Source organism: Brevibacillus sp. FSL L8-0520 (assembly GCF_037963895.1).
GTDB lineage: Bacteria > Bacillota > Bacilli > Brevibacillales > Brevibacillaceae > Brevibacillus > Brevibacillus borstelensis.
Genome location: NZ_CP150171.1, coordinates 4,699,562 through 4,755,000, shown reverse-complemented (window position 1 = coordinate 4,755,000; position 55,439 = coordinate 4,699,562). Strand labels below are relative to the sequence as shown.

Below are 55,439 nucleotides of genomic sequence, written 5' to 3'. Positions count from 1 at the left end.
ATATGAGTGGTCATAAGGAACAAGCCATCCGCTGGTGGCAAAAGGTAAAGCAGCTGGACCCGGAATCGGGGGTAGCCGAGCACTACATGGAGATGGTAAAAGAGGCGAAGGACGGGCAAACTAAGCAGGTCATCCCTTACCATTACTATCAGCCGCAGCAGGAAGTGTCCTGGGAGAAGGCACCGGCATCCGGTGTTGAAGAGCTGAAAAACGATCCGATGATTCGCGCTTCCTTGTTGTGGGCCCTGCAGCACGGGCGCGATGAAGTTAAGTTTGCGGTTCTGCAAACCCTTGCTTTGATCGGCGATGACGAAGCGGAAGCAGCGGTTCGCCAGTGTTACCACCAAACGGACGATCCGCAGCTGCAAAAGCTCGCCCTGCTTGCACTGGCAGACATGGGAGCAGAGATGCCGGAAGCAAGGCCCAAGCGAAAAGCAAAGACGAAAGCGGCAACTGAGCATAAATTAGAGTTTCCGGGGAGCGAAACGGACAGTCAAAAAACGGAAGGCGTAGAAGACTGCATCAACCGGTTTTTTTCCGGTAGCGGACAGGAGGACATGAAGAACTGGTGTCTATCTGTTTGGAAACGGTTCTCGCAGCTAGAGAAGCCGCCTGTACAAGTGCGCAAGATTGTAGCGTGGGTGGCTGCACTCGAATATCTATACGGTGCGGTAAAAAACCAGAAACATGCGCAATCACAGGCAAAGGTAGCAGAAAAATACGAGCTTTCCCCCTCAACTGTGGCAAAGTGCGTAAAAGCACTGCAAACCCTTGATTTGAAATAGATTCTCATTTTATAATAAGTATAAATAAGAAGTGATTGCAGATTGAGGAGGCAGTGGATATGAGCGACCAAAAAATATACGATGTGATCATCGCCGGTGCAGGCCCCGCGGGGATGACTGCCGCTGTATATACCTCCCGCGCAAACATGAGCACGCTCATGCTGGAACGCGGAATTCCAGGCGGCCAAATGGCCAATACGGAGGAGATTGAAAACTATCCGGGCTTCGGCTCCATTTTGGGACCGGACTTGTCCACAAAAATGTTCGAGCATGCTCAAAAGTTCGGCGCTGAGTATGCATATGGCGAAATCAAGGAAGTAAAAGACGAGGAGCCGTATAAACGAGTCATTACTTCCGACAAGGAGTACCTGGCCAAATCGGTGATCATTGCCACCGGTGCGGAGCATCGCCTGCTGGGCGTTCCGGGAGAAAAAGAACTCTCCGGCCGCGGCGTTTCCTATTGCGCAGTATGTGACGGAGCATTTTTCCGCGGCAAAGAGCTGGTCGTAGTCGGCGGCGGAGACTCTGCTGTCGAGGAAGCCGTATTCTTGACCCGCTTTGCATCCAAGGTGACGATCATTCACCGTCGCGATCAGTTCCGCGCCCAAAAAATCCTGCAAAAACGGGCATTTGACAATGAAAAGATCGAGGTCATCTGGGATACGGTGGTCAAGGAAATTCGCGGCGACGGAAAAGTCCAAAGCGTACTCCTGGAGAACCTGAAAACCGGCGAAGAGCGCGAGTTCCCGACAGATGGCGCATTCATCTACGTAGGGATGGACCCGCTGACGGAGAGCGTTCGCAATCTGGGAATTACCAATGAAGCCGGGTATGTGCTGACAGATGAACGCATGCACACCAAAGTGAAAGGTGTCTTTGCCGCCGGGGATGTGCGCGAGAAGATGCTGCGTCAAGTAGTGACAGCTACTGGTGACGGCTCGATCGCCGCCCAATCGGCCCAGCACTACGTCGAAGAGCTGAACGAACGTCTGGCTGAGCAAAATGTCACAATCTCTTAACCTGCTTGTAACATGAGTGAAATAATTGGGCGGTAAGATGAAGACAATGAATTGACCCCCTTATCTATACGAACCATTTTGCGTGGCTGCCATAGCCACGCCATTTTTTTTCCGCAAGGCATGCACGAACGGCCGGATATCAGCTTCCTGTCTCCACGGGAGCGTTACGAGTCCTAACGGGACGAGTCCTAAAGGGTGCGAAAATGCCAACCGTTATGGTATGCTAAAGTCAGAATCGTAGGAGGCGAGTGGAGTGACAGAAGTGGAAAATGAGAGAGCCGTTAATCTGTTGATCATTACAGGGATGTCTGGCGCGGGGAAAACCGTTGCCGTACAGAGCTTGGAAGATCTGGGGTTCTTTTGTGTCGATAACCTGCCGCCGGTTTTGATCCCCAAGTTTGCGGAGCTGATCAAGCAGTCGGGAGGCAATATTGAGCGTGTCGCCTTGGTAGTTGACCTGCGCGGCCGCGAATTTTTTGTAAACTTGTCGGGAGCCATCGACAGTCTAAATCAAATGGAGGGAATCTCTTTCCATATTCTCTATCTGGATGCAAATGATCAAACATTGGTTTCCAGGTACAAAGAGACGCGTCGACGCCATCCGCTTTCACCCAACGGTTCACCATTGGAAGGAATCCATGCCGAGCGTCGGCTGCTTCAGGAAATGAAGGGGCGAGCCCATCAGATTATTGATACCAGCCAAATGAAGCCGGCACAGTTGCGAGAAAAAATAATTAGCCAGTATACACAGCAAGGTTCTTCCTTGACGATTAACGTCCTGTCTTTCGGATTCAAATACGGCACTCCGATTGATGCCGATCTTATGTTTGACGTACGTTTCCTGCCCAATCCGCATTACGTGGAAGAATTGCGGCCCAAAACCGGGTGTGACCCGGAGGTGGCCGAGTACGTCATGAATCATAAGGAAACGAAAGAGTTTGTCGATAAACTGATTGACTTTTTGGCCTATACGATGCCCCATTACCAACGGGAAGGGAAAAGCCAGCTGGTGATCGGGATCGGCTGCACGGGAGGCAAGCATCGTTCGGTGGCGATCGCGGAGCATTTGGGCGAGGTTTTTGGAAAGGACTACGCGATTCGGGTCAGTCATCGTGACATGGAAAAAAGCAAGTAAGCATAGGATGGCAGGAAAGAAAGAAACGCCATCCGTACTTGAACAGGGCCTTTGTATGTGTATCAGCATATAATGAGGTGACATATGCCGACGAGGAGAATGGGATCGCAGCAGGGCAACCGGCTGCGGGTTGTCGTGATCGGCGGAGGAACGGGACTGTCCGTGTTATTAAGGGGGTTAAAGCACGCACCGGTTCACATTACCGCGATCGTAACCGTCGCTGACGACGGCGGAAGCTCCGGGAGGCTGCGGGAGGAGTTGGATATGCCCCCTCCCGGAGATATCCGTAACGTTTTGACGGCCCTGGCCGATACCGAACCGCTGATGGAAAAGGTCATGCAGTATCGTTTTTCCACAGGTACCGGATTAGCCGGGCATAATTTGGGAAATCTACTTCTGGCAGCGATGAACGAAATTACCGGAGATTTTGTCACAGCGGTTAAGAAGCTGAGCGATGTATTGGCTGTCCGGGGAGAGGTGCTTCCGGCATCGACACAGTCGCTTCGGCTCATGGCGGAAATGGAAGACGGTTCAATCATTGCGGGAGAATCGCAAATTCCATTGACCGGCAAGCAGATCAAGCGGGTCTTTCTGGACCCCGAGGATGCTGTGCCATTGAGTGAAGCGCTGCTGGCCATCGAAGAGGCAGATGCGATCTTGATCGGCCCTGGAAGCCTGTATACGAGCATTTTGCCGAATCTATTGGTGAGAGGCTTGTTCGCCGCTGTAAAGAATTCGACAGCTCCGAAAATGTATATTTGCAATGTCATGACTCAGCCGGGCGAAACAGACGGGTTTTCCGCATCCAAACATGTCGAAGTGCTGTACGATCATGTAGGCGGACCGTTTTTGGATACAGTGATAGTGAACTCTGCTGCCATTCCCGATAAAACCTTGGAAAAATATGCGGAGAAGGGAGCAGCCCCTGTTGCTTGTGATGTAAAGCGCTTACGCCAGTTGGGACTGCATATCGTAGCCAAACCGCTGGTGGCGTTTGAAGAGGGGTATCTGCGTCATGATGCGACCGCCGTCAGCAAGCAGGTCGTCTCGCTGATCAAGCGGAGGCGCCGGACGCAGAAGATTGAGAAGGAGTGAAGGACGATGTCATCATTCGCCGCACAGACGAAAAAGGAACTGACGATGCTGGAGGGACCTGATTGTTGCAGCCGAGCAGAGCTGGCGGCGCTGATTCGGATGAACGGCAGCCTGCAATTCGGTGCAGGGCGTCTGGTACTGGATGTGACCACGGAAAATGCGGCGATTGCCAGACGGATATACACGTTGACGAAAAAAATCTTCAATATTCATGCCGAACTGCTTGTGCGCAAGAAAATGCGGCTGAAAAAGAACAACGTATACATCGTAAGAATCCCCAACAGAGCCAATGATATACTGCAAGAGCTGAGAATTATGGACGAGAGCCTTTCCTTCGTGCGCGGGATATCGCAGGACATTGTGAAGAAGTCTTGCTGCCGCGCTGCGTATTTGCGAGGGGCGTTTTTGGCGGGCGGGTCGGTAAACCACCCGGAGGCATCCAGCTACCATCTGGAGATCTTTACTTCGTACCAGGATTTTTGCGAGGCTTTGACCAAAATGGCCAATCGCTACAAGCTGAACGCGAAGTGCATTGAACGAAAAAAAGGCTACGTCCTCTACATCAAAGAAGGGGAGAAGATCACGGAGTTTCTCAGCCTGATCGGTGCGCATCAGGCACTGTTCTACTTCGAGGACGTGCGGATCGTCAAAGATATGCGCAACTCTGTAAACCGTCTGCACAATTGTGAAATCGCCAACATCAACAAGACGGTAAATGCAGCGGCCAGGCAGATGGAGAACATCCAGCTGATCCAGGAGGAAATGGGGCTGGAAAATCTGCCGAAGCGTTTGCGCGAGGTGGCAGAGCTTCGGTTGATTCATCCGGACATCAACCTGAAAGAGCTGGGAGAAATGATTCCCAGCGGAGTAGTCAGCAAGTCGGGGATCAATCACCGGCTACGAAAAATTAACGAAATCGCTGACAAATTACGAGAAAAACGAAATATTTCCGTGTAGAGACATGGTATACTAGACGGTAATAAGAGATACTGAGCGAGGAGGTTCCACCCATGGTTCAACAGCAGGTTGTGGTCAAGCTGAAAACCGGTTTGCAGGCCCGCCCTGCGGCATTTTTCGTGCAGGAGGCCAACCGGTTTGCATCAGAAGTATTTGTGGAAAAAGAAAACAAGAAGGTAAACGCGAAGAGCATCATGGGGATAATGAGCCTCGCTATCAGTTCGGGTACGGAGATCACGATATCAGCGGAGGGCCCTGATGCGTCTCAAGCGGTTACCAGCCTGACCAATCTGGTAAGCAAGGAAGAATAGCAAAAGAACAAGAGGGAAAGACACTTTCTACGGGAAGGTGTCTTTTTTTGTCCGGATCAGCTGCATGTTTCGACAACGAACAGGGCATTGCTAACTTATATAAAAATGGCTGACAAGGGGGGAGTTTAAGTGAGCACCGAACGCGATACATATACCGAGGGTCGAGACGATTACGACATGGATATTGACCGGATGGTAAACGAGGGGCTTGGCGGAGGACAGGTCACCGATCAGAATGGCCTGATCGAAGAGACCACGACCGAAACCATGACAGGAGCCAGCACAGCTCGCGATGATCGATAAACGGTAAAGGAGCGAAGAGCATGGATGTAAATCGCGCACAGGAAATTATCCGTTCCGAGAGCAAGATCGAGGTACAGTATCAAGGACAATCGGTATGGATCGACGGAGTTGACGAGAAAACGGCGCAGGCCCGCGTCCATACAGAGGGCAACCCGGCGGACAGCAAAACGGTGGACGTCGGTCAATTGGTAGAGAAATAGGCGGACAAGGCAAAAAACCGAGCAGCGCCGGAGAATCTCCTGGCAATTGCTCGGTTTCTTTTTCAAATCCGCTGTTCGAGGTTCAACCGTTTGTTCAGAACATACATGATCGGAGCTCCGACCAGCATGACGACAAATTCGCCAAGCGCAGTGGTGAGCCATGTAAAGTAGAAGGGCAGACCGAACGCCAGGTTCAGTTCAATCGCGATCAGAAACATCGTAATCGTAAAAACAATGGTATTGAATATCATGCGAGCCCAGACGCCTTTGATGAAGCGCATGGAAACAATCGTGACAAGCAGCGCCAGCACAGACTGACCCACTCCAAATACCAGGTCATAGGCGACCATGGGCGAGAAAAACAGATTCGTAAAAAAGACGCCGAGGACAATTCCGTACATGTACTTTTTGTTGAAAACGACGAGATGATTAAACATTTCTGAAACGCGGAATTGTACATTGGTAAAACCAAATGGCTGAATAAGCATCGAGACGGCAATGTACAAAGCCGCCAGGATACCGTTTGCGACAAGCGTTTTTACTTTCATATTCAATTAGCTCCTTAGTTTTTTATCGTGGGATGGTTTCGAACCACGTGGGTATAAAGACACCCAAGTTACTATACTAGCGCTTTACCCCGAGCCCAGTCAACCGTGAAATCTGCCCAGGATGCAGCGGGTAAATCGCAGCCATAAAAAAAGCCGGAGACAAAAAAAGAAACCGAGGCCAAAAGAGAACCCGGGTAAAAAGACCCCTGGCATAGAGAACTCTGGCATAGAGAACCCCCGGTTAAAAAAGAACCCCGCCATCTCTGGCAGGGTCCTACGTAAATCAGCCGAAGCCGGTTATTTTTTTGCGGATGCCTCTGTCGAAATGACCTTGTCAATCAGGCCGTATTCCATCGCATCCTGGGCAGAAAGGAAATTATCGCGATCCGTATCCTTCTGGATGCGCTCCAGAGGTTGGCCAGTGCGCTCGGACAGGATTTGGTTCAGGTGCTCGCGCATTCTGATAATCCGTTTTGCCGCGATCTCGATGTCGCTGGCTTGACCTTGAGCCCCGCCGAGCGGTTGGTGAATCATGACCTCGCTGTTCGGCAAGGCGTAGCGCTTGCCTTTTGTACCAGCGGCCAGCAAGAAGGCGCCCATGGATGCGGCCATCCCGATGCAAATCGTCGATACATCCGGCTTGATAAATTGCATGGTATCGTAAATTGCCATACCGGCGGTGATGGAACCGCCCGGGCTGTTGATGTACAGGGAAATGTCTTTATCCGGGTCTTCCGCTTGCAGGAACAGCATTTGCGCTACGACAATATTAGCTACCGTATCGTTGATAGGAGTACCGAGAAAGATAATGCGATCCTTCAGAAGACGGGAATAAATATCGTAAGCACGCTCTCCGCGGTTGGTCTGTTCAATGACTGTTGGAATCAAATTCATGTGCATTCAGTCTTCCTCCTCTCTTTGTAAGAATATCATACACAAAAGGTCAATAAAGGTCAAACAGATAACTGCACGCCTCTTTCACCATAATTTCCAAAAAACGTGCGGCTAAACATGTCAGGCGAGGAAAGTTTTATTGGCCTGGGCGACAGAGCCGACCAATGCCCCGAAAAACGCGATCCAGACAGGCAGTGCAAACAGCCAGCCTACCAGCGGAATGATCAGCAGGCACTGCAGAGCGACGACACCAAGCAGCTCGGCCAAGAGCGGAGAAACCTTCCACGAAAAGCGCTCGGCTACTCGGATGCCGATCCATGAGCCGACGAATACTTTTGCCGACCAGGACAGGATCAGGAACGTCAGCAGCAGCGCAAGCGAGACAGGGATTCCTATGACCGTGATCAAAAGCAATAGCGACAAAAACGGCATACCCAGGACCAGGCACGCTCCCCAAACAAAGGTGGAGCCTTTTCGTTGATCCAATTGCCGGTAAACACGTGTCAATCCGGCCGGGAACAGGAAGCGGATGGCAAGCCAGAGCAACAGCGTACTCAAAAGGGAGGAAAGCCCGAGCAGAATCGGGAAATAGGAGAATCCTTCATCCGGTTCCTCTACCGGAGCAGGGGAGAAGCGTTCCTCTCCTTTGAGCGTCGCACCTTGGCTGATGACAGCCCGTTGGGGACTGGTATAGACCAAGTCACCGCCGATCACGGCCGGCCCGTCGATATGAATCGTACGACTGTACAGCATGGAGATACCCTCTCCGATGCTCCCCGTAATCCTGACGTTTTCCATGCGGCCGTTTGCTTCCCGCGCGATTTTGCCGTTCAAATCAACACTTGTCGCAAGCGTAAGCAGGTTTTTGCCGATACTGCCGTTCCGGTCAAGAACCAGGGTATGCGACAGATTGGTAACGCTTCCAGCCACCTTCCCGTTTAGGAGCAGCGTGTCTGTCATTGAACGGATGTCGCCGTCGATTTCGCCGGTGACAAGTGTTACGGCTGCAAACGTAAGGAGATCCCCTGTAATTCGTCCATTGACTTGGACATTTTCGCCAAATGCGTACACATCGCCGTCGACAACGCCATCGATGATGATTTTGGTGGCACTGACAGCCAGATCGCCGCGGTGAGCGGTATCAGGGGGCAGGTAGTACCGATCAGAGATGACCCCGCTAAACGCATAAGCGGTAGAGGCCACAATCAGCAAACTTACAAAAAGAATCAGACTAAGCAGCTTTTTCAATTCAATCCACCTCCCGCTTGGACAGTCGCGAATGGGGGAGAGGCGAAAAACGGATATTCAGGATAAGCAGCAGCCCGACCAGTACGAAAAACGGCAAGGGAAGCGCCATGACATACGATGCGGGAGCATGAAAAAATTCGCGGGCGTTGTCGTTGAGCCATAGGGCCGAACTCCAGAAAAGATGGCTTTTCCATGAGGTCCATGCCGGCGCAACCCACTCAAGCCAGATTCGCTGCCAAAACACGAGGTAACAAACAGCGACGGCCAGAATGCTGCCGCCAAGCAGGAGCATGCGCCACAGAAAGCGGCGGCGAGTTCGCTTGTGCAGGATGGCGATTCCATGAATCTGTGCAGAGGTCATGTCGTAGAGCTGGAAAGACATAGGGGGGAGGTCGTCGGAGAAAAAGCGGTCGGCCACGAATTGCCTCTCCGCGACCAGCTGCTCAAGCGAGCTGCCGCAGTGGTGACAACTGTCAACGTGTTTTTGGACGGCTTCTGCTTCTTCGCTAGAGAGTTCACCGTCACTGTACATCATCAAGGTAAGCTCATCAATATGCGGCATCGGACATTCTCCTTTCCTCCCTGTATTTATCCAACTGCTCTTTCAATTGTTTGCGGGCCCGGAACAAGCGGGTCCCGACCGTATTTTTACTCATGCCGACGATGCTTCCTATCTCATCGTAACTCATTTCCTGCACAAATCGGAGAGTCAAAATCAGACGATCCGTTTCGGGCAAGCAATCCAGCAAGGCCGTCAATTCAGAATAGCTTTCTTTTTCCAGCAGAAACAGTTCCGGACTTTTTACGGGACCGGAGGGACGCTTGTGAACATGCTGATGCAGCTGCTCATCCTCAAGCGCAATTTCCCGTCTCTTTCGCAAAAAATCGATGCAGGCATTGGAGGCGATGCGATACAGCCAGGAATGAAAGGGCAGGGTGGGGTCGTATTTGTGTAAATTTTGCGCTACTTTTAACCAAATTTCGTTGTGCAGGTCCTCGGCATCATGATAACTGGAGACCAGTCTTCTGATGATGCTCATGACACGGGGGGTAAATAAATTGACGAGTGCGGGAAAGGCCCGTGACTGTCCTTTGAGAAACTGCTGCACGAGCCGGACCGCTTCTGCATTGGCCCGAGCCAACTCTTGTTCCATGGTTGTATCCCCTCCTCCCCATACTAAATACGAAGACCGGCAGGAAAAATTTCACTGCCGCCCCCCTATTTATTTGCGGTTTAATTATCCACAAGTTGTGGAAAAGCGGGGGAGGTGAGCGAAGCGGATCACCCGTTTTCTTTCGCTGCGGCTTTATCCCCATCTGCTTCCGCCTGTGTATCTTCGTCCTCCTGCAGCTCCACAGCCAGCCGCAACGCTGCTCTCATCTTTCTTCCTTTGATGATCGTGTACTCGTCCACTTGCAGGGATTGCAGGCGGTTGATCGCTTCCGCCAGGGCCTGTTGGTCGTCGTAAGGCTGGATGGTCAGCAGGCATTCTTCATCGCTCGCTTCCTGATATATGAGGTAAAACCGGTCGGCTGACATGCAAAATCCTCCTCATCCACATTATCCACAGATTTATCAACAGGTTGTGCACAAAAACATTTGTTCGCGGTATAGATCAAAGGTTATCCACTGTGAGCGGATGCTCCTGATAGTTTTGGCATGTTTTTGCTGATGTCCGGTAGGTAAATCATGCCAAGGGTTGACGTTTGGCAGGTAAGCAAAATTTCCCGTCCGGGCCCGGGTAGCCTTTTTTGATTATGAAGGCAGCCGCAAAACTGTACTGGGACTTGAGTCTTGTATCGAATATCAATATTTTCGATGAAGTGAACAATATCAATCGATTTTGCCAATCTCTTTATATGTTGCAAATTTTCATATTTATTTTACAATGAGAGAAGGTGACTCATTGTTTGTCCGTAAAGTAAAAGGGGGATTTTCGAATGAAAAAACAGAAAACTATGGCTTTTCTTGCAACTGTAGTAGCGCTTGGTACAGCTCTTGCGGGCTGCGGCGGAGGCAACGCTGGCGGGGGCGGCGGAAATGCCAGCGGAGGCGAGCAGCCGGCTCCGCAATCCGGCGGCAATACCGGCTCTTCCAGCGGCGGCGCTCTGCAAAAAATCGTTATCGCGGCAGTAGGACCAATGTCCGGGCAGTACTCCGACTACGGAAGCACGGCAAAGGCCGGTGCCGAGTACGCACTGAAGCAAAATCAGGAGAAGTTTAAAGCGCTGGGCTTCGACGTCCAGATGCTGACACAGGATGACCAGGCCGATCCGAAGCAAGGCGTGGCCGTAGCCCAAATGTTGATCTCCAATCCGGATGTCCTCGGTGTTGTCGGTCACGTGACGACTGGTGCATCGATTACGGCATCGGCGCAATACGAGCAAGAGAAGCTGGTCATGGTGTCTCCGTCCTCCACAGGTTCCAACCTGACTGACGAGGGCAAGAAGGTCGTTCACCGCATCTGTGCGCGCGACGACCAGCAAGGCTCCAAGGCTGCAATTTACGCGAAAAACCAGTTGGGTGTGAAATCCGCTTATATCGTTCACGATAAACAAGCCTACGGCCAAGGCCTGGCTGATGAAGTGAAAAAGCAATTTGAGAAAGACGGCGTAACCATTGCGGGCTACGAGGGCATCACTGCCGGCGAGAAAGACTACAGCGCCGTGATCAACCAAATCCTCGCCGCGAACCCTGAAATGATCTACTTCGGCGGCTATTACTCCGATGCCGGCATCCTGATCAAGCAAGCTCGTGAAAAAGGCTACAAAGGCGTATTCATGGGCGGCGATGGCTACGACTCTGCTGACCTGGTGAAAATTGCGGGCGCAGACAACGCGAACAACGTAATCTTTACCTCCACTGTAGGCGATCTTTCCGCAACAGAAGAGGGCAAGAAGTGGATCAGCGAATTTGAATCGAGCACAGGCAATAAAGTAGGGATCTTCACTTCCTTTGGCTATGACTCCATGAACGTCATGCTGCATGGACTGGAAGAAGCGATTAAAGCGAACAACGGACAAAAGCCGACTCGCGAGCAAGTCCTGGATGCTGTCCATAAAACAAAAGACTTCCAAGGCCAGTTCGTAAAAGTAACATTCAACGAAAAAGGCGACAACGAATTCGCGTCTGTCTACGTGTACAAATACGAGAACGGTCAAAAGGTATTCGTAGGGGAAGCGAAGTAACGACTGATGGGGAAGGGCCGTACAGGACATACTACGGTTGATTGCGACTACCTTTGAAAGGGGTATCCACATGTCCAACAACCGCAGCACCCAATACGGCAACAATCAGGGACACAGCAGCAAATCGCAAACGTCCCAAAAGCAAACGTCCCAAAAGCAAAAGTCCGAAAAGGACAAAAACCTGAACAGGCAAGACCCGCAGTAGCAGGTCAGGCCTTGAGAGGGAGCATAAGGAAACGCCCTGGAGAGGAGCAATCTCCAGGGCGTTTTTTAGCGGATGCGCTGTTTGCTGGGGAGACGTTTTTCCGGGTGGCCGTAGCCATTGTGCTCCTTGTTCTCCTGAGCATGGGCCTGCGCTTCGTGAACTTTTCCGACGAACTCCTTTGTGCTCATCTTGGTAAAATCCATGCGGCACCTCCCAAAATTGGCATCACGCTTTCTTACTATGGCCCAATTGGTCAGGAAACATTTACGGCTCTCCAGTTAACGCCTATTATGAAAAGCCGACATCCTTGCAGAAAAAGGATGATCGGCTTTGTTTTGTTAGTCCCAAGCGAATGTTTACATAGGACCTACATTGAAGTTGAATGTATAAACAAGCATACCGCTATAGTAAACATCTACCTTGTAGTAGCCTGTGGAAGAGGCAATCACTCGACCCCGGGAGTCGATGCTGATCCCGCCCGGTTTTGACTCGTAGGAGATGTAGTGTGTGTAATTGGGGCCGCTGGGAAGACTATCGTAAATAGGATTTTGATAGAGATCCAGGTTCACATTGACTTCAGTAACGCTTGCCACGCCGACTGCAGCTTGCGATGGGGCGATCAAGGCTTCGGCATTAGCCGCAGCTTGTCCTGCCAAAAGCAAGGGAATGGCCAGCAAACCTGACCTGATAAGGTTCATTTTCTTCATCAAGACCCGCTCCTTTATTTCAAATGAACGAACAATACTGTAAATTCCATATACAAAACGCTTTTCGCTGCAAACGACGCCTATCGAAGTTATTCAGTATTAGTAAGATGACGATGCCCGTTGGAATGCTCAACAGGCGCCAAAATAGATTACGGAGTTTGGATGTACATATAGTGCACATCAGCTCCCCAATTCCAGTTTCCAGATTCGTCTTGGACACCTACTGATACACCAAGCGTTTCATTTCTAGGCAGTGAAACGGGAATTTCGAAGGACTGCGTATTGCTGCTTGTGTTTTGGGGCAGTACACCAGAGCTATAAATACTGCCGTTTTTATCATAGACAAGAACCCAGAATGTACTAAATACGGTGTTGTCATCTGGATCAGATTGGACCCACGTTATTTTTGGCTGCTCATTATAGTAGATGGTCGGGCTGTACTCTTTGTTTGAAGCAGGGGTGGTGATGCTCACGTAAGGCCGGTTATTGCCCTGGGCAGATGCGGTTGCCTCGGTTTTGGCAAAGGAAATGGAAGGTACAAGCGAAGTAATTGCCATTAAAGAGGCTAGCAGCAGAGTGGTTTTCTTCAATTTTTTAAGAACCATAATAAAACATCACTTCTAAATAATGTAAATTCAAAATGAATTGTAAACCTTTGTTTCTCAAAAGCAAATAGGTTTATGGTAAAAAATGTAAAGAAAAAGCCGCACACCCGCCTTCCTAGAACGGCAATCTCTATGACGGCGCATTCGAGCGCAATAAAATTCGGAGGTCGATCGGTATATGACGACTTTATTGAAGGATGAAACGGTGTGCAGCGCGGAGTATAACGAAGTCGAACGTGAGGTTAACAAAGTCGAACAAAGTCGAACGTGAGGCTAACGTTGGGGGAGCCAGTAAAAACGCAGCATCAATCGTAACTCTTTTAGGTGCTTCCGTAGCGGCACTATGTATTAGCGCTGTCCACGGTCGTTTTTGCATAATAAAAGCCTCCGTTTCATGTAACGGAGGCTTGCACATATCAGGAACGAGTACATAACGGGTATGGGGTACACGGTGCAGGGGAACGGTTTTGCCGATTTGCTCGCCAGTCCGTCCGGCAAATCACCGCCAGAATCCCGTCATATCGTCGTTTAAAGTCAGTATGGTACGCCCGAGAGGAGTCGAACCTCCGCACGCGGTTCCGGAGACCGCTGCTCTATCCACTGAGCTACGGGCGCATAATAGGATAACTTAAATTATAAAAGATAAGGCGGACAGATGCAAATGAAAAAATTGCAACCCGGATGTTGGGATGCACGAAGGGGAAATGGTTCCATGTACAAGCTTACAGAGCAGCAGGGGTGGGCCCATACTGCTCTGTCGAGTGTGTGTTATTTTACATCAAAGCGCTTCAAAATATCGTCCAGCAACAGTTCGGCTGACAAAATGCTGCCCCCGATGTTCCACACGACGTCGTTGACTTCAAACACTTTGTTGTTTTTCACGACATTGAGGTTTTTCCAGAGCGGGTCGTTCATCACTTCTTCTCTATATTTGGAGCCTTCTTTCTTTTCTCCATGATCCGATACCCAGTAAAACAGCACATCGCCGTCGGCATCAGCCAGTTGTTCCTTTGCGATCACTTGCATGAATTCATCCTTATCCTGAGAGGCCGGACGGGCAAAGCCCAGCTGGCTCAGCATGACGCCTGCAAAGGTATCCTTCATGTAAAGACGGATTTTCCCTGGCTGAAAGCGGATCAATGATACTTTGGCTTTTGTTTTGTCGCCCAGCTTTGCTTTCGCCTCTTCTACCTTTTTGTCAAAGTCGGCCAGGAGCTTTTCACCGTCGGCTTTTTTGCCAAGGGCTTCGGCATACAGCATGAAGTTGGGCTTCCATTTGCCCGCCAGATCCTCGGAGAATACCGTCGGGGCAATGCCGGACAACTGCGAATATACTTTTTCATGGCGGACCTTGTTGCCCAGGATCAGATCTGGTTTGAGGCTCGCGATCAGTTCGATGTTTGGCTGCGCCTCATCGCCCAGTACGGTTACATCCTGCATTTTGTCTTTAATATGGTCATGCCACGGATTTCCGCGCGGGGACTGCACAGCGCCTACAGGTTTGACACCCAGACCGAGCAGGGCTTCTGTCCCCTCGCTGGTCAGGACAACGACGCGCTCCGGGGTACCTTTGATCTCGGCTTCTCCCATCGCGTGTTTTACTTTCCGGATGTCGCTCTTGGTGTCAGTGGCTGCAGCCTGGTCCTGGCCCTGAGATTGCGCCGGTTGGCTGCCCGTGTTGTTTTGGCCGCCGCTGCAGCCCGTGACCAAAAGCATGAGAGACAATGCTGCTGCGATCAAAAGCTGCCACGATGGCTTGTGAATTGCCGACATGATGAAAACCTCCTGATTGATAGTGATTATCATTGTAGACAACATACTGTATTTGGAAAATAGGTGTCAACAGTTTTTTGATAATAATTATCATTTTCATTGACTAGAAGGTGAAAGGGATACTAAAATGTTACCAATGCAATTGGGGAAAGTAGGGAATACGTGTGCCATTTCTCTTGTCCAGCCGAATCCAAAAATCTGTCGTACTGGTCGCAGCCGTTGCGGTGCTGATCGTGGCCGTCGTTGCGAGTATCTTGCTCGGCCTGCAAAATTTCCGTTTTTCGACGGCGGTGGAGGCCTATGTCAGTTTCAATGGAAGCAATGAGCATTTGATCATCAAAAATGCGCGAGTGCCCCGGGCGATCGTCGCCGCATTTGTCGGGGGGAGTCTGGCGGTAGCGGGGGCTCTTTTGCAGGCACTCACCCGCAATCCGCTTGCCTCCCCCTCTATATTTGGAATCAACTCCGGTGCAGCTTTCATGATCGTGTTGTCCCTGTTTCTCTTCGGTCCCGTGTTTTCGTTTACCGAGCTGATGTGGGTTGGCTTTATCGGAGCAAGCTTGACGGCTGTCATGGTCTACATGCTTGGATCAGCCGGACGGGGAGGGATGTCGCCGGTAAAAGTGACCCTTTCCGGCGCGGCAGTCGCTGCGTTTGCCTCGTCGCTGACATCGCTGCTCATGCTCATAGACAACATGGCGCTTGAAGAAGCCCTTAACTGGTTGATTGGATCTGTGTCGGGACGCGATTTGCGCCACGCCCTGCTGATCGTTCCCTATCTGGTATGCGGGTGGATCATTGCCTGGATGCTGGCAGGGTCCTTAAACCTGATGTCTTTGGGGGATGATGTGGCCAAAAGCCTGGGGCAAAAAATTGTCTGGGTCAAGGCAGGTATCGTGCTGGTAGTGGTTCTTCTCGCAGGAGGCGCAGTGGCTCTTGCCGGTCCGATCGGCTTTGTCGGTATCATCATCCCGCACATTTGCCGGTATCTGATCGGCTATGATTATCGTTGGATCATTCCGTACAGTATCGTATTTGGGGCCATCTTTCTGGTGGCAGCCGATCTTATATCCCGCTTTTTGCTAATGCCCAAGGAAGTGCCTGTCGGGGTGGCAACGGCTGTGATCGGAGTTCCGTTCATCATTGCCATCGTAAGGAGGAAGGCCCATGAATAGATATACCGTTGTTCGCAGCCACAAGCCTTCGTATTCGTTCCAGATAGACAAGCGGAACATCGGTATCGTGCTGCTGCTGAGCATCCTGCTGGCAGCGGTCGCCATCATCAGCATCGGCTTGGGCAGCATTCGCATCCCGGTCTCGGAAGTGTTGAGATCATTAGTAGGAGTGGCAGACAGTACGCATCAAATGATCGTCATAAACTTGCGAATGCCGAGAATTGTCGTTTCTCTCCTGGTCGGGGCGGCTTTGGCCGTATCGGGTGCCATCTTGCAAGCGCTGATCCGCAATCCGCTGGCCTCGCCGGATTTGACCGGGACAACTACTGGCGCAACAGCCGCGGCCGTGGCCTTTATCGCCTTTTCTGACGGAAAGTTCAGTATCCAGTGGCTGCCTTTGGTAGCCTTGGCAGGAGGTTTTTTCGCTTCCACTCTTACATACCTGGCCGCATGGAAACGGGGGGTATCTCCTTATCGGTTTGCTTTGATCGGGGTGTCCGTATCCACTGCGATGTCTGCATTGACTGTCTTTTTCATGGTCGCGGGTCCGCTGTACCTGGCATCCCAGGCGCTTGGGTGGCTGTCCGGCACGGTGTACGGCACTTCATGGGACCATGTCCTTGCTGTTTTTCCGTGGATCGCCGGATTTTTGCTGATCGCTGTCGTGCAGGCCCGCAATCTGAATGCCCAAGAGCTGGGGGAGGATGTGGCGAGAGGAGTGGGCGTACCGGTCGAGCGTAAGCGTCTGCTGCTGGTTGCCGTCAGCGTGGCATTGGCGGGCTCGGCTGTAGGGATCGCGGGAGGAATCGGGTTTGTCGGCCTGATGGCTCCTCATATGGCCCGCAAGCTGGTGGGCTCGTCTTATGGCACGCTGCTTCCCGTTTCGGCCTTGCTGGGCGCGTTGTTGGTACTGCTGGCAGATCTTGGAGCCCGCACACTGTTTGTTCCGCTCGATATTCCAGCCGGAGTGTTTACCGCAGCGGTGGGAGCGCCTTTTTTCATGTACCTGCTTTACAAAAGCCGGCAAGGGTAGATTTTTCAAGAAGCGATTCCGATGGTTGGAGTCGCCTTTTTTCATGGTTCCTTTCTTTATTCAGATATTGGCAGGAAAATTGCATGAAAAAGCGAATATAATGAAAAAAAGTGAAACTGCACATGTCGAAAAAACTGGATACTGAGAGGGGGCGGACGCAGATGAACATGGGGCTGGGGCTTTATCAAGAACAGACACTCAAGCTTGTGATGACACCGGAGCTCAGACAGGCCATTACGATTTTACAATATTCGGCCGTCGATCTCGTCTCGTATTTGCAGGAGCAAGCCAATGAAAATCCCGTGTTCGAGCTGCAGGAAGCGGTGGTGGAGCTGGCACCGGCAAAAATGGAAAAGCCGCTGCCGGAAATTGACTGGAAGGAAATTGTAGGCAATCGGGCGACGGGCGAATATACGGCGGGCAAAAATGAAAGCACTTACAATCCGCTGGACTTCGTTACGCAACGGTCGGTTACGCTGTATGAACATTTGGAGCGCCAGCTCGGCTATTTCAAAAGCTTTACGCAGCCGCAGCGGAGAATCGCTCTGTTTTTGATCGGAAACCTGGACGAAAAAGGCTACCTGGAAATTACCCTGGAGGAGGCGTCCCAGCGACTGGGCGCCGATCTTGAAGAGCTGGAGGACGTCCTGACTGTTCTGCAGCATTTCGATCCTGCCGGCGTAGCCGCGAGAAGCCTGGAAGAATGTCTGCTTCTGCAGCTCAGACACATGGGGAAGGACGATGATCATGTCGTTGAGATCGTCACCTCGCACCTCCAGGACCTGGCTGACTGCCGCTACCAGCGCATCGCCGACAAGGTGGGCTGTACGGTGCAGGAGGTTCAGGCGATAGCCGATCTCCTGCGGACGCTGAATCCCCGTCCGGGCGCAGCCTTTTCCCAAGTGGAGACGCGGTATGTGATTCCGGATGTAGCCGTTGAAAAGGTGGGCGACGAATACATCGTCCTGGTCAACGATGTGGCAACTCCCAGACTTAAAATCAACAGCTTTTACGAAAAAATGCTGAGCCAGCAAAAGAGCCAGGAAGAGGCGAAGCAGTTTATCCACGAAAAGCTGAACGCCGCCATGTGGCTGGCAAAAAGTCTGGAGCAGCGCCGTCTCACCCTGATGCGGGTGACGCAGGCCATCGTCGACATGCAGCGGGATTTCTTTGAGCGCGGCATTCATTATTTGAAGCCGATGACGCAAAAGGAAATCGCCGAGCGGGTAGGGCTGCACGAATCGACGATCAGCCGGGCGACGAGCAACAAGTACGTACAGACGCCGCGAGGCATTTTCGAGCTGAAATACTTTTTTACCTCGGCGCTTTCTACAGCGAACGGAGAAGCGACTTCTTCGGAAAGCGTAAAACGCAGGATCAAGGCGCTGATCGAGCAGGAAGACCGGAAGCAGCCGCTGTCCGATCAGAAGCTGGCCGAAATGCTGCTGCAGGAGGGAATTGAAATTTCCCGCCGCACAGTAGCGAAGTATCGCGAGGAGATGCTGATCCCATCCTCAGCCAAACGAAAGAGGTTCTAAGAGGTCCGATGAGTTCAAAGCCATTTCAAATCGTCCTGTACGGCCGCCCCGGATGCCATCTTTGCGACCAGGTGGAGCAACTGATCCTTCTGTTGCGGGAGGAATTTCCGCTGGAGCTGCGGCTTGTCAATATTGAGAAAGACCCCGCGCTGCATGAGCGGTACATGTTTGTCATTCCCGTAGTAGAGATTGACGGCGAGGAAGTATTTCCGTCGGTAACGCATGTGGTCACTTGGGAGGAGCTGCATGCCGAGCTGGCGAAGCGCGCGGCCAGAAAAACCGGGGAGGAAAAGTAGGTAGACCGAGGCAGAAAGCCCGGAAACCTCTGATCCTTTGTCCGCTACCTGCAAGCGGTCTGCGTGCAGTCGAGAGCCGGGCATATTATCATGTAATGTCATGTCAGATCCCTCTGCAAATCAGCGGAGGGATCTTGCATGTTATTTACATTTGTGCTACATTCGAAATGAAGCTGAAGTTTTATTTTTTTGCCCTAAGCGGGACGTAAAATGTATGTACAGGGACAAAAAATGTCCCGATTAGAAAAACCTTGGCAAAAAGGACGTACAGACAATGCGGCGATTTATCGAAATGCAACAAAAACTGCTTCCTGACCTGATCGAGGTTATGCGGGGCCGCTACATGCTGCTGCGGTCTGTTTACCACCTGCAGCCCATCGGGAGAAGGGCTCTGGCCCAAGCGATGCAAAGCACGGAGCGGATCCTCCGGGCCGAGGTTGAGCTGTTGAAGGAAACCGGACTTTTGCATGTGACAGCGGCAGGCATGAGCCTCAGCGAAGAGGGCCAGCGCATATTGGAGGAGATGGAGCCTCTGATGGGCGACCTGTTCGGGCTGACCGAGCTGGCTGAGCGTCTGCAGCATTTGCTCGGCATCCCGCACGTGATCGTAGTGCAGGGAAACGCGGACCACTCTCCCTGGGTAAAGGAAGAGCTGGGACGGGTCGGCGCCCGGATGCTGAAGCAGTACATCCGCGAAGGAGACATCGTGGCGGTGACGGGGGGAACCTCGATCGCGAGCGTTGCCCATCATCTGTCGCCGGCGCCATCCTTTCGGGGTGTGCAGTTTGTCCCGGCCCGCGGCGGTCTGGGCGAGCGCGTAGAGCTGCAGGCAAACACCCTCGCTTCCGCCATGGCAGCCAAGACAGGCAGTTCGTACCGGCTCCTCCACGTTCCTGACCGGCTTCACCCGGAAGCCCTGCAAACGCTGATGAAGGAGCCGCAGGTGCAGGATGTGCTCTCGCTTTTGCAGCATTCGCGGATTGTGATTCACGGCATCGGCGATGCGCTCGCGATGGCGAAGCGGCGGAACTACTCGGAAGCAGAGCTGGCAGAGCTGCAGGAGGCTGGCGCGGTATCGGAGGCGTTCGGCTACTACTTCAATGCCGCAGGAGAAACCGTACATCGGATGCCCACGATCGGGCTGCAGCTGGAGGATGTACAGCGGGCCGAGACGGTGCTGTCCATCGCCGGAGGAGAAAGCAAGGCAAAAGCGATTCTTTCCTTTGCCAGACAGTCGTGCCAAAATGTACTTATTACGGACGAAGGAGCAGCACTGGCGATTTTGTCCGAGCGACTGTAACGCAAAGGAAGTGCGCACGATGAAATTCCTGACGGTCCTTCCCATTGTCTCGCTGATTGTCGGCATAGCGCTCAGTTTGACATTCGGTTTTCCGCTGTTTTTGGGGATTGTTTTGGCAATCTTGGTCACACTGGTTAGTGTAAAAAGACTTGGGTATTCCTGGCGCAAGCAGTGGGAATTTGGCCGGGAAGGAATTAAACAGACGAAGCCGGTCCTGATCATCCTGTTTTTGGTCGGGCTGCTCATCCCGTTCCTGATGATGGGCGGCACCATCCCGGCGATCATTTACTACGGACTGTCTGTAGTCGACGTGCAGTACATGCTGAGTCTCTCCTTTTTACTGTCGGCCGGAACCAGCTATCTGCTGGGCACCTCGGTCGGCACCTTGAGCACGGTCGGGCTGGCGCTGATGGGCATCTCCCATACGGCCGGCATTTCTCCGGCTATGGTGGCTGGCGCTCTGATCAGCGGAGCGATGGTCGGAGAGCGGTTTTCTCCGATTTCCAGCAGCCGCCTGCTGATTCTCAGCACCATTGGCGTGCAAGAGGGAGAGGGGCGCAAAAGCAGTTGGCCTGCCTTGCTGGGGGTCGCGATCACGGCACTGATGTTTCTGGGGCTTGACCTCTTCCGGCAAGGGGCGAGCGAGACCGGGATGATCGGGCAATACCAAGGACTTCTGCGGCAATTCTTCTCCATCGGCTTGCTGCCGCTCGTGCCGCTGCTGGTGCTGGTCGGATCATTTGCCTGCCGGGTAAAGGCGATTCCGGCCCTCCTGTACGGCCTTGTCACGGCAGCGGTACTAGTCATCGCCACTGTACCGATGCAGTTCGCAGAGATGGGGCGCTCTATCCTCTATGGCTATGAGCTGCACACTGGCACAACGCTGGATCAGCTCGTGCACGGCGGAGGAATGCTCTCCATCCTGAGTGTCCTCGTGGTGATCACGCTGGCGGGCTTTCTGAACGGAATCCTGAACAAAGCAAACCTGCTGGCGCCACTCGTCGAGAAAATGATGGGGGATACGCAAAACACCGTCATCCTGGCCGGGAAGGCCGTGCTTTTGTCCCTGTTGGTCATCATGATCAGCTGCAACCAGACGATTCCGATCCTGGTGATGGGCTCGACATTGCTGCCGCGGTTTAGCCGCATGGAAAAAGGAAGCGTGTTTTTAGGGAGGACGATGCTTGATGCGACGCTGGTCATGCCTGTGCTGATTCCTTGGAACGGCCTCGCGATGGTCATGTCGGTGACGCTCGGCATTCCCACTTTAGATATATTGCCTTACTTATTCTTCTCATTTGTTTTGCCTGTACTGACGATAGCAACCGCCCGAACCTTTCAGGCCCCGGGCAGTCTTCTACCACACAAAAAAGCGATGTAGAGAGCAGGAGGTATTTTTTATGGTAAAAGTAGGGATTAACGGATTTGGACGTATCGGCCGCAATGTATTCCGTGCAGCACTGAACAACCCGAACGTGGAAATCGTGGCGGTCAACGACCTGACAGACGCCGCTACGCTGGCTCACCTGTTGAAATACGATTCGGTACATGGCGTGCTTCCGGTTGAAGTCGAAGCGCATGAAAATACACTGGTCGTAGACGGCAAGGAAATCAAGGTACTGGCTGAACGCGACCCGGCTGCTCTGAAATGGGCGGACTACGGCGTAGAGATCGTCGTCGAATCTACCGGCCGTTTCACCAAGCGCGAGGACGCTGCGAAACATCTGGAGGGCGGCGCGAAAAAAGTGATCATTTCCGCACCGGCTACAAACGAAGACATCACGATTGTTATGGGTGTAAACGAAGACAAATACGATGCAGAGAAGCACACTGTCATCTCCAACGCCTCCTGCACGACCAACTGTCTGGCTCCGTTTGCCAAAGTGCTGAATGAGAAGTTCGGAATCGTTCGCGGTCTGATGACGACTGTTCACTCCTACACCAACGACCAGCAAATCCTCGACCTGCCGCACAAAGACCTGCGTCGCGCCCGTGCAGCAGCCGAAAACATCATTCCGACGTCTACAGGAGCGGCAAAGGCGGTTGCGCTGGTGCTGCCTGAGCTGAAGGGCAAGCTGAACGGCTTCGCGATGCGTGTACCGACTCCAAACGTCTCTGTCGTGGACCTGGTAGTCGAGCTGAAGCAAGACGTAACGGTAGACGAAGTAAACGGCGTACTGAAGGAAGCCGCTGAAGGACCGCTGAAAGGCATTCTCGGCTATTCCGAAAAACCGCTCGTTTCTTCCGACTACAACGGCAACCCGGATTCCTCCACAATCGATGCGCTCTCTACGATGGTGCTCGAAGGCAACATGGTGAAGGTAGTCTCCTGGTACGACAACGAGTGGGGCTATTCCAACCGCGTCGTAGACCTCTGCCATTTTGTTGCACAGCGCGGCTTGTAACACGTAAAATAGAACTGTTGTGAAAAAGGGAGAGTAGCCTCTCCCTTTTCCCATATGGGGATGTTACTATTTTCGGGAAGCCATTCTACTGGGGAGGATCGTTCATGAACAAGAAGTCTATCCGCGATACAGATCTGGCAGGAAAACGGGTCTTTTGCCGCGTCGATTTCAACGTGCCGATGCAGGACGGCGTGATTACGGATGATACACGGATTCGCGCTGCCGTGCCGACGATTCGGTTTTTGCGGGACGCAGGGGCCAAGGTGATTCTGGCCAGCCACTTCGGCCGTCCAAAGGGACAAGTAGTCGAAGAGATGAGACTGACTCCGGTCGCGCAGCATTTGTCCGGGCTTTTGGGAACAGAAGTAAAGAAGCTGAATGATTCTGTCGGTCCGGAGGTGGAAGCAGCAGTTGCAGGAATGCAAAACGGCGACGTCATCCTGTTGGAAAACGTCCGCTTCCATGCCGGCGAGGAAAAGAACGACCCAGAGTTGGCGAAAAGCTTTGCGCAGTTGGCTGACCTGTTTGTCAATGACGCTTTTGGCGCCGCTCACCGGGCTCATGCGTCCACGGCAGGCATTGCAGATTACATACCGGCCGTAGCCGGGCTTTTAATGGAAAAGGAAATCCGCTTCCTCGGCGGCGCGCTGTCCCGTCCAGAGCGGCCATTTACAGCCATCGTCGGCGGGGCGAAGGTGAAGGATAAAATCGCCGTGATTGAAAATCTGCTTACGAAAGTAGACCATTTGATCATTGGCGGGGGAATGGCGAATACGTTCCTCAAAGCGCAGGGCTACGGAATCGGCGCATCCCTTTGCGAGGATGACAAGCTGGACTTGGCTCGCACGCTGATGGAGCAAGCGAGAGAACGCGGCGTACAGCTGCTGATGCCGGTCGACGTAGTGGTCGCGGATCGGTTTGCCGCAGACGCAGACAAGCAGACCGTTTCCATCGATGCCATTCCGGAAGGCTGGATGGCGCTGGACATCGGGCCGAAAACAGTCGAGCTGTATCGCAAGGTCATCGTCGACTCCAAGACCGTCGTCTGGAACGGACCGATGGGCGTATTCGAAATGGACGCGTTTGCCAGCGGTACGATTGGCGTAGCCAAAGCAATGGAAGCATGTCAGGGCACGACGATTATCGGCGGCGGCGATTCCGTGGCAGCTGTCGAGAAAGCGGGCGTAGCCGAGCACATGACGCATATTTCTACCGGCGGCGGCGCATCCCTGGAGTTCATGGAAGGCAAAGAGCTCCCGGGCGTGGCCGTTTTGCAGGATAACGAATAGGAGGGAGATTCCTCTTGAGAACCCCGATAGTGGCAGGAAACTGGAAAATGTTTAAAACGATTGCGGAGGCGAAGCAATTCGCCGAAGCTGTAAAACAGCGGGATGCTGTAGCAGGCGTGGAGCAAGTAGTCTGCGCGCCGTTTACGGCACTGGCGGCATTGGCCGAAGCGTTGAAAGGGACAGAGGTGGCCCTTGGCGCACAAAACATGCATTTTGAGGAGCAGGGCGCATTTACGGGAGAAATCAGCCCGCTGATGCTGAAGGAAATCGGCGTCCGCTATGTGATCATTGGACACTCGGAGCGCCGCCAGTACTTTAACGAAACAGACGAGAGCGTGAACAAGAAGACGCTGGCAGCCCTGAAGCACGGCCTGCGTCCGATCGTCTGCGTCGGAGAGAGCCTGGAGGAGCGGGAAGCAGGCAAAACGGCCGAAGTCGTTCGCAAACAGACGGAAGCCGCTTTGACAGACGTTACCCCGGATCAGCTCGCAGACGTAGTCATCGCCTATGAGCCGATCTGGGCGATTGGAACGGGCAAGTCCTCGACGGCAGCGGATGCCAACGAAACCATTGCGATTATCCGCAGCGTGATTGCCGAGCGCTTCGGGCAGCAGGAAGCCGATAAAGTCCGCATTCAGTACGGCGGAAGCGTAAAGCCGGAGAACATCGGCGGCTATATGGCCGAAAAGGACATCGACGGCGCGTTGGTAGGCGGCGCAAGCTTGACGGCAGACAGCTTTTTTGCGTTGGTCAAAGGCGCCAAATAAGGAGGGAACACCATGACACAACGTCCGAAACCGGTAGCCCTGATCATTTTGGACGGATTCGCCCTGCGGGAGGAGACGTACGGAAACGCCGTGGCGCAGTCCAAAAAGCCCAATTTTGACCGCTACTGGAATCAGTACCCGCATGCAACCCTTCAGGCGAGCGGACTGGCTGTCGGCCTGCCGGAAGGGCAGATGGGCAACTCCGAGGTCGGCCACCTGAACATCGGTGCCGGACGGGTTGTTTATCAGGATCTGACCCGGATCACGAAGTCCATCCAGGAAGGCGACTTTTTTGAGAACGAAACCTTGGTGGGCGCGTTCGAGCACGCCAGGCAAAACGGCAAGCAGGTGCACTTGTTCGGACTTTTGTCCGACGGCGGTGTGCACAGCCACATCAACCACCTGTTTGCGATTTTGGAGCTGGCGAAAAAGCAGGACGTGGACCGCGTCTTCATTCACGGCTTTTTGGACGGTCGCGACGTGGCCCCGGACAGTGCGGTTCGCTACATTGAAGAGCTGCAGCAAAAGATCGAGCAAATCGGCGTAGGCCGCATCGCGACGGTGCAGGGCCGCTATTACGCGATGGATCGGGACAAGCGCTGGGAGCGGATCGAAAAGGCGTACCGCGCCATGGTGTACGGAGATGCCCCAGCCTATACCGACCCGATCAAGGCCGTAAAAGAATCGTATGAGAAGTCGATCATGGATGAATTCGTCATGCCGACGGTGATCACGGACGATCAGGGCAAGCCTGTTTCCACGATCCAGAACGGCGATTCGATCATCTTCTTCAACTTCCGTCCGGACCGCGCGATCCAGATCTCGCAGGCGTTTACCAACGAGGACTTCCGCGGATTTGACCGCGGGGAAGGTCGTCCGCGCGACCTGTACTTTGTCTGCCTGACTCATTTTTCCGAGTCGGTCGACGGGTATGTGGCCTACAAGCCGGCCAATCTGGACAATACGCTGGGCGAGGTGCTTTCCCAGAACGGCTTGAAGCAGCTTCGCATCGCCGAGACGGAAAAGTACCCGCATGTCACGTTCTTTTTCAGCGGCGGCCGCGAGCAGGAATTCCCGGGCGAGACCCGCATCCTGATCCCGTCCCCGAAGGTAGCGACGTACGATCTCCAGCCGGAGATGAGCGCACCGGAAGTCACGGAGGCGGTCGTGAAAGAGATCGAGGCGGAGAATTTTGACGCCATCATTCTCAACTTTGCCAACTGCGACATGGTTGGCCACTCGGGCAAGATGGAGCCGACGATCAAGGCGGTCGAGACGGTAGATGCCTGCCTCGGAAAAGTGGTGGACGCTATCATCGCCAAAGGCGGTGTCGCCATCATCACAGCCGATCACGGCAACGCCGATCTGATGCTCGATGAGGCGGGACGTCCGATCACCTCGCACAGCACGTACCCGGTACCTGTCATTGTCACGCGCGAAGGCCTGACGCTGCGGGAAGACGGCATTTTGGCCGATTTGTCCCCGACGATGCTCCAGCTTCTGGGTGTAGAACAGCCTCCAGAGATGACAGGCAAGCCATTGACTGTGAAATAAACTTGCCGGGAAAAATATTTTGCAAAACGAAGAGCTTGACCGAATGATGTTCAAATAGGTATGAATGTATGTGTAACGGAATTGGTTATACATGAAAAGCGATCATAAGGAGATGGATGGCAAATGGCGATGATTACCGATGTTTATGCACGCGAAATCATGGACTCTCGCGGAAATCCGACAGTAGAAGTGGAAGTGTATCTGGAAGACGGCTCGATGGGCCGTGCTGCAGTGCCATCCGGTGCTTCTACGGGTGCATACGAGGCTGTTGAGCTGCGCGATGGAGACAAATCCCGCTACCTCGGCAAAGGCGTTTTGAAAGCCGTCGAAAACGTAAACGAGATTATCGCTCCTGAGCTGATCGGCATGGATGCCATGGATCAAGTCGGTATCGACATGGCAATGATCCAGCTAGACGGAACTCCGAACAAAGCGAAGCTGGGCGCAAACGCAATCCTCGGCGTATCGATGGCTGTCGCTCGCGCGGCTGCTGAATCTCTCGGCGTTTCCCTGTACAACTATCTGGGCGGCTTCAACGCAAAGACACTGCCCGTGCCGATGATGAACATCCTCAACGGCGGCAAGCACGCGGACAACACCGTCGACATTCAGGAATTCATGGTGATGCCGGTAGGCGCTCCGTCCTTCAAGGAAGCGCTGCGCACCGGAGCAGAGATTTTCCACTCCCTGAAAAAGGTATTGAATGAAAAAGGCCTGAGCACCGCTGTGGGCGACGAGGGCGGCTTCGCGCCAAACCTGAAATCCAACGAAGAAGCGATTACCACGATCCTGGAAGCGATCAAAAATGCAGGCTACGAGCCGGGCAAGGACGTCTTCCTCGCACTGGACGTGGCCGCTACCGAAATGTACAAGGACGGCAGCTACCACTTTGAAGGCGAAGGCGTCGTGAAGAGCACAGACGAAATGATCGCTTTCTACGAGGATCTGGTAAGCAAATACCCGATCATCTCCATCGAGGACGGCCTGTCCGAGGACGACTGGGATGGCTGGAAAAAGCTGACTGACCGTCTGGGCGGAAAAGTGCAGCTCGTCGGCGACGACCTGTTCGTGACCAACACCGAGCGTCTGGCGCGCGGCATCGAGTCTTCCACAGGAAACTCCATCCTGGTGAAAGTAAACCAGATCGGTACCCTGACCGAAACCTTCGACGCCATCGAAATGGCGAAACGCGCAGGCTACACAGCCGTCATCTCGCACCGTTCCGGCGAAACCGAGGATTCCACCATCTCCGATATCGCTGTGGCGACCAACGCGGGTCAAATCAAAACCGGCGCTCCGTCCCGTACCGACCGTGTGGCGAAGTACAACCAATTGCTGCGCATCGAAGACGAGCTGGGCGATACCGCTCGCTTTGGCGGCCGTGCTGCTTTTTACAACTTGAAGAAGTAAGGGCTGCGGTCCTTCAGGCAACTTGAAGAAGTAAGGGCTGCGAGCTTTGTTGCAACTCGAAAGAAGTAAGGGTTGCTTTCCTGCAGTCTTTTGAAAAGAGCTTTCTCCTTGAACAGGAGGAAGCTCTTTTTATGTGATGGGGGAGGCCCGTTATTTCTCAAAGAAGGGGGAATTGGCTTTTATCGAGACTATTGGCAACAGGCGATGGACGATTCGGAAACGAATGAACGGTTGTGCGGAGAAATAGTCAAAAGGGGTTTGGAGTATGAAGACTTCAGGAATGGTTGATCTCTTGAGATTTAAAAAATCCGGTGCTCCCGTATAGTGACGGCAGAAACATCGGATTTTCTTTTCGGATGCGAACATGAAAAAAATTTTACGCAGGCAGCAGCAGTCGCCAGCGGGAATCATTTGTTCTGATCGCGGTCTTCCTTGCGCTCCTGGAGTTCGATCAGCCGATCGAGCTTCTCTTCGATTTGTTTCAGCCCGTCGCTGCCCGTGCTCGAATTTTGGAGAAGCTTGCGGATAAAGGCTGCAAGGGAGATGACAAAGAGTATGAGCAGTATGACGACAACCGACATAAGAATGAGACCGGGGATGCCGATACTGTGCAAGGGTAGCAGCTCCTTTCAGTGGGTATATAGGAAGGATTCTCCATTTTACATAGTTTTCCTTGTACTTTCAGAAAGTTTACCCAGACTAAATCAAGCAGGCATAAAAAAGGCTCCGCCGTAATACAGCGAAGCCTTACTTATTTTGACAGTCATTGTCGTTCGTTACTCAGGTGATTCACTGATTAGGCGTGTACCGCGATTTTTTGCTCTTCCTTTTCTGTATTGGCACCTGAACCCGCAGTTGCACCAGCACCCAGACGGCTTTTGCTGAAAGGAATGCACATCGGCGTGTCGTAGATCGGATCCCGGGTGATCTGGCACTCCATCTGGAAGACGTGCCGGACGAGCTCCTCGTTCATGACGTCATGAGGATTTCCCTCGGCAAATACGCTCTGGTTGTGCACGGCCACGATGTGATGAGCGTAGCGGCAGGCGAGGTTCAAATCGTGCAGCACCATGACAATCGTCCGCTGCTCGGTCTGGTTGAGATCGTAGAGCAAATCAAGAATTTCAATCTGATGGGACATGTCCAGATAGGTGGTTGGTTCGTCCAGCAGGATCGTTTCTGTTCCCTGCGCCAGTGTCATGGCGATCCATGCGCGCTGGCGCTGGCCGCCGGAGAGCGAATCAACGGCACGGTCGGCCAAAGCGGTAAGCTGCGTCGCCTCCAATGCTTTGACGACCATCTTCTCGTCCTCTTCGGACCATTGCTGCAGCCAGCTTTGATGGGGATAGCGGCCTTGTTTGACCAGCTGCAGGACCGTCAGTCCCTCAGGAGCGACCGGGCCTTGGGGCAGGATGGCGAGCCGTTTGGCCACTTCCTTGGTAGGCCGTTTGGCGATCGCTTCGCCGTCCAGCAGGATCGCGCCTTCCTTTGGCTTCAGCAGCCGAGCGAGCGAACGCAGAAGCGTGGACTTCCCGCAGCCGTTGCTGCCGATAAAGACAGTAATCTTTCCCCGCGGAATGGTCAAATCAAGCGACTCGATAATATTCCGTTCCCCATACGACAAAGTGAGTTGACGGGTCTCCAGAGCATGCACGCTGATCCGTCTCCTTTCATTTAGCGATTTCGGTTTCTGTACAGCAGGTAAATGAAAAACGGTGCACCGACGGCGGAAGTGAACACGCCGACCGGAACGTCGATAGGTGTAAACGCCATGCGGGCGATTAAATCAGCAATCAAGACGATCAGTGCCCCGATAAAGGCGGAAAGGGGCAGTGCGCTGCCAAATGACGGCCCGATCAGCTGCTTGGCAATATGCGGAGCCAGGAGAGCGACGAAGCCGATCTCACCGCCTACGGAGACCGCTGTACCGGTCAAAGCTGCGCAGATCAGAAGCAGGAAAAAGCGGTCCCGCTGCACCGTGCTTCCGACGCTCATGGAAATATCGTCGCCCAGCTGTTGGATGTTGACCCGTCTGGCCATCAGCGCCGCGAGAAGCAGCAGCCCGATTGTCCAGGGGAGAATCATCCGCGCGTCTGCCCAGGACACCCCGTAAATACTGCCGGTCAGCCAAAGAATGGCTTTGTTTTGCAACAGGAACGGGCTGAACATGATCAGCATGGTGACGACGGCACTTGCGGCGATTTTGATCCCCACGCCAATCAGGACGAGGCGGAGCGGTGTCACCCCCTTTTTCCAGGCGAGAGCGTACAGCAGGAACATGATCAGTGTTGCCCCGAGAAACGCTACCGGCGGAAGCCACTTGATGCTCACCGTCTCAAAAAAGAGCAGGAATGCAACTGCGGCCACAGAAGCGCCGCCGGAAACACCGAGAATATCAGGGGCGGCCAGGGGATTGCGAACGACCCCCTGCATAATCGCACCGGCTCCGGCAAGGGAAGCGCCGACCAGCATGCCGACGACAACCCTCGGCATGCGAAACTGCTGAACGAGCAGGGTGTTTTGCTCGTCGCCCATGCCGATCAGCACCTTGAGGACGTCCAGCGGAGAGACCTTCATCTCTCCCATCCCCAGGCTGATCACCGCGACAGCCAACGTGGCGATGGCGGCGGCCACGGTCACCCATATCGATTTTCTGTGCAAATGAAAAGAAGACAAGCGCTTGCCGGGGCGCAGAGTCAGGTAGCCTTTCATCCTTTGTCCAGCCCCTTTCGTGCCACGTAGATGAAGAACGGAATGCCGATCAGGGCGGTCATCACGCCGATAGGCACTTCTGCGGGCTTGGCGACGAAACGCGCGCCGATATCGGCAGCAAGCAAGAGAGCCGCTCCCAACAGGCCGCTGTACAGCATCACCCAGCGCGTCTCAATCCCGACGAGAAAGCGGGCAAGATGTGGCGTGACCAATCCGACAAAGCCGATCGGACCGGCTACAGCGACAGAGCTGCCTGACAGCAGGACGATCGTAGCGCCTGCGGCCAGCTTCACCATCATCGTGCGTTGACCGAGGCCTTTTGCGACGTCGTCCCCCATCAGCAAGGTCTGGATGGGACGGGCCAGCAGGAAGGCGATGATCCAGGCGACAATCATATAAGGAAAGACTGCGGTCAAAAATTCCAGCTTTCGTCCGCCCACTGACCCGGAGAGCCAGAACAGCACCTCATCCACAGATTTTTCATTTAATACCATCATGCCGTGACGTGCGGAAGCAGCCAATGCGGTAATGGCGGCTCCGGCCAAGGTAAGCTTGACAGGCGTCATTCCGTCACGCCCGAGAGAACCGAGCAGGTAGACTACGACGCCGCTGACCGCAGACCCGAGAAAGGCGATCCATGTAAACTGCGTCAAAGAGCTGATGCCAAAGAAGGTGATGGCCACGACCACAAAGAAAGCGGCCCCTGCGTTTAGCCCGAACAGTTCGACATCGGCGATCGGATTGCGGGTCAGCGCTTGCAGCAGCGTACCTGCGATCCCCAGGCACATCCCTACGGCCAAGGCGTTGAGGACGCGGGGGACGCGCACCTCCTTGATGACGATATGTTCATTGGTACCGTTAAACTGTGTAAAGGCATCGATCGCTGTGTGCCAGCTTGTTTCCACGATGCCAAAAACAAGACTGGCGTAACTCAAGTACGCCAGAAGCAAGAGGAAGAATCCCACTCCCAAAATCTTTAAATAAGTATTGGATAGCAAAGCTTTCATAACAGGTTTTCATCCTTAGGTTGAGTTGTCTCGATCAATTGCGAACAGCGTATCCAATGATAAGTTTAGATGTAGGGATTTTTCTTGTCAATGATTTTGAGAGTCATTATCAATTTGTTGTTGACTTCCTCCCAGGCTTGGTTGTAGGATATTCAGTGTCAGTGATACACATTCTCATTCTCATTGATTCGAATACAACCCGAAGGGAGTCATCATCATGTTTCAACGTACATACAAGGGGACCAAAGGAAAGATGTTCTTTTCCGTTCTCATGGCTCTTCTGCTGATCGTCACCGGTTGCGGTGGCCAACAGGCGGAGCAAAAACCGGCAGACCAAACGCAGCCGGCTGGACAAACTACCGGCAATGCAAGCGGCGGCTCCGACAAGGAATATGTAGTGAAGCACGCTATGGGTGAAACGCCAATTAAAGGTACACCGCAACGCGTCGTCGTTTTGACTGCTCAAGGCGTCGAGACACTGGTGAAGCTTGGTGTGAAGCCGGTGGGCGCAGTTGGCTCCTTTACCGATCCGACTCAGTTTTATGAGCCGGTGAAGCCGCACCTGGAAGGCACTAAGGTTGTCGGTTCCGAATCCCAGCCAAACCTGGAAGCGATCATGGCGCTCAAACCTGATCTGATTCTCGGTATGAAATTCCGTCACGAAAAAATTTACGAGCAATTGAAAGCAATCGCTCCGACTGTATTCGTGGAAGAGCCGCGCGGCGACTGGAAAGAGAACTTCATGCTGTACGCGGAAGCATTGAACAAGAAAGCCGAGGGCGAGCAAGTCATTGCCGATTGGAACAAGCGTGTTGAAGACTTCAAGGTAAAAGCCGGGGACAAGCTGAATACAAAAGTATCGATCGTTCGCTTCATGCCTGGACGGGTACGCATTTACTACAAAGACACGTTCCTGGGAACCATTTTGAAAGACCTGGGCGTAGCCCGTCCTGCAAGCCAGGATCAAGACAAGTTTGCTGATGAGGTAACGAAAGAGCGCATTCCGGAAATGGACGGCGACATCATGTTCTACTTCTCCTACGAAACCGGTGATGGCCAGGCGAGCAAGCTGGAACAAGAGTGGACAAATGATTCGCTTTGGAAAAACCTGAATGTCGTGAAAAACAACAAAGCTTTCAAAGTGGATGACGTTGTCTGGAATACCTCCGGCGGTGTAATCTGCGCGAACATGGTTCTGGATGAGCTGGAGAAATACATTATCGGTCAGTAAACGTTTTATGAACAAAGAGATGGCACGGTGCATGCTGTGCCGTCTTTTTTGTTATCAAAGAGGAAGACAGCAGCTATACGGATATGTTTTCTGGCAGCTTATTTCTCGTTCACACAGGCGGACATGGGGAACGGAAGGATGAGTTTACAGAATATGCTAAAATATACGTTGAAAGCACGATTTACACCGTGATCGGAAGAAAACCCAAATTGGGCGAGGGAGTAAAGATGTCGCAGACGCGTTCCATATTCATCATCTGTATGGCTGGCATCATGATGATATTTGCATTCCTGGGATTATGGGAGTCGTATCAGCCTCATGTCGGTCCTGTCGGAAATGGTCCGAGCCATCAACGGATTTGGTCCTGGTTTATTTTGCAGTTCCTCATCGCCGGATGTTTTCTTGCTACGGGCATACTCGGTTTGCGTGCGAGCAGAAAAGAGAGGGAGAAAGAGTAAGGAAACAGAGTTAGAGCAGATTGAGCTAAAGCAAACGATACCTTTGGGGAAGACGGTTTGCTAGAAAAACACAGTGCTAGGCTGTCTTGCTGTTTTACAGAACACTCTGAAACATCTTGCAAAGAAGCCGCTCCCCGTAAACCCGGGAAGCGGCTTTTTTGCAAAGAGTCTCTCGTTATTGCGCCATCATGTTGACAGCACCTTTCGGATAAACGATATTCACATGATCGACAAGCAATGTTTTTGCGTTTTGACCGTTCGCCGTTCCGGAGAACACGAATTTCAATTCGTACTTGCTATTTACCTTGTAAGTGTAAATCGTTTGGCCAGACACATCGGCGGAAACGTCAGGCTTGCCGAGGGCAGATGTTACATCGGAGAGCGACAGCTCCTGCAAGCGGGTGTCATAGCTGCGAATATCGACAAGCTGCATTCCCTTGTTAAAGCCGAATACGACACCTTGCGTCCGGTAGCTGGCATACGTAACACCGTTAACCCCGCCCAGCCTGTCGGCCTTGCCCCAGTCCTTTTCCACGGTGTCCAAGACGCTGGTTTCTACAGGGTATTCCACGCCGTACAGTCGGCCTTCTTTGGCGAGATCGCGGATGCTTTGCACCAGCTCTGGCGTGGTAACGGCCTGCATCAGATTGACGGTTCCGCGAGGGTAAAACACATCGGTGCGGACTGCACGAAGTTCGTTTTTGCCGTTATCTTCTCCTTGGTAGACAATCTTTAGCTGGTATTTGTCTGTGACGTTGTAGATATGAATCGTCTGGCCAGCGAACAGGATGGCGCGGTCCGGCTCCCCGAGCACACGAGTCACGTCTGCCATGGACAGGTAGTGAGGCTGGGAGCCCTTGCTGCCTATATTGCCGATCTCCCAGTTGCCGTATACCCGGCGGATATCGACGATTTGCATGCCCTTGTTGTACCCAAGGATGACCCCTTTGTTCTTGTAGGTCGCGTACGTAATGCCATTGGCGTAATCAGTACGGTCTGGCTTGCCCCAAGACTGCTCGACCTCGTCAAACATGGATGTTTCCAACGTTAGTTTTTGGTCGTATGATTGTCCGCGGACGGCTTTCTCCTTCATGGAAAGAATCACGTCTTTAATGGTGCGGTTCAGGTCTGCTTCCTTGTCGCTGGATGCGATCGGAGCACCTTCGCCTGAGCCAATCTCTCCTCCCGTGCCGTTCGGTCCTCCTGTTCCCTGGGACACGCCCTCCTGATGGGAACTTCCGGCGGGCTGCTGATTGGGGAGCTGGACAGTCGGATCAAGTGTCGCTGATTGATTCCACGTTATCAATTGACTCCCGAGCCACACTGTGGCAGCCAGCAAAGAAAAGGCGGCTGCTGTTCTGCCCAGCGTCGCCAGGCGGTACGAGCTTTTTTGTCCGTGGCGTGAGCTTCTTTTTCCGATAGGGGTATCTGTTTCGCGAATGGCGGTCATAATCTTCTCCTTTTGTTGCTCAGTGAGTGTGATGTCGGGCAGATTTCGCAAATCGTCCAACCAATGTTCATCGTGCTTTGACGGCATCTCCGAATCCTCCCTTTTCCCTGAATTGCCATATGCCTTTCATCGCCTTTAAGGCCCGGTGGTAGGTGACATTTACTTTGCTTTCGCTCCATTGCAAAATGTCGGCCGTTTCCCTGGCAGACAGCTCTTTGATGCCGCGGAGGATCAACACCTCGCGGAAAGCGGGCTTCAACTGCTGGAGGGACCGATAGAGCTCGTGCTGTTCCTCGTGAAGGTCCAGCCATTCCTCCGGTGTTTTTCGCTCGTCGCGGACGTCTTGCAGCCAACTGTCGGGCAGCCATTTGCGCAAACGCTGTTTTCGCCGGTGGTCGATGGCGGTGTTGCGGGCGATCGACAGCAGCCAGGTTTTGGGCTGGGCTCTGCCTTCAAACAGGTCCAGTGCTTGCAGGGCCTTGATAAAGACCTCCTGGACCAAATCCTCCACATCAGCGGTGCCTGTGTAGTACACGAGAAACTTGTATATCTCGTCACCGTAGCGCAGGAACCATTGTTCGATGAGTGCTTTCTTGTCCACGTGTTCCCCACCTTTTACGGTTGTTGTCTGTGTAATTGGACGGTGCAGCTTTTTAAATCTTACAGTTTTTTTGAAGAAAATTTTTGGCATCTTCAGATTTTGCCTCTTTGCCTTGCCGCAGCTTTCCTCTGATTTGGCATAGATCGGGCTTTGGCGGAGGAGATGAAAAAGGAGAAAATGCTCAGGGTACGGTGGGACACTCTCTGGGGGTGAACTGTCCGGCTCCCGTTCAAAAGGGAAACCGCGTCCAAAAGCAGCATGTTCAGGAAGGGTCTCAGAGTTGGACGCTAAAAGCGTGTTCCCCTTTTGAACGGGAGCCTGAGCGGGTGTCCCAAAGACCTTCGCATTTTCTCCTTTTTCATCTCTACAGCTGTTCCGTAAGTCGGCAAAGCAAAGAAAAGAGGGCTGGGGAGAAGGGGACGGAATATTTAAATCTTGCTTTCTTAGGATTGGTGATTATTTGGGAATGTATCAAGCGACTTTCTTTTGAGTGATTTGTGGGGTCCAATGGATGGGCAAATGGTTGAAAAGAAACGAGAAATGAATGTTGAGATTCTTAAACAGTTAGATGAGTATGAGGCACAAGCGGTTCGAATGATTGCACAGGATACCGGAATTGATCTCTCGGTGCTCGAATTACATTTTTCATAAAGGAAAAAGGCTGCACGTGGCGGCAGCCTTTGCTTAGAAAAGAAGTGGTAGTAAACAAGAGGCATCGATTTTTAGTGGGAGGAGTCACACCCTCACGGCCTCAGCATAGACTCACGTGTAAACCACGAGGAATAGGCGAGTGCGCTGATCAGGGCGGCAGAGATGGCCGCGGACGAGGAAAAGGCGAACATGATCAGGATTTGGTAGCGAACGGCTTCCAATGGGTTGGCTCCGGCGATGATCATCCCGGTCATCGTACCGGGCAGTTGGACCAGGCCGATGGTTTTCATTGTGTCAAAGGTGGGGATCATGCTTGCTTTTACCGCTCGTTTCAACACGCCGTGAATGGCCTGCTTTTTGTTTGCGCCCAGGCAGAGCAGGGCTTCGATTTCCCCGCGGGCAGTCTCCGTCTCGCGCTTCATGTGGCTGAGGAACAGGCCGGCGACGATCATCGAATTTCCGATAATCATGCCTGTGATCGGGATCAAATACTGGGGCGTCGGTTTGATCAGACCGAGCACAAGCAGCAGACTCATCGTCAGCGTTGCGGTCACGGTCAAGGAAGCGGCGACCCGCCACAAAATTCCCGGAAGGCCATCGCCGCGCCGGGATGCGTTCCAGGAGGCTACGCCAATCATCATGGCGATTACCAGCGCCTGGTAGATTGGATGGTCGGTGTGAAAGACGAATTGCAAAACGTAGCCGATCGCCAGCAGCTGTACGGCACAGCGTACCGTCCCGATGGCAATTTCCTTTTCCAGACCGAGCTTTTGCCACATGGAGAGGAGCAGGGCGATGACGACAAAGGTAAAGGAAAACCACAGACTCATGGAAGACATGGGGCATCCTCCTTTTGAACAAGATGGGCGGATAAAAATTCTTGAGCCTCCTGTGTCTGCGGTCCTTCAAAGAAGCGATCGGCCGGGGAGTCTTCGAGCAGACGGCCACCCGCCAAAAACCAGATCCGCTGGCCGACCGCTCGCGCTTGCTCCCAGTCGTGCGTGATCCACAGCAGGGTAGTGCCTTCGCGGCGATGCAGGTCTACGAGAAGTTCTTCTGTAGCCCGCTTGCTGATGGTGTCCAGAGAAGCTGTCACCTCATCCAGCAAGAGTACCGTTGGATGCAGGAGAAGAGAACGGACCAGTGCGACACGCTGCCGTTCGCCTCCGGAGAGCTGCGCCGCCTGCTTGCTCCAGTCCATCTCGCCGAGACCTACGGCTTCCATCCAGGTCCGGGCCAGCTCAGTCTCGAAAGGCCGCTTGTGCAAACGGCTGACCGCTCTCAGATTGTCTTCGACGCTGCCAGGCAGCATGACCGGCTGCTGAGCGACGTAGCTTACGGACATTCTCCATTTTTCCGGGCCCCACTCCGTTGGGGTTTTGCCCAAATGCCGAATCGTCCCGTCATCTGCCGTGTCCAAAAGTCCGAGCAGGCGGAGAAGTGTGCTTTTGCCTTGCCCCGATTTCCCCATGATCAGCGTAATCTCAGGCGAAGCAATGTCGACAGTGATATCGGAAAACAGCCAAGTATGCTGCTGTGTCGGGAGCTGTTTGCCCAGATGTTCCAGGCTCAGAACGCTGGCCATGATGATTCCTCCTCAAAGAGGTCTTCCAATGAATAGTCGGCAAAAACGAGAAAAACACCGAAGACATGCTTGCTTCGGTGTTTTGTCAGGTGGCAGGATGACTTATGTACTATTTATGTTCGGACAGCCACTGTGCAACCGCTTGAATCTCCGGTTGTTTCTTCAGAAGGCCAGGAGGCATGCCGCCTTTACCTTCTTTAATGATCTTTGCGATTTCGTCGGCACTGTACTTGCTGCCAACCTGTGTCAGAGCCGGTGCTGCGATACCTTCAAGGTTTTGGCCGTGACAGGAGGAGCAGTTTTGTTTGAACACGGTTGGCGCGTCGATGGTAGCAGTCGGTGCCTCTCCACCATTTGCCTGTTCTCCGTGTTGTGGTGGGAAAATAGCAGAACCTACAAGTGCGATGAGGAATACAAGAAACAAGATGCCAAACGAAGCAAAAAAGGCCTTCGCGGAATCAATTACGTCGTTTTGATTCATGTCTTTTTTGTTCGAACCAGCCATCTGACAAAGACCTCCTAAGGCGAGTATAGCAGTACACATGCAATTTTACGGCAAAATCGTGACACATGCAAGGAAACGAGAAAACAGACAAAGAAAGTACACAATTATTAATAGAAACAATCAAATCAGGAAAGCATGTTGATGATCATCCCTGTTTGTGATAAAGTAGTGATGCTGGTCTTTATTTAGTTGTCGCTGCTGCGGCATATAAATTGAGAAAAACCGGACACGCTTACCCAAAAGGCTTAGCAACATTCTCCTATAGAATGTTCATCTATTGCAATTCTTACGCCTTGGAAATATGTCTTGAGGTGAATAAACATGGCATTGGCAGCAAAAATTTTGCTTATAATCGCAAGTATCGGCTTGATTATTGTCGTCCTGCTTCAATCTGGCAAAAGTGCCGGCCTTTCTGGCGCGATTGGCGGCGGCGCGGAACAACTGATGGGCAAACAAAAAGCCCGCGGGATTGACGCATTGCTCGGAAAGCTGACTGTTATCTTTGCAGTGGCATTCATGGTGTTTGCCATCCTGCTCGGGTACTTCTTGAAAAGCGGAGCATAAAGTACGATTTGTCGAAGACAGCAAGGCTACCTTGCTGTCTTTTTCTCTATTTGGTTTGCCGTGAGCGCGAGCGGCGAATACTACATAGTAAGAGAGCTGGCGAGACACGTATTCGCGGCAGAGGAGGGTAAATATGAAAGAACAAGATATACTCGCGTTCATGAGGGAGCAGGCGTACCACCCGATGACGGTGGCAGAGCTGGAGGCCGCTTTCGGGATCACGGATTCCGACGACTTCAAAGAACTGGTCAAAACACTGAACCAGTTGGAGGATAGCGGGGAGATCATCCGGACGAGGACCAATCGTTACGGCGTGCCTGAAAAAATGAATCTGATCCGGGGGAAACTGCAAAATCATCCCAAAGGTTTTGGGTTTGTCATAACCGAAACGCCAGATCAGGACGATATTTATGTCCACGCCAACGACATGAATGGCGCCCTGCACGGGGACACCGTCCTGGTGCGAATGGAAAAAATAAGCGGGGGCAACCGCGCGGAGGGCAGGATTATCCGCGTGGTGGAGCGGGGCATCACCGAAGTAGTGGGGACGTTTCAGGATGAGAACCATTACGCCTTTGTCATCCCGGACGAAAAGCGGATCGGGAAGGATATTTTTATTCCGAAAGAGGCGTACAACGGAGCAGTGGACGGCCACAAGGTTGTGGTGAAAATCGTCCGTTACCCGGAGGGGCGCGTCAATCCCGAGGGTGAAGTAGTCGAGATTCTGGGCCATAAAAACGATCCGGGCGTAGACATTCTGTCCATCATTCGCAAGTTTGGACTGCCAGAGGCTTTCCCGGCGGATGTCATCGCCGAAGCGGAAGCGGCTCCGGACCAAATTTCCGAAGAGGAGATCAAGGGAAGACGCGATCTGCGCGACCGCATGATGGTCACCATCGACGGAGCGGATGCCAAGGACCTGGACGACGCTGTTTCCGTAGAGGTTTTGCCCAATGGCAACTACCGGCTCGGCGTCCATATCGCCGACGTCAGCTACTACGTCCGGGAAAATTCGGCGCTCGATCAGGAAGCGTATCGCCGCGGCACGAGCGTCTACCTCGTAGACCGGGTCATTCCCATGCTGCCCCATCGCTTGTCCAACGGCATTTGCAGCCTGAATCCAAAGGTCGACCGCTTGACGATCAGCTGCGACATGGAGATGGACGCCGGGGCCAACGTCGTCAAATACGACATTTTCCTGAGCGTGATCCGCACCAACGAACGGATGACCTACTCGGATATCCGCAAAATTCTCGAGGACAATGATGAGGAGCTCATCGCCAAATACGAGGAGCTCGTCCCGATGTTCCGCAAGATGGAAGAGCTCGCCCGCAAGCTCCGGGCGAAGCGAATGGCTCGTGGCGCGATCGACTTCGATTTCCGAGAGGCCAAAATTTACGTCAACGAAGAGGGCACCCCGACAGACATCGGGTTCCGGGTGCGCTCCATCGCGGAGAGCATCATCGAGGAATTCATGCTGGCAGCCAACGAAACGGTAGCCGAGCATTTTCACTGGCTGAAGCAGCCGTTTATTTACCGGGTTCACGAAGATCCGAAAGAAGAGAAGCTGCAGGCCTTTATGGAGTTCATCACCAACTTTGGCTACTCCGTTCGCGGAAAGGGCAATACGGTCCATCCGCGTGCGCTGCAGCAGCTTTTGGAGGAAGTGAAAGGGACGCCGGAAGAGGTCATCATCAGTACGGTTATGCTGCGCTCGATGAAGCAAGCGCGCTACGACGCGGAAAGCTTGGGCCACTACGGCCTTGCGACGGACTTTTACACGCACTTCACGTCCCCGATCCGCCGCTATCCGGACCTCATTGTCCACCGCAGAATCCGCGAGTCGCTGGAAGGAGATCTGTCCGAGAAGCGGCTGGCGCATTGGCAGGAGCAAATGCCGCTCATCGCCGAGCATTCGTCGCAGCGCGAGCGTCTGGCTGTGGATGCCGAGCGCGAGACGGACGACCTGAAAAAGGCGGAATACATGCTGGAGCGTGTCGGCGAGGAGTTCGAGGGCGTCATTTCGGGCGTCACTTCGTTCGGGATATTCGTCGAGCTGCCCAATACCATCGAGGGCTTGGTCCACGTCAGCTTTTTGACCGACGACTACTACCATTACCACGAAAAAGCGTACGCGCTCATCGGTGAGCGGACAGGCAAGCAGTTCCGCATCGGCGACGTGGTGCAGGTACGGGTCTCCAACGTCAACGTCGACGAGCGCGCCATCGACTTTGAAATCGTCGGGATGAAAAAGTCGGGCGGCTTCCGCGGCCGCGAGCGCGGACCCAAGGTCATCGACGGCAGAGGCGGACAGCGTGCGGGCAGAAAATCAAAGCAGGAGCGCTCTGCAAAGCAAAAGACGGAAACGAAGCGAGAGCTGCACCCGGCTGCTTTCCGCAAGAAGCTCAAGGAGCGCGGGCAAAAGACCTATCGGCAAAACGCAAATCCGCAGGCAGACCTGGAAGGGGCTGGCGAGGTTGTCCCGCTGGGAGGTGCCGAAGGAGAGCAAGGCGCTCCGCGTGAAAAAGCATTCTGGGAGGACTTTGTCCGTTCCAAGAAAAAGAAGCGTAAAAATATAGCAGGCCAGGCGAAGAGGAAACGGCGGTAAAGCACCGCTGTTTCTTTGTTTGCTGGGCTGTAGAAGTAACTCGAAATACTTGAAAGCAGTTAGCAGCAGTTTAAAGAAGTTAAAAGCAATTAAAAGCAGTTAAAAGAGGTCAAACCGTTAAAAGCAGTTAAAAGCAGTTAAAAGCACTCAAAGGCTCAAAACTGCTCAATGGCTGAAAATCGCTCAAAACCGCTCGAATCTCTTAAAGCCACTCAAAGCAGCAGTCAGAAGGAATGGGTATTGCTGTATTAAGTGTTTTTTGCTATACTAACAGATACCATATTTTTTCATCCGGTACCAAGCGAGGTGATCTCCATGTCAAAACCGAAAACAGGTGTTAAAACGCTGGCTCAAAACCGCAAAGCGCGCCACGACTACCATATCGAGGAAGTCTACGAAGCAGGCATCGCCCTGACGGGGACGGAGATCAAATCCGTGAGGGCCGGACGCATACAGCTCAAGGACAGCTTTGCCCGCATCCAAAATGGCGAGCTGCTGTTGTACAACGTGCACATCAGCCCGTACGACCAGGGCAACCGCTTCAACCACGAGCCGGAGCGGACGCGCAAGCTGCTGCTGCACCGTCTGGAAATCCTCAAGCTGAACAGCCTCACCCGGGAACGCGGCTATTCGCTCGTGCCGCTCAGCATTTACCTCAAGGGCGGCTGGGCCAAGGTAGAGCTGGCGCTGGTCAAAGGGAAGAAGAACTACGACAAGCGCGAGGATTTGAAGAAGAAGGATGCTGCGCGTGAAGTGGAGCGTGCGCTGCGGGAGCGGCAGAAGGTGTAGGAAGCTGGTAAGGCAGGCAGTATTGCGGGGCAGCGGGAGGACCGTCTGGGTTTATACTGCAGCGGGTCGGGCCATAGGAACGCGGCTCTTGCCTGAAAGGCCGATGCAACACTGGCTGTGTCTCATGTAAGCCAGCCAAGCTGGCGCACACTGCCAAGGCTGCCACCAATATGGCGTTGAGAACGGTATCGATCATATGCTATAGTAAGAGAGCAATGAGTGATGCCAAATCAAACGTCTGGGTGTGGAACCGTTACCGTTTTCGCCTGGGCTTTTTTTATCTCGGCAAAGCTTGGCAAAGCGAGGCTCTTGCTGTTAGACAATGAGCTTCTGACGGTAAAACGAATCGTTTCCAAGCTGTAAAGTAATTCGTAACAGAAGGCTCTCATTGCCTTTTTGACAACCATCGTCGCTTGCCTAATCGGCGGCGCGATCTTTTCCATCCTGGGGGCGTTCTGGATTCGACGGGGATGGTAGAGCATAAGAAGCGAGCCGGGGGGTTGCGGACCTCGTCATCAACGCAAACGCCATTAACTGGCAACAAACAACTTTCTCTCGCTGCTTAATAACCAGTGAGGCGCTACCATTCCATCGCCCATGTGGCATGACTAGCGCTCAACTTTAGTGGGATACGCCGGAGGTCTCCGCCTGGGGCCAAAGGAAGAAGATCAATCAGGCTAGGTTACGGGTCAGCGCGTCACTCCGCGAATCCGTCGCCGAAATGTAAATGAGTGACTGCGCTCGGAGATGCTTATGTATCGCTGTTTTCGGACGGGGGTTCGAATCCCCCCGCCTCCACCAATATCATGAGAGAGAGTACCGCATGAGGTGCTCTTTTTGCGTTTTTAGGGGAGTTTTGTGGGGTTCGTGGAGGTTTCAAATCGTTGGGACATCTGGGGTTGTTGGACATGCTGGTTATGAATAGCGAGACAGTCTCTCATGATGTACATTGACTACCGCAACTTATATAAGAGAGGTACATAACTGATTTTTTACTTACATCGATTTATTCCCCGTAGATGAAGTTGAGATTGTTAGATTGTTACTTAAAATGTCTTGCTTCTGGTGGAAGGTGTTGGAAGGTATGTATCGAAGTAAATGTTATCTAAGGTGAGGAAAGGGGATTCCTATGCATGACCAATATCTCCAAGGATCTTTTTTTGAAGAAGATTATTTAATTCGGACGCTTGGCTCTCTAGCCACACAACCTGATATTGCATTAACCGAATTAGTTGCTAACGCTTGGGATGCAGGGGCCTCAAGAGTTGAAATAACCATACCTACAGAGTTATTTGGAGAAATCATAGTGGAAGATGACGGCACAGGTTTAACACCCGAGATGTTCCGTAAACGATGGATGACGTTAGGCTACAATCGTTTAAAGTATCAAGGGGAACAGGTGGAGTTTCCACCAGGCCGAGTTGACACGTTCCGAAAAGCATACGGCAGAAACGGCGTTGGAAGGCACGGGATGTTATGTTTTGCAAATCGGTATACTGTTCAAACTTGTAGAGATGGGATCGGAGCAAACTTTATTGTATCTGTTGATAGCGGAAAAGACCCATTCACCTTAATCAGTGAAGAAACTTTTCCGTGTGAATCTCATGGCACGAGGTTGATGGCTAAAGTAGAAAGAAACTTGCCTAACATAGAAGAAATCAGGGAGATATTGTCTGCAAGGTTTTTACATAATCCACAATTTCAAGTTATCGTTAATGGGAAATATATTGATTTAACCCAGCACAGAGGCTTAATCGAGCATACTCATATACAAATAAATGACAGAGTTACTCTTGAACTGTTTGTTATTGATTCAACAAAGATGTCAAAGAATATGAAGCAACATGGTGTTGCCTTCTGGGTTGGGAATAGGTTAGTGGGAGAACCAAGTTGGTATCTCGGTGAGTTTACTTTAGCTGACGGAAGAACGGCCTTCGCGAGGAGACATACCATTGTTGCTAAATCAGACGATTTGTATAATGAAGTACTCCCGGATTGGTCAGCATTTAAAAAATCTGCTTTGATGGACAATGTTTACAAAGCGATATCAAGCTATATTGAAACCATTTACCGTCGAATCATGAGGGACAGGATAGTGGAAACAAAGAGATCTGTGCTTTCTGAACACCGTGCAGAGCTCTCTAAATTACCGGCATTAGGAAAAGTTGAGGTATCAAACTTTATCGAAGAATTAACTAACACACACCCTACGATTCAACAAGATTTTTTATCTGCGGCAGTCAAAGCGGTTATTCAACTTGAAAAGACCAGAAGTGGAGTGAGTTTGTTACAAAAAATATCATGCTTATCAGAGGAAGATGTGGAAGGGCTTAACAGATTGCTGGAAGATTGGACAGTGAAGGATGCTTTAGCTGTTCTAGACGAAATTGATAAACGATTACTTGTTATTGAAGCATTGGAACGATTTTCGAGCGATCCAAACATTGATGAACTTAACACACTTCATCCGCTTGTAATTCAAGCAAGATGGTTATTTGGCCCAGAGTTCGATTCGCCATTGTATACGTCAAACGTATCTCTTACTAACGCTGTCCACCAGCTTTTTGGTAAGAAACCGAGTAAAGATTCGTTCGTTAATTCACGTAATCGACCTGACATTGTTGTAGTTGGCGATTCAAGTATAAGTGCTGTTTGCTCCGAGGAATTCTCTGATCACAGCAATGTGGTCACGATGAGAAGAATTTTGCTCATTGAGTTAAAAAAGGGCAAGTCTACAATAGGACGCGACGAATTAACTCAGGCAAACAATTATGTCGACGATTTGTTGAATTGCGGCTTATTAGACGGCGATCCGTATATAAACGCATATGTTGTAGGTCATCGTTTCGATAGTCGTATTGGTAACAGCCGTATTCGTAAGGTTGGTGACCCTGAAAAGGGAAGGATTGAGGTCATCACCTATAGTCAGTTGGTGAGAACCGCTCAACAACGACTTTTTAAATTAAAGAATGAATTGAATACAAGATACAAAGGACTTACGGATGAAACAATAGTCCAGAAAGTTCTCGATGAACCTGAACAGATGAATTTGTTTGAGGCAACGGAATCAGCATAACTGTGAAAGCCCAAACTATTGTCGCATGCCATGACATAATAATTGGGCGTAGTATTGGATAATTGGTTTTTTTCCCAGTCTGTACCTCACATCGGCCGCATTAATCTTGAAAAAACGCATAAAGATAAGGCGTTCCGGCGATAATCCTCTATATGCCGGACGCCTTCTCATTTCATATATCCAATTTTTCGAGGATTTGGTACATGGAAATGATTCGTATACTAAAAAAGTTTCAAAAAGAGGTACGCAACTACACCAATCACGATTGCGGCAAAGATTCCTCCTAATAAAATGCCCTGCATTAGCAGTTTGATGTTGGTTGCTTGTTCTGCATTTCCTTGATAAGTACAACTTGATCATAAAGAAGCTGGATGTGCGAGGCTGTGCGGGTATGCACACCTTTGGCCTTGTCCAGTTCATCAAGGATCTCGTTTATCACCTCAACATTTTGAGCGTGTTGCATTGCAAGTGTCAGTACTAACTTAATCGTCGTCTGCTGGGCGTATGTCAGGTCACGCATCAAAGCCAGCATCTCCCGTTGATTTGCACCGGTAACACCGCCCCATAAACGTCCAAGGAGTCCTTGATTCTCCATCTTGTCGATCCGATGTTCAATGGAGAGTAATTGGTTCAAAGAATCTCGTACGATAGACCGAACCTGCGATTGATCAATTAACCGTGGGTTCTGGTTGACCACCGCACTCACCTGCTGTTGAGTTGGGAGAGACGGTTGTACGTCCTTCACTGCACTACGTTCAGGTTTAGATACAACAGCAGGTGTTTTTTGAAAAAAATCAGCGATGTGATGGCGAATACTCATATCACGTTCCATTGCACCTAATTCACTTTCTGCTTTCTGGAAATCTGCCCACTTCTGGTCAATATATTCACGGTTCTTGGTTTTGAATGCTACATCCAATGCCTTGCTCGCTTTATAGAAGGCTTCCCTACGTTTCATGTACTCAATACGGATCGGATTCGTTCCTGTTGAGTGCTCAGGAGCTTCCGTTTCGACGGTTGCGGATACTTGCGGTTGACGGATGGAAGCAGAGTGGGGGTGTATGGTGCTCATTTATTACCTCCTAACAAACGAAGCTGCATTTCGTCGCACCGATCCAAAATCTCTTCGGCGTACTGGCTGTAATCGATTTGCATCATGGTACCATGTTGTCGCTCCAGTTTTGTGTAAATCTCATCCGCTTTCCATCGATCTTCTTCCATATCGTTGATGATGGAGACCGCCCGCTCCAGAACATAGGCGTTTACCTCAGACAGCTTTGCTATGTAGACCGATCCATGATGCAACAACTCTACATTGGCTTTCACCGCATTTGCTGTCTTCAAAACTTCTCCGAAAGTGCCTTCTCCAAAGGCGTTGTCAAGCAATCTGCGAAGCGTAAATCCGGTCACAAATCCAATGCCGTGTCCAATCAGTCCGCCTGGAATAAACAGCGTCAAACCGGCCAAAGCACCTCCGGCGATGCTCCCTTTCAACGCGTCTTTCCCCAGCCGCTCCTTCAGTTGCTCCCATGAGATTCGCCCGTTTTTGTACTGAATGCACTGGACGAGTCCTGATACCGTAACGGAGATTGCCGCTCCAATGGCCGCACTTCCGAGAAGTTTTTCCGTCACATCAACGGGAGTAAATCCTAAAGACAAATCCCCGTTCAATATCTTCTCTTTCAACGCTTCCGCCGAAGCCGCGTTGCTGTCGAGAGTGCCCATCACCTTTGTCGGATTCGGCAATCCCATCTCCTTGGCCCGGTCGATCAATTCTTGGGGGCCGACAAGTGTAATGTCGGGGCGGTAATGGTCGTTGTGCAGAAACTCTTTCAATGTCTGGTCGATGGTATCCGCCGAACGTAATGTCTTGACCTGATAGTTATTAATGACTTCACCGGTCAGACGATTAAACTCCACGACATCAATGCCGGGATTGTTACTGGTAACTCTGCCATCGACATTCCGCACAAAATCCGTTTTCGAGAACAGACTTCGCAGATCGCCTTGCATTTGACGAACGAAGTCTACTTCGCCCGCGATATCCCCTTGAAGGCGGTTCAACGCATTAGCCGCAGATTGATGATTCCCGTTCAAACGATCAACCAGCCAATCCCTCATGCCGCCAACCGTCTTGTAGGCTTCCATGTTCGGGAACTTTTGCTGAAGCAGTTCCGCTATTTTCCCGGACGAAATCATGTGTCCCTTCAAAGACATGCGGGATTCCCTTGGTTACAACTTCGTATGTTGGGATGGTCGTAGCAACATTGATAAAGGTAGTCAGATCATTTTTGGAAAGGTTGTAAGGCAGATGTTTCATTCCAACACGGCTTTCGATCTCGTGATATTGGTTGCATTTATTACAGAAGTAATGTGACTCCATCGAATCCCTCCAGAACTGGTCATCAAACAAATGACGGGAGTTACAGTAACTCCCTCAGCGACAGTTCTTTATTCATTGAATTCATGGCCGCAAAAACGGCAAATCTTTGCCCTTGCCTTCACAAGCTCGGCACATTTCGGGCATTCTTTCGAGTCTGTCGCAGATACCGAATGCTGTTGAATCGCCGATACTTCCTGTTCGATCAGTTCTTGCTGATTGAGCATATGGCGTTCGTATAGCTGACGTTGGTGGGACATTTCAGCTTGGAAGTAATCCTCCAAGTGTTTCAATTCCTCACGCAGTTTGACAAGTTCAGATTCAATCGCTTCACAGTGCTTTGCCGCTTCCTTCTGCTTCTCCTGTGCAGTTCTGCGAATGGAAAGCCCCTTGACACGAAAGATAGCACCAAGGATTATACAAAATATACCTACTACGCACATAATCATACCAACCGCTAAAACATCACTTCTGGACTCTTCGGAAGCCAATATGATTCCGATTAAGGTGGCTAATGACCCGATGATGAATCCGACCCAGCTAAGCAGGAGCAAAAAGCCTCCGCCCAATTCTCCTCCGATGCCCACACTTCGGTAACGATCCAGTTCCTGCTCTTTTAACCGGATATCGTTGTTGATGCTCTCCAGTTTGATCCTGTACTCTCGTTCCAGTTGCTCCAGCTTCATCTTGAATGCGTCGGAGGTATTGATGGTTCTCACAAATTGTTGCAAGAGAAAGCCCGTCCTTTCTTGGTAAACTATCGAAGCAGGGTTATGACTGTTTCTGGGGTATAGATTGCTTGTGCCAGCATGGCCTGCGATGCTTGTGATAGAATTTGGCTCTTCGTAAGTTCCATCATTTCCTTGGCCATGTCCGCATCTGTAATTCTCGATTCCGCCGCCGCAAGATTGACCCTGTAGTTTGATGCGTTGTTATGAATGTGCTCCAATGTGTTTTGATACGAACCAAACTTTGACCGTTCAGCGGACACTTTATTGATTGCCTCGTCAATCTTTCCAATCGCTTCTACCGCTTTCTCGGGCGGATCAACCGCAATATCATCGATGCCAAGTGCTGTTGTGCGGGCATCCGTTAACTTGATCTTGTATGTATCACCGGCATCAGGACCAACCTGTATGATCACGTCTCCGGATTGGTTGGGCAGAGTGGTGGAGTTGGGGTCTATCGTTGCTTCAAATTGAACAACGATTTCTGTCCATACGCCGCCTCCATCCGAGAAGTTGGGCGAATCGGACAGGTCATTGCCCAGAATATTCTCTGGAGGCACTCCGACATAGGGAGTACCGGAGTAGGAAACGAGTTTCGTTGCGTAAACCTCTGTCTCAAGATATCCAGTGAGTCCGTTTACCCTGACCGCGGTGATATTGTTGCCAAATCCCCATGTTTCCGCTCGTGTCTTAAAGGTGTTGGTACCGAGATCAACAGAAAAATGATAAGGCTCACTCGACTGTGGAGGCGGGGCCGGAGTAGACCAGTAGACGCCATTCACCAGATCGGCGATGGAAAAAGTCTCTTCGTATATGGTGTTGATGCCGGATTGCTCAAAGATGGTGATGCTGACCGCATTGGCCAAATTGACAACGGTAAGTCCCGATGATGGAGTATCTGACACGTTGAGCAAGTGAATCCCGTTGAAGTGGGTGTTGTTTGCGATGTCATTGATGGTGTTCTTGATTTGATCGATTTCTTCCTGAATTCGTAGTCTGTCGTCCGAAGACAAAGTGCCGTTGGCTGCCTGCAAGGCAAGCTCTCGTAATCTCTGAAGATTCGGATTCTGTATCTCGGCGAGGCCCGATTCGGCCGTTTGTACAAGAGAAATGCCGTCCTGGATATTACGCTCAGCCTGTTCCAAACCTCTGATCCTGGCCCTCATTCTTTGTGAAATGGACAGGCCTGCGGCGTCATCTGCCGCTTTGTTTATGCGGAGTCCCGAGGATAGTTTTTCAATTGAAATGGCAGTACTTTTATTGTTCCTTTGAAGTTTATTTAATGAAGTCAGTGCTGTAGCGTTATGATTTATCCGCAACTGACAGTCACCTCCAAAGCCACTTCCATGCAACATTAAGAAAACCAAAAATTCACAGATACAAGTCCATTATATTAACTTTATCGGTAAGAAATAAAGTAAAATTTATGTTTTGATAAGATAATATGTTTCTGATCAAATCTCTACTCTAGTGGTAGAGGTGATAGGCGTGTCAGATTTTTTGAAACTTGTCGGGGAGCAAATACGGTACATCAGAAAATCGAAGGGACTCACACAGGAGGCATTAGCTAATCAATGTGGTTTTCAATATTCGTATCTCTCCGACATTGAACGTGGTGAACGAAACATATCACTAGAGACACTAGAGAAGATTATTAACGCATTAGGGATCTTGCCGGTCGAGATTTTTACCTTCAAGCACGCCGATACCGACAATGAACTCATTGAAAAGCGTTTGGTCATTGAATCACTCCAAGCGTTATTGCATGACCGAAATGTTAGTGAAGTCAAATTCATTCACCGGGTCGCAATTGACTTTATAAATACCGTCGATCAGGCTAAAAACAGATAAACAATCCCGGCCCTATATAAGCAAAAAATGCAGACATTTTCTCTCGGCACCATACCGTATTTTTTGAAGGAGGGGGCCTGCCGTTTCATGCCCCACCGGGTTCTATATGGACTGTGATCTATTGATTCATTGGTAGATCGCAGTCCTTTTTGTTTTTGTCGCTCTGCTGAGCGTGACAGCGAACAGGGAAGCTGAGAGGCTTCCCACACTGAGAGGAGGTGAATCTGGATGATCAGGCAGTGTTGTTTTGAATGAAAGAATCAGTGTGGTTATTGTCGTGACTTTTTTTGGTGAACAAAATTCGGTAAATCGGAGGGAGTCTGTATGGAGGTTAGAATTTACGTTGCCAATCTGGCGAAGTACAACGAAGGTAAATTGGTTGGCAAGTGGCTAACACTGCCGCTAAGAAGTGAAGAGTTAGAGGAACGGCTAAAGCAGATTCTGGGCGAAGATGAGGAATACGCCATTCATGATTACGAAGCACCATTCTCCATCAACGAGTATGACGATGTGTTTGCGATCAATGAAGCCGCTGCCGTTTTGGCTCGATACGACAGCAGGGTTGTTATCGCTCTTTGTGAATGCGTGGACAACGTGGAAGAGGTTGTGCGGCTGTTGGAGAGCGGCGACTACAGTGTGTATTTTGACGTGGACAACTTATGTGATGTCGCGGCAGAAATGATCGATGAAGGTTGCTTTGGTTCCGTTCCTTCCTCACTCGTTTACTACATCGATTATGAAAGTATCGCCAGAGATTTGAAGATGGATGGTTGGCACATGAATTACGAGCTGAGAGTTGCCGTCCGCCGGCATTCTTAATCACGCCGTTCATTTGTAACAAGGATTTATGTAATGGTGCCTGCTTGAATCAAAGCGGGTTTTTTGGCGTTGCGAAAACGACCGGTTGTAAGAGCCCGGGACAATGAAAGGAGGTGAGATGACCATGAGGGATTTGATGAAAAGGATGGAGTTGAAACTGGCCGATCTGCTTGTCAGGGAACGGTTGCTGAGAAACTCTGACATGAACCACCCAAGAAACATGTTCAGCCTACAACAGGTTCGGGAGGAGCTTAAAACCCTGCAAGTTAAATTGGATATGATCGACATCCTGCGGTCGATTGAACTCGAAACCAACAAGAAAGGAGCTGTAACACATGCAACAGAACAAAATGAATCTGTCTGATGACCTTGTAGTGTTGTTAAATCGGTTGGCTCAGAACGGAGACATTCGAATGGCCGGTCACGTCTTGCACGCATACCTGATCCGCTTCTGGAAGATGGAGAGGGATGATGCAACCAGATTCATCATTTGCTACTTTGAAAAGCATTATCCAAAGCAGTTACAGCGGTATGTGAAAAAGAGAAGACATCGGAACTGAGCGGCTCTTCTGCACTGATTAATGGCAGGAGGGCTATTTTTATGTCCTTGGTGGGAGGTGAGGCTGATGAAGAGACACGTTGATCTATATGAAAAGAGGCAGTGGTTACTGGCGGCACTGAAACATCTGAGAAGTGTCAAGAAGTTGCGTCCCGCTTGGGGGCGGCTTTATGCACGGATACTTGTCAAGCTGGTGCTCGTTGAAATGAAGCTGGAGCATTTAGAGAAACAAAAAGAGGTGCGACCTTGAAGGATCACACCAAACAACTTAGCTGATTGTATTGTACAGGATTTGACTTCACCAACACAAGGAGGGTTCACCGCCCTCCTTATTTTCATTTCACGGAGGTAATTTACGGTGACTGATAGATATGACAACAAGCCTGCTCTGGCCGATATCTTCGCACAGATTTTGCGGGAAAAGCCTGACAGCCACACCATTCGCACTTTACTGACCAGCTTTCCAACACTCTATGATTTGCTTCAGGCCACAGAAGAGGATTTGAGAGCCCTTCCTCGCATCGGTGTAGTTAAGGCGAGAAAAATTATGGCCGCTTTAGCTAGTGCTCGAACTCTCTGCACTGAAATATCTCGTCCGCATGTTGTTCGTTCGGCCAAGGAAATTTACGACTTTCTCAAGGCTGAGATGATTTATTTACCTCAAGAACACTTTGTTGTTGTCGGTTTAGACAAGCGGAATCGGATTTTATTCTGGAAGGTAGTCAGCGTAGGAAGCATCGATGCGGCAATAGTTACGCCGAGACAGACCTTCCTTCCATTGTTAAAGCATTCACAAGTAGAGAAGGCAATATTCGTGCACAACCATCCTTCAGGTGATCCTACTCCATCAAGGGAAGATATAACCATAAGCAATACTCTCAAGAAAGTAGGAGAAATCATTGGCGTGGAAGTTCTCGATTCGATTGTTTGCGGCATGAATTCGTACTGCTCTTTAGCTGAGCAGGGATTTATGTAAATCTAGTCAGGAGGCGGAAAGCATGGCGAAACTCATCAAAAACCTAGTAAGCTCCCATATACTACGGGAGAGCGACTTGTTGACGATTCAAGCATTGTTACATCACTTTGATCACCCGAATCAACTTAAAGGGCTATCTCAAGAGGATTTATCTGAAATAGTCAGTTCATCTGCGGAAGGAAAACAGCTTCATGCTACCCTGAAACTTGCACATTTACTTTCTAACCCCGGCAGGCAGGATAGGTTCGTTATCCGCATGCCTAGAGATGCCTACCAGTATTGCAAGGAAAAGTTTGAGATGGTCGGCGATGGACAAGCGGTACTGCTGGCATTAACGACTAAGAATCATGTCCTGAGCCTAACTACTATTGATGAGAAAGTGATGGCCGACATCCCCACTTGCCAGCGATTTATCTTCCGCGAACTAATATTGCGGAACGCCGCTTCAGGGATACTGGTACACATCCTAAAGGAGGGCGACCTTAATCCTACTACTGAGCAAATCTCAGTGGCTAAAACAATTACTGAGGCCGGGGATGTGTGTGGCATATCGATTTTGGATATTCTTCATATGACAGGTTCAGAGTATCTTAGTTTCAAAGAAAAGGGGTGGGTATAAGAAGAATTGGTGGTATGGGAGTCGTTATAAGGTAACTGGCTCCCATTCCCATCACGACTAGTAGGCCTGATGTGGTCATGGTGAGTCTGTTCTGTTTAAATTAAAGTATAGGAATTGATTGGAGGAAGTTGCTGTGCAGATACCTAACTTTCAGAGCTATTTCAGAAACACCGGTGCGAGGAATAAGTTCATTCTTTCTCCATCGTGGTTCCCTTTTCAAAGACAGATATTAAGCGAGGTGTACGGTGATTTTAAAGACCGTGACGCTTTTGTGATCTATCTATATTTGTGTAAACATTTTGACTACACATCCAAAAAGACTAATCGATGCATTGATACAATTCACAAGGATCTGAAGTATAACTTACCAACTGCACATAGACCGAAGTATTCAAGGAAGGTTCAGAATGCATTAGCCTGGCTCGAGCGAGAAGGTTTTATTAAACGTGTTAGTGGAAAACAGCAGTGGTTCCGCTCCACTATTCTTGTCGCTCCAGATTACCACCACGTTCAACAAAAATACTACTCTTGTCATGAACTGAACTTTGATTTTGAGGAGTTAAAAGCACATAACAAAGGCTACATTATGGTGCCAAAAACAGTGTTAACAGAAAAAATGCTGGCTGACACAACCCTTGCCAAACGTCAGTGGACAATCACTAAGTTAAAAACACTTTTGCTACTGTACGCATATTGTTGGCTTGAATTTTACGGGGGAATCGATCCGAGAATCGTGCAAATCGATCAGCAAGGTAAAGTTGATCTTAATCCAGGCTTCTGTTATGCGTTAAAAGGTTCAACCACAGTGATATCGAGAACGGTTATTTCTTTGATAAAGGATGGTTTATTTATACCAGTTAGGTGTTGGTTTGAGGAAGGGATATACACGGGTGATGTAGGAACATATCAACCGAATTCAAATGCAAAAGTCGTTGAACGAATTGTGTTACGCCCGACCCATTTAATTCTTCATCAAGTCGAAACCGATGTTATGAAATCTAAAAAGGGGTATATGGAAATATGACGACAACATGGAGGAAGTTGAAAGTAAAGGTGGCAACCGAAATAGTTGAGTTTCTTCATGATGGATCATCTACAATAGAGATTTTGGGGGAGCCTCATTCTCAGTCGATTGAATACGATTCAACAAAGGAAGAAGGGATTCTACAATCCATTCAAATGATGGATTTTCAGGCAAAGGTCGCAATGCTGTTACGTGCGGAATTGAAGAGGATGGGTATGCTTCCCCCGCTTCCTGCTGAAAGGTATCGTGTTGAAATTGATGTTGTTTCCAGAAGGCCGAAGAAGGAGTTGCCATTAATCGAAGTAATGAAATCGGTTGTTGATGGAGTCAACAAAGAGATTATCGGGAATGACCGCAGTATTTATGAATGTTGCATCACAAACGCCGGGCCCCAAAATGTTCAAAGTCGTTCTACGCAACCTTTGGATAATCTGTCAGTTAGGATTTATCCATTGAGTGCGAATACAGGTTCACCTGTGGTTAGTTTTTCTGATGTTCCTATTTATATTGTCCCGAAGGAAGAGCCGCTTTTAATCGACTTCGACAATGACACACGTTGAGAGCCATACAATTGGGATTTGCAAAAAGACGTGGCGGAGACCCTACAGAACGATGGAATGCAACTTTCAGGAGTTGGCGGCCCCCTTCAGGTGAATATGACGTTCATCGGTGGAAAGGTTGCGGGTATGGACATCGATAACATGGCTAGGGTTTATTTGCCGATCCTTTGGAATCTCGGAGTTAACGAGGAGGAGGTAAACGCTATTCATTTGTACAAACAACCAGTACAAGGGCATCAACAGAGTAGTACATTGATTGTCTTACAATAGGTGTATACACGACCGAGAGCAGTAAAATCCTTGAGGCTCTAAGGTTAAATCGCTCTTTGATGTAGACCAAAGTATGAACACTTAATAGAGATGATCTGAGTACTAAATGATACTATCTAATGCACTTGTCACACATTTTAGTGTGATGAGTGCTTTTTTATTTACAGCGAATAAATCAATCAACGGTGAGAGGCGTTGAGCAGTAGAGAGGAGGTGAAGACATATGCTTGTTCAGTCTGTCGTATCTCTTCCAAATTAAAGATGAATGTGAATGCTAATCTAATAATTGACCACCTAGTGGTACATTGCTCATAAAAAAGTTGACCACCTGAGCACCTCTTTCCTGTATCTTGAAGTTGTCGGACCACAAGATATAGGAGGAAAGGAAATGCTTCAGATGGCTAATTACGAGTTTATCAGGAAACAACACATTCTGCTAGGAAAGTCGATTCGCCAAATTTCTCGAGAGACCGGCTATTCCCGTCAAGTGATACGAAAGGCTTTGAAATCCTCTGAGATTCCTGTGTATCAGCTTTCAAAACCGAAGCCAAAGCCAGTCATTGATTCTGTCAAGCCCATCATCTTGGAGTGGCTGCATCAAGATGAACAAGCTCCCCCGAAGCAGCGTCATACTGCCAAACGTATTTACCAGAGACTCGTTGACGAACATGGATT

General features: G+C 51.0%; 61 protein-coding genes, 1 tRNA gene, 1 other RNA gene and 1 riboswitch (2 of these 64 running past the window's edge). Of the genes, 38 read left to right on the top strand and 25 right to left on the bottom strand.

Annotated elements, in window-relative coordinates; translation table 11 throughout:
• The 8 genes from NSQ24_RS23315 to NSQ24_RS23280 form a co-directional block, all read left to right on the top strand.
• A protein-coding gene (locus NSQ24_RS23315; protein ID WP_003392510.1) for a tetratricopeptide repeat protein crosses the window boundary here: on the top strand, positions 1 to 785 show its final stretch. It extends 901 nt beyond the left edge of the window; the window shows 785 of its 1,686 coding nt (coding positions 902-1,686); the start codon falls outside the window, past its left edge; its stop codon occupies positions 783 to 785.
• Between the two features lie 59 nt (positions 786 to 844).
• Positions 845 to 1,804, top strand: a complete 960-nt coding sequence (trxB, locus tag NSQ24_RS23310) for a thioredoxin-disulfide reductase (protein WP_003392512.1) — start codon at positions 845 to 847, stop codon at positions 1,802 to 1,804.
• A gap of 253 nt (positions 1,805 to 2,057) precedes the next feature.
• Positions 2,058 to 2,939 (top strand): RNase adapter RapZ, encoded by an 882-nt coding sequence (gene rapZ, locus NSQ24_RS23305; protein WP_003392515.1) that lies wholly within the window; start codon positions 2,058 to 2,060, stop codon positions 2,937 to 2,939.
• An 84-nt stretch (positions 2,940 to 3,023) separates the two neighbouring features.
• Positions 3,024 to 4,034, top strand: a complete 1,011-nt coding sequence (locus NSQ24_RS23300) for a YvcK family protein (RefSeq protein ID WP_024985590.1) — start codon at positions 3,024 to 3,026, stop codon at positions 4,032 to 4,034.
• Between the two features lie 6 nt (positions 4,035 to 4,040).
• On the top strand, positions 4,041 to 4,991 hold the full coding sequence (whiA, locus tag NSQ24_RS23295; protein ID WP_003392518.1) for a DNA-binding protein WhiA: 951 nt from the start codon (positions 4,041 to 4,043) through the stop codon (positions 4,989 to 4,991).
• Positions 4,992 to 5,044: 53 nt separating this feature from the next.
• A complete protein-coding gene (locus tag NSQ24_RS23290; RefSeq protein ID WP_003392520.1) occupies positions 5,045 to 5,302 on the top strand; it encodes an HPr family phosphocarrier protein in 258 nt (85 codons plus the stop codon).
• 129 nt (positions 5,303 to 5,431) lie between these two features.
• Positions 5,432 to 5,605: a hypothetical protein gene (locus tag NSQ24_RS23285; RefSeq protein WP_003392522.1), complete on the top strand. Its 174-nt coding sequence runs from the start codon at positions 5,432 to 5,434 to the stop codon at positions 5,603 to 5,605.
• Between the two features lie 20 nt (positions 5,606 to 5,625).
• Entirely contained in the window at positions 5,626 to 5,805 is a 180-nt protein-coding gene (locus NSQ24_RS23280; RefSeq protein ID WP_003392523.1) for an H-type small acid-soluble spore protein, read from the top strand.
• A gap of 62 nt (positions 5,806 to 5,867) precedes the next feature.
• Here NSQ24_RS23280 and NSQ24_RS23275 read toward each other — a convergent pair whose 3' ends face one another.
• The 6 genes from NSQ24_RS23275 to NSQ24_RS23250 all read right to left on the bottom strand — a co-directional run bounded on the left by NSQ24_RS23275 (position 5,868) and on the right by NSQ24_RS23250 (position 10,035).
• On the bottom strand, positions 5,868 to 6,353 hold the full coding sequence (locus tag NSQ24_RS23275) for a QueT transporter family protein (protein WP_003392526.1): 486 nt from the start codon (positions 6,351 to 6,353) through the stop codon (positions 5,868 to 5,870).
• 8 nt (positions 6,354 to 6,361) lie between these two features.
• A riboswitch (PreQ1 riboswitch) is annotated at positions 6,362 to 6,406 on the bottom strand.
• A gap of 244 nt (positions 6,407 to 6,650) precedes the next feature.
• Positions 6,651 to 7,247 carry an ATP-dependent Clp endopeptidase proteolytic subunit ClpP gene (clpP, locus tag NSQ24_RS23270; RefSeq protein ID WP_003392529.1) on the bottom strand — a complete coding sequence of 199 codons (597 nt, stop codon included), beginning with the start codon at positions 7,245 to 7,247 and terminating at the stop codon, positions 6,651 to 6,653.
• A gap of 120 nt (positions 7,248 to 7,367) precedes the next feature.
• The gene (locus NSQ24_RS23265) at positions 7,368 to 8,495 is read right to left on the bottom strand and encodes a polymer-forming cytoskeletal protein (RefSeq protein WP_003392532.1); all 1,128 of its coding nucleotides are present in this window, start codon (positions 8,493 to 8,495) and stop codon (positions 7,368 to 7,370) included.
• A 1-nt stretch (position 8,496) separates the two neighbouring features.
• Positions 8,497 to 9,057, bottom strand: coding sequence for a zf-HC2 domain-containing protein (locus NSQ24_RS23260; protein WP_339166702.1), 561 nt, complete (start codon positions 9,055 to 9,057; stop codon positions 8,497 to 8,499).
• Positions 9,044 to 9,649 (bottom strand): sigma-70 family RNA polymerase sigma factor, encoded by a 606-nt coding sequence (locus NSQ24_RS23255; RefSeq protein ID WP_003392537.1) that lies wholly within the window; start codon positions 9,647 to 9,649, stop codon positions 9,044 to 9,046. The genes NSQ24_RS23260 and NSQ24_RS23255 overlap by 14 nt, the downstream gene beginning before the upstream one ends.
• 128 nt (positions 9,650 to 9,777) lie before the next feature.
• Complete coding sequence (locus tag NSQ24_RS23250) at positions 9,778 to 10,035, bottom strand: hypothetical protein (RefSeq protein ID WP_003392539.1); 258 nt, start codon at positions 10,033 to 10,035, stop codon at positions 9,778 to 9,780.
• A gap of 401 nt (positions 10,036 to 10,436) precedes the next feature.
• On the opposite strand from NSQ24_RS23250, the gene NSQ24_RS23245 reads away from it, so the two are divergent.
• Positions 10,437 to 11,684 carry a branched-chain amino acid ABC transporter substrate-binding protein gene (locus NSQ24_RS23245; RefSeq protein WP_003392541.1) on the top strand — a complete coding sequence of 416 codons (1,248 nt, stop codon included), beginning with the start codon at positions 10,437 to 10,439 and terminating at the stop codon, positions 11,682 to 11,684.
• Positions 11,685 to 11,754: 70 nt separating this feature from the next.
• A complete protein-coding gene (locus NSQ24_RS23240) occupies positions 11,755 to 11,889 on the top strand; it encodes a hypothetical protein (protein WP_339166700.1) in 135 nt (44 codons plus the stop codon).
• 65 nt (positions 11,890 to 11,954) lie between these two features.
• Here NSQ24_RS23240 and NSQ24_RS23235 read toward each other — a convergent pair whose 3' ends face one another.
• From NSQ24_RS23235 to NSQ24_RS23215, 5 genes are all read right to left on the bottom strand, one after another.
• A complete protein-coding gene (locus NSQ24_RS23235; protein ID WP_003392543.1) occupies positions 11,955 to 12,092 on the bottom strand; it encodes a DUF4023 domain-containing protein in 138 nt (45 codons plus the stop codon).
• Positions 12,093 to 12,245: 153 nt separating this feature from the next.
• Positions 12,246 to 12,596, bottom strand: a complete 351-nt coding sequence (locus NSQ24_RS23230) for a hypothetical protein (RefSeq protein ID WP_003392545.1) — start codon at positions 12,594 to 12,596, stop codon at positions 12,246 to 12,248.
• Positions 12,597 to 12,745: 149 nt separating this feature from the next.
• A complete protein-coding gene (locus NSQ24_RS23225) occupies positions 12,746 to 13,201 on the bottom strand; it encodes a hypothetical protein (protein ID WP_024984827.1) in 456 nt (151 codons plus the stop codon).
• Between the two features lie 540 nt (positions 13,202 to 13,741).
• Positions 13,742 to 13,816, bottom strand: a tRNA-Arg gene (locus NSQ24_RS23220).
• Positions 13,817 to 13,969: 153 nt separating this feature from the next.
• Positions 13,970 to 14,965 carry an iron-siderophore ABC transporter substrate-binding protein gene (locus NSQ24_RS23215; protein ID WP_031933209.1) on the bottom strand — a complete coding sequence of 332 codons (996 nt, stop codon included), beginning with the start codon at positions 14,963 to 14,965 and terminating at the stop codon, positions 13,970 to 13,972.
• Positions 14,966 to 15,138: 173 nt separating this feature from the next.
• On the opposite strand from NSQ24_RS23215, the gene NSQ24_RS23210 reads away from it, so the two are divergent.
• From NSQ24_RS23210 to eno, 11 genes are all read left to right on the top strand, one after another.
• Entirely contained in the window at positions 15,139 to 16,149 is a 1,011-nt protein-coding gene (locus NSQ24_RS23210) for an iron ABC transporter permease (RefSeq protein ID WP_003392552.1), read from the top strand.
• Complete coding sequence (locus NSQ24_RS23205; protein WP_122958724.1) at positions 16,142 to 17,182, top strand: iron ABC transporter permease; 1,041 nt, start codon at positions 16,142 to 16,144, stop codon at positions 17,180 to 17,182. The genes NSQ24_RS23210 and NSQ24_RS23205 overlap by 8 nt, the downstream gene beginning before the upstream one ends.
• 161 nt (positions 17,183 to 17,343) lie before the next feature.
• Complete coding sequence (gene rpoN, locus NSQ24_RS23200; protein WP_339166697.1) at positions 17,344 to 18,720, top strand: RNA polymerase factor sigma-54; 1,377 nt, start codon at positions 17,344 to 17,346, stop codon at positions 18,718 to 18,720.
• 8 nt (positions 18,721 to 18,728) lie between these two features.
• Complete coding sequence (locus NSQ24_RS23195; protein WP_003392559.1) at positions 18,729 to 19,016, top strand: glutaredoxin family protein; 288 nt, start codon at positions 18,729 to 18,731, stop codon at positions 19,014 to 19,016.
• A gap of 274 nt (positions 19,017 to 19,290) precedes the next feature.
• Positions 19,291 to 20,316 carry a sugar-binding domain-containing protein gene (locus NSQ24_RS23190; protein WP_003392561.1) on the top strand — a complete coding sequence of 342 codons (1,026 nt, stop codon included), beginning with the start codon at positions 19,291 to 19,293 and terminating at the stop codon, positions 20,314 to 20,316.
• A gap of 19 nt (positions 20,317 to 20,335) precedes the next feature.
• Positions 20,336 to 21,697 carry a Na+/H+ antiporter NhaC family protein gene (locus NSQ24_RS23185; RefSeq protein ID WP_003392563.1) on the top strand — a complete coding sequence of 454 codons (1,362 nt, stop codon included), beginning with the start codon at positions 20,336 to 20,338 and terminating at the stop codon, positions 21,695 to 21,697.
• 19 nt (positions 21,698 to 21,716) lie between these two features.
• Positions 21,717 to 22,721, top strand: a complete 1,005-nt coding sequence (gap, locus tag NSQ24_RS23180; RefSeq protein WP_003392565.1) for a type I glyceraldehyde-3-phosphate dehydrogenase — start codon at positions 21,717 to 21,719, stop codon at positions 22,719 to 22,721.
• Between the two features lie 104 nt (positions 22,722 to 22,825).
• On the top strand, positions 22,826 to 24,010 hold the full coding sequence (locus tag NSQ24_RS23175) for a phosphoglycerate kinase (protein ID WP_024984610.1): 1,185 nt from the start codon (positions 22,826 to 22,828) through the stop codon (positions 24,008 to 24,010).
• A gap of 14 nt (positions 24,011 to 24,024) precedes the next feature.
• Positions 24,025 to 24,777: a triose-phosphate isomerase gene (tpiA, locus tag NSQ24_RS23170; protein ID WP_024984609.1), complete on the top strand. Its 753-nt coding sequence runs from the start codon at positions 24,025 to 24,027 to the stop codon at positions 24,775 to 24,777.
• Between the two features lie 12 nt (positions 24,778 to 24,789).
• Complete coding sequence (gene gpmI, locus NSQ24_RS23165) at positions 24,790 to 26,331, top strand: 2,3-bisphosphoglycerate-independent phosphoglycerate mutase (protein ID WP_122958727.1); 1,542 nt, start codon at positions 24,790 to 24,792, stop codon at positions 26,329 to 26,331.
• Positions 26,332 to 26,454: 123 nt separating this feature from the next.
• Entirely contained in the window at positions 26,455 to 27,741 is a 1,287-nt protein-coding gene (gene eno, locus NSQ24_RS23160) for a phosphopyruvate hydratase (protein ID WP_003392575.1), read from the top strand.
• A 407-nt stretch (positions 27,742 to 28,148) separates the two neighbouring features.
• Here eno and NSQ24_RS23155 read toward each other — a convergent pair whose 3' ends face one another.
• The 4 genes from NSQ24_RS23155 to NSQ24_RS23140 form a co-directional block, all read right to left on the bottom strand.
• Positions 28,149 to 28,355 carry a DUF4083 family protein gene (locus NSQ24_RS23155; RefSeq protein ID WP_003392578.1) on the bottom strand — a complete coding sequence of 69 codons (207 nt, stop codon included), beginning with the start codon at positions 28,353 to 28,355 and terminating at the stop codon, positions 28,149 to 28,151.
• 182 nt (positions 28,356 to 28,537) lie between these two features.
• Positions 28,538 to 29,395, bottom strand: coding sequence for an ABC transporter ATP-binding protein (locus tag NSQ24_RS23150; protein WP_003392580.1), 858 nt, complete (start codon positions 29,393 to 29,395; stop codon positions 28,538 to 28,540).
• 20 nt (positions 29,396 to 29,415) lie between these two features.
• The gene (locus tag NSQ24_RS23145) at positions 29,416 to 30,453 is read right to left on the bottom strand and encodes an iron ABC transporter permease (protein WP_024984607.1); all 1,038 of its coding nucleotides are present in this window, start codon (positions 30,451 to 30,453) and stop codon (positions 29,416 to 29,418) included.
• Positions 30,450 to 31,460, bottom strand: coding sequence for an iron ABC transporter permease (locus NSQ24_RS23140; RefSeq protein WP_003392585.1), 1,011 nt, complete (start codon positions 31,458 to 31,460; stop codon positions 30,450 to 30,452). Before NSQ24_RS23140 ends, NSQ24_RS23145 begins: the two co-directional genes overlap by 4 nt.
• Before the next feature lie 217 nt (positions 31,461 to 31,677).
• On the opposite strand from NSQ24_RS23140, the gene NSQ24_RS23135 reads away from it, so the two are divergent.
• Both NSQ24_RS23135 and NSQ24_RS23130 read left to right on the top strand, forming a co-directional pair.
• Positions 31,678 to 32,691, top strand: coding sequence for an iron-siderophore ABC transporter substrate-binding protein (locus NSQ24_RS23135; protein WP_024984605.1), 1,014 nt, complete (start codon positions 31,678 to 31,680; stop codon positions 32,689 to 32,691).
• Between the two features lie 227 nt (positions 32,692 to 32,918).
• Positions 32,919 to 33,149, top strand: a complete 231-nt coding sequence (locus tag NSQ24_RS23130; RefSeq protein ID WP_141334244.1) for a hypothetical protein — start codon at positions 32,919 to 32,921, stop codon at positions 33,147 to 33,149.
• 175 nt (positions 33,150 to 33,324) lie between these two features.
• On the opposite strand, the gene NSQ24_RS23125 is transcribed toward NSQ24_RS23130, so the two are convergent.
• The 5 genes from NSQ24_RS23125 to NSQ24_RS23105 all read right to left on the bottom strand — a co-directional run bounded on the left by NSQ24_RS23125 (position 33,325) and on the right by NSQ24_RS23105 (position 37,941).
• The gene (locus NSQ24_RS23125) at positions 33,325 to 34,686 is read right to left on the bottom strand and encodes a YjgB family protein (protein WP_243014780.1); all 1,362 of its coding nucleotides are present in this window, start codon (positions 34,684 to 34,686) and stop codon (positions 33,325 to 33,327) included.
• Positions 34,667 to 35,200 carry an RNA polymerase sigma factor gene (locus tag NSQ24_RS23120; protein ID WP_024984602.1) on the bottom strand — a complete coding sequence of 178 codons (534 nt, stop codon included), beginning with the start codon at positions 35,198 to 35,200 and terminating at the stop codon, positions 34,667 to 34,669. Before NSQ24_RS23120 ends, NSQ24_RS23125 begins: the two co-directional genes overlap by 20 nt.
• 743 nt (positions 35,201 to 35,943) lie before the next feature.
• Entirely contained in the window at positions 35,944 to 36,690 is a 747-nt protein-coding gene (gene fetB / locus NSQ24_RS23115) for an iron export ABC transporter permease subunit FetB (RefSeq protein WP_171506761.1), read from the bottom strand.
• Positions 36,678 to 37,436 (bottom strand): ATP-binding cassette domain-containing protein, encoded by a 759-nt coding sequence (locus tag NSQ24_RS23110; RefSeq protein ID WP_003392600.1) that lies wholly within the window; start codon positions 37,434 to 37,436, stop codon positions 36,678 to 36,680. Before NSQ24_RS23110 ends, fetB begins: the two co-directional genes overlap by 13 nt.
• Positions 37,437 to 37,545: 109 nt before the next feature.
• The gene (locus tag NSQ24_RS23105) at positions 37,546 to 37,941 is read right to left on the bottom strand and encodes a YqzM family protein (protein WP_003392602.1); all 396 of its coding nucleotides are present in this window, start codon (positions 37,939 to 37,941) and stop codon (positions 37,546 to 37,548) included.
• Between the two features lie 321 nt (positions 37,942 to 38,262).
• Between NSQ24_RS23105 and secG the strand changes: the two genes are divergently transcribed.
• From secG to smpB, 3 genes are all read left to right on the top strand, one after another.
• A complete protein-coding gene (secG, locus tag NSQ24_RS23100; protein ID WP_003392604.1) occupies positions 38,263 to 38,505 on the top strand; it encodes a preprotein translocase subunit SecG in 243 nt (80 codons plus the stop codon).
• Between the two features lie 133 nt (positions 38,506 to 38,638).
• Positions 38,639 to 41,113: a ribonuclease R gene (gene rnr, locus NSQ24_RS23095; RefSeq protein ID WP_024984600.1), complete on the top strand. Its 2,475-nt coding sequence runs from the start codon at positions 38,639 to 38,641 to the stop codon at positions 41,111 to 41,113.
• Between the two features lie 315 nt (positions 41,114 to 41,428).
• Positions 41,429 to 41,902: an SsrA-binding protein SmpB gene (gene smpB / locus NSQ24_RS23090; protein ID WP_003392607.1), complete on the top strand. Its 474-nt coding sequence runs from the start codon at positions 41,429 to 41,431 to the stop codon at positions 41,900 to 41,902.
• Positions 41,903 to 42,132: 230 nt separating this feature from the next.
• Here the strand turns inward: smpB and NSQ24_RS23085 are convergent, their stop codons facing one another.
• Complete coding sequence (locus NSQ24_RS23085; protein ID WP_081787845.1) at positions 42,133 to 42,345, bottom strand: hypothetical protein; 213 nt, start codon at positions 42,343 to 42,345, stop codon at positions 42,133 to 42,135.
• A 3-nt stretch (positions 42,346 to 42,348) separates the two neighbouring features.
• On the opposite strand from NSQ24_RS23085, the gene ssrA reads away from it, so the two are divergent.
• Positions 42,349 to 42,703: a transfer-messenger RNA gene (gene ssrA / locus NSQ24_RS23080) on the top strand.
• A 328-nt stretch (positions 42,704 to 43,031) separates the two neighbouring features.
• The gene (locus NSQ24_RS23075) at positions 43,032 to 44,978 is read left to right on the top strand and encodes an ATP-binding protein (protein WP_339166692.1); all 1,947 of its coding nucleotides are present in this window, start codon (positions 43,032 to 43,034) and stop codon (positions 44,976 to 44,978) included.
• Between the two features lie 301 nt (positions 44,979 to 45,279).
• Here NSQ24_RS23075 and NSQ24_RS23070 read toward each other — a convergent pair whose 3' ends face one another.
• From NSQ24_RS23070 to NSQ24_RS23055, 4 genes are all read right to left on the bottom strand, one after another.
• Positions 45,280 to 46,050 carry a hypothetical protein gene (locus NSQ24_RS23070; RefSeq protein WP_003392968.1) on the bottom strand — a complete coding sequence of 257 codons (771 nt, stop codon included), beginning with the start codon at positions 46,048 to 46,050 and terminating at the stop codon, positions 45,280 to 45,282.
• Positions 46,047 to 47,195, bottom strand: coding sequence for a hypothetical protein (locus NSQ24_RS23065; RefSeq protein ID WP_003392965.1), 1,149 nt, complete (start codon positions 47,193 to 47,195; stop codon positions 46,047 to 46,049). Before NSQ24_RS23065 ends, NSQ24_RS23070 begins: the two co-directional genes overlap by 4 nt.
• Positions 47,196 to 47,429: 234 nt before the next feature.
• Complete coding sequence (locus NSQ24_RS23060) at positions 47,430 to 48,089, bottom strand: zinc ribbon domain-containing protein (RefSeq protein ID WP_003392964.1); 660 nt, start codon at positions 48,087 to 48,089, stop codon at positions 47,430 to 47,432.
• A 26-nt stretch (positions 48,090 to 48,115) separates the two neighbouring features.
• Entirely contained in the window at positions 48,116 to 49,441 is a 1,326-nt protein-coding gene (locus NSQ24_RS23055) for a flagellin (RefSeq protein WP_198291593.1), read from the bottom strand.
• 133 nt (positions 49,442 to 49,574) lie between these two features.
• Here NSQ24_RS23055 and NSQ24_RS23050 point away from each other — a divergent pair, with 133 nt between their 5' ends.
• The 10 genes from NSQ24_RS23050 to istA form a co-directional block, all read left to right on the top strand.
• Positions 49,575 to 49,937, top strand: coding sequence for a helix-turn-helix transcriptional regulator (locus NSQ24_RS23050; RefSeq protein WP_003392962.1), 363 nt, complete (start codon positions 49,575 to 49,577; stop codon positions 49,935 to 49,937).
• A 324-nt stretch (positions 49,938 to 50,261) separates the two neighbouring features.
• Positions 50,262 to 50,756 (top strand): antirestriction protein ArdA, encoded by a 495-nt coding sequence (locus tag NSQ24_RS23045; RefSeq protein WP_003392958.1) that lies wholly within the window; start codon positions 50,262 to 50,264, stop codon positions 50,754 to 50,756.
• A gap of 124 nt (positions 50,757 to 50,880) precedes the next feature.
• Positions 50,881 to 51,120 carry a hypothetical protein gene (locus NSQ24_RS23040; RefSeq protein WP_003392957.1) on the top strand — a complete coding sequence of 80 codons (240 nt, stop codon included), beginning with the start codon at positions 50,881 to 50,883 and terminating at the stop codon, positions 51,118 to 51,120.
• Positions 51,092 to 51,316: a hypothetical protein gene (locus tag NSQ24_RS23035; protein WP_003392956.1), complete on the top strand. Its 225-nt coding sequence runs from the start codon at positions 51,092 to 51,094 to the stop codon at positions 51,314 to 51,316. The genes NSQ24_RS23040 and NSQ24_RS23035 overlap by 29 nt, the downstream gene beginning before the upstream one ends.
• A gap of 66 nt (positions 51,317 to 51,382) precedes the next feature.
• On the top strand, positions 51,383 to 51,565 hold the full coding sequence (locus NSQ24_RS23030) for a hypothetical protein (protein WP_003392953.1): 183 nt from the start codon (positions 51,383 to 51,385) through the stop codon (positions 51,563 to 51,565).
• Between the two features lie 108 nt (positions 51,566 to 51,673).
• Positions 51,674 to 52,291, top strand: coding sequence for a JAB domain-containing protein (locus tag NSQ24_RS23025; protein ID WP_003392952.1), 618 nt, complete (start codon positions 51,674 to 51,676; stop codon positions 52,289 to 52,291).
• A 22-nt stretch (positions 52,292 to 52,313) separates the two neighbouring features.
• Positions 52,314 to 52,910 carry a JAB domain-containing protein gene (locus tag NSQ24_RS23020; RefSeq protein WP_003392950.1) on the top strand — a complete coding sequence of 199 codons (597 nt, stop codon included), beginning with the start codon at positions 52,314 to 52,316 and terminating at the stop codon, positions 52,908 to 52,910.
• 133 nt (positions 52,911 to 53,043) lie between these two features.
• Entirely contained in the window at positions 53,044 to 53,934 is an 891-nt protein-coding gene (locus NSQ24_RS23015; protein ID WP_339166687.1) for a hypothetical protein, read from the top strand.
• Positions 53,931 to 54,494, top strand: a complete 564-nt coding sequence (locus tag NSQ24_RS23010; RefSeq protein WP_339166685.1) for a hypothetical protein — start codon at positions 53,931 to 53,933, stop codon at positions 54,492 to 54,494. Before NSQ24_RS23015 ends, NSQ24_RS23010 begins: the two co-directional genes overlap by 4 nt.
• 658 nt (positions 54,495 to 55,152) lie before the next feature.
• Positions 55,153 to 55,439 carry the start of an IS21 family transposase gene (istA, locus tag NSQ24_RS23005; RefSeq protein ID WP_339166683.1) on the top strand. Its footprint extends 1,222 nt past the window's final position, so the window shows 287 of its 1,509 coding nt (coding positions 1-287); its start codon is at positions 55,153 to 55,155; its stop codon lies beyond the right edge, outside the window.

Bases quoted from the DNA above. Each gene is read 5' to 3' on its own strand.
- trxB (WP_003392512.1), top strand. From the start codon at position 845: ATGAGCGACCAAAAAATATACGATGTGATCATCGCCGGTGCAGGCCCC.
- NSQ24_RS23300 (WP_024985590.1), top strand. From the start codon at position 3,024: ATGCCGACGAGGAGAATGGGATCGCAGCAGGGCAACCGGCTGCGGGTT.
- whiA (WP_003392518.1), top strand. From the start codon at position 4,041: ATGTCATCATTCGCCGCACAGACGAAAAAGGAACTGACGATGCTGGAG.
- NSQ24_RS23290 (WP_003392520.1), top strand. From the start codon at position 5,045: ATGGTTCAACAGCAGGTTGTGGTCAAGCTGAAAACCGGTTTGCAGGCC.
- NSQ24_RS23280 (WP_003392523.1), top strand. From the start codon at position 5,626: ATGGATGTAAATCGCGCACAGGAAATTATCCGTTCCGAGAGCAAGATC.
- NSQ24_RS23275 (WP_003392526.1), bottom strand. From the start codon at position 6,353: ATGAAAGTAAAAACGCTTGTCGCAAACGGTATCCTGGCGGCTTTGTAC.
- clpP (WP_003392529.1), bottom strand. From the start codon at position 7,247: ATGAATTTGATTCCAACAGTCATTGAACAGACCAACCGCGGAGAGCGT.
- NSQ24_RS23260 (WP_339166702.1), bottom strand. From the start codon at position 9,057: ATGCCGCATATTGATGAGCTTACCTTGATGATGTACAGTGACGGTGAA.
- NSQ24_RS23255 (WP_003392537.1), bottom strand. From the start codon at position 9,649: ATGGAACAAGAGTTGGCTCGGGCCAATGCAGAAGCGGTCCGGCTCGTG.
- NSQ24_RS23250 (WP_003392539.1), bottom strand. From the start codon at position 10,035: ATGTCAGCCGACCGGTTTTACCTCATATATCAGGAAGCGAGCGATGAA.
- NSQ24_RS23245 (WP_003392541.1), top strand. From the start codon at position 10,437: ATGAAAAAACAGAAAACTATGGCTTTTCTTGCAACTGTAGTAGCGCTT.
- NSQ24_RS23240 (WP_339166700.1), top strand. From the start codon at position 11,755: ATGTCCAACAACCGCAGCACCCAATACGGCAACAATCAGGGACACAGC.
- NSQ24_RS23235 (WP_003392543.1), bottom strand. From the start codon at position 12,092: ATGGATTTTACCAAGATGAGCACAAAGGAGTTCGTCGGAAAAGTTCAC.
- NSQ24_RS23230 (WP_003392545.1), bottom strand. From the start codon at position 12,596: ATGAAGAAAATGAACCTTATCAGGTCAGGTTTGCTGGCCATTCCCTTG.
- NSQ24_RS23225 (WP_024984827.1), bottom strand. From the start codon at position 13,201: ATGGTTCTTAAAAAATTGAAGAAAACCACTCTGCTGCTAGCCTCTTTA.
- NSQ24_RS23205 (WP_122958724.1), top strand. From the start codon at position 16,142: ATGAATAGATATACCGTTGTTCGCAGCCACAAGCCTTCGTATTCGTTC.
- rpoN (WP_339166697.1), top strand. From the start codon at position 17,344: ATGAACATGGGGCTGGGGCTTTATCAAGAACAGACACTCAAGCTTGTG.
- NSQ24_RS23195 (WP_003392559.1), top strand. From the start codon at position 18,729: ATGAGTTCAAAGCCATTTCAAATCGTCCTGTACGGCCGCCCCGGATGC.
- NSQ24_RS23190 (WP_003392561.1), top strand. From the start codon at position 19,291: ATGCGGCGATTTATCGAAATGCAACAAAAACTGCTTCCTGACCTGATC.
- NSQ24_RS23185 (WP_003392563.1), top strand. From the start codon at position 20,336: ATGAAATTCCTGACGGTCCTTCCCATTGTCTCGCTGATTGTCGGCATA.
- gap (WP_003392565.1), top strand. From the start codon at position 21,717: ATGGTAAAAGTAGGGATTAACGGATTTGGACGTATCGGCCGCAATGTA.
- NSQ24_RS23175 (WP_024984610.1), top strand. From the start codon at position 22,826: ATGAACAAGAAGTCTATCCGCGATACAGATCTGGCAGGAAAACGGGTC.
- gpmI (WP_122958727.1), top strand. From the start codon at position 24,790: ATGACACAACGTCCGAAACCGGTAGCCCTGATCATTTTGGACGGATTC.
- eno (WP_003392575.1), top strand. From the start codon at position 26,455: ATGGCGATGATTACCGATGTTTATGCACGCGAAATCATGGACTCTCGC.
- NSQ24_RS23145 (WP_024984607.1), bottom strand. From the start codon at position 30,453: ATGAAAGGCTACCTGACTCTGCGCCCCGGCAAGCGCTTGTCTTCTTTT.
- NSQ24_RS23140 (WP_003392585.1), bottom strand. From the start codon at position 31,460: ATGAAAGCTTTGCTATCCAATACTTATTTAAAGATTTTGGGAGTGGGA.
- NSQ24_RS23135 (WP_024984605.1), top strand. From the start codon at position 31,678: ATGTTTCAACGTACATACAAGGGGACCAAAGGAAAGATGTTCTTTTCC.
- NSQ24_RS23130 (WP_141334244.1), top strand. From the start codon at position 32,919: ATGTCGCAGACGCGTTCCATATTCATCATCTGTATGGCTGGCATCATG.
- NSQ24_RS23125 (WP_243014780.1), bottom strand. From the start codon at position 34,686: ATGCCGTCAAAGCACGATGAACATTGGTTGGACGATTTGCGAAATCTG.
- fetB (WP_171506761.1), bottom strand. From the start codon at position 36,690: ATGTCTTCCATGAGTCTGTGGTTTTCCTTTACCTTTGTCGTCATCGCC.
- NSQ24_RS23110 (WP_003392600.1), bottom strand. From the start codon at position 37,436: ATGGCCAGCGTTCTGAGCCTGGAACATCTGGGCAAACAGCTCCCGACA.
- NSQ24_RS23105 (WP_003392602.1), bottom strand. From the start codon at position 37,941: ATGGCTGGTTCGAACAAAAAAGACATGAATCAAAACGACGTAATTGAT.
- secG (WP_003392604.1), top strand. From the start codon at position 38,263: ATGGCATTGGCAGCAAAAATTTTGCTTATAATCGCAAGTATCGGCTTG.
- rnr (WP_024984600.1), top strand. From the start codon at position 38,639: ATGAAAGAACAAGATATACTCGCGTTCATGAGGGAGCAGGCGTACCAC.
- smpB (WP_003392607.1), top strand. From the start codon at position 41,429: ATGTCAAAACCGAAAACAGGTGTTAAAACGCTGGCTCAAAACCGCAAA.
- NSQ24_RS23085 (WP_081787845.1), bottom strand. From the start codon at position 42,345: ATGGAAAAGATCGCGCCGCCGATTAGGCAAGCGACGATGGTTGTCAAA.
- NSQ24_RS23075 (WP_339166692.1), top strand. From the start codon at position 43,032: ATGCATGACCAATATCTCCAAGGATCTTTTTTTGAAGAAGATTATTTA.
- NSQ24_RS23070 (WP_003392968.1), bottom strand. From the start codon at position 46,050: ATGAGCACCATACACCCCCACTCTGCTTCCATCCGTCAACCGCAAGTA.
- NSQ24_RS23065 (WP_003392965.1), bottom strand. From the start codon at position 47,195: ATGTCTTTGAAGGGACACATGATTTCGTCCGGGAAAATAGCGGAACTG.
- NSQ24_RS23055 (WP_198291593.1), bottom strand. From the start codon at position 49,441: ATGTTGCATGGAAGTGGCTTTGGAGGTGACTGTCAGTTGCGGATAAAT.
- NSQ24_RS23045 (WP_003392958.1), top strand. From the start codon at position 50,262: ATGGAGGTTAGAATTTACGTTGCCAATCTGGCGAAGTACAACGAAGGT.
- NSQ24_RS23040 (WP_003392957.1), top strand. From the start codon at position 50,881: ATGAGGGATTTGATGAAAAGGATGGAGTTGAAACTGGCCGATCTGCTT.
- NSQ24_RS23035 (WP_003392956.1), top strand. From the start codon at position 51,092: ATGCAACAGAACAAAATGAATCTGTCTGATGACCTTGTAGTGTTGTTA.
- NSQ24_RS23030 (WP_003392953.1), top strand. From the start codon at position 51,383: ATGAAGAGACACGTTGATCTATATGAAAAGAGGCAGTGGTTACTGGCG.
- NSQ24_RS23020 (WP_003392950.1), top strand. From the start codon at position 52,314: ATGGCGAAACTCATCAAAAACCTAGTAAGCTCCCATATACTACGGGAG.
- NSQ24_RS23010 (WP_339166685.1), top strand. From the start codon at position 53,931: ATGACGACAACATGGAGGAAGTTGAAAGTAAAGGTGGCAACCGAAATA.